Origin of the sequence: Pseudomonas sp. 203-8 (assembly GCF_020708595.1) — a bacterium.
GTDB lineage: Bacteria > Pseudomonadota > Gammaproteobacteria > Pseudomonadales > Pseudomonadaceae > Pseudomonas > Pseudomonas aeruginosa.
This window is the reverse complement of sequence record NZ_JAJFDF010000009.1, coordinates 279,161-335,011: the sequence shown is the minus strand read 5'-3', so window position 1 is coordinate 335,011 and position 55,851 is coordinate 279,161. Positions and strand designations below refer to the sequence as shown.

Genomic DNA, 55,851 nt, shown 5'->3' with positions numbered 1-55,851 from the left:
CGGCCTGCTCCAGCCAGACCTCGCCGGGGCCCGGTTGCTGCGCCTGGACTTGCTCCAGGCGCAGGACCTCGGGGCCTCCGTTTGCGTTGAGGGTGATGCGACTGGGCATGGCGGTCTCCTTGGCTGCGTTCGTCGTTCCGGCAGTCTAATGAAGCATCCGGGGATGACCAGGTAGGTTCTTTGCAGTTGATTGCTGCACCGCATGCAGTAGTGAGACGGTGCTCCAAGGTGACCGAAAGTCGTGTTTCCGTATCGACAGGATTCGCCTAGTGTAAGGCGGCAGCCTGGACGGTCATGGTCCCTGTGGTCGCCGGGATCATTTCGGGAGAGTCCCATGACGGCACCTTTCAAGGATCATTTCTCCACGGGTTCGGCGAACTACGCCGCACATCGTCCGACCTACCCGGCGCAGTTGGTCGACGAGCTGGCCGCGCTCTGCCCCGGCACCCGCCTGGCCCTGGACTGCGGCTGCGGCACCGGACAGCTCACGGTGCTGTTGGCCGAGCGTTTCGAACGGGTGGTCGGTACCGACGCCAGCGCCGCGCAGATCGACAAGGCGCAGGCTCGCGAGCGGGTCGAGTATCGCGTGGCCCTGGCCGAGGACAGCGGACTGGCGGCGGCCAGCGCCGACCTGGTGACGGTCGCCCAGGCCGCCCACTGGCTGGACCTGCCGCGCTTCTACGAGGAAGTCCGGCGTGTGGCCCGCGCGGACGCCATCCTGGCCCTGGTTACCTATGGCGTATTGCATGTCGACGGACCCATGGAACCGCTGGTCCAGCACTTCTACCACCAGGTCGTCGGCCCCTACTGGCCTGCCGAGCGGCGCCACGTGGAGGAGGGCTACCGCAGTCTGCCGTTCCCCTTCGAGGAGCGTCGCCTGCCGGACCTGGCCATCGAGGTGGCCTGGACCCTGGACGAACTGCTGGGCTATGTCGGTACCTGGTCGGCGGTGAAGGAGGCCGGCAAGGCCCTTGGCCAGGATCCGGGCGCCGCGTTCGTCGATGAGCTGCGCGAAGCCTGGGGCGACCCGCAGACGCGCTATCGGGTCAGTTGGCCGCTGACGGTGCGCGCCGGGGTGATCCGCTGAGCCATCGGACGCAATCCGAAACTCAACCATGACGGCGGGGAGAGCGCCGATCGCGTCCGCCTGCCGTCTACGCAGGTCGCTGCAACCCCCTGGCAGCCGCGGCGTCGCTTGAGCGCGGGCAGGGGGCAGGTGGTGCGCCGAGTCGTATTCGTCGAACTCGCCATGCCGCCCCAGGCCGGGTCGGCGTGCAGGTTGCCAGTCCCTGGCGTACGGGGCGCTCAGTGCGTGCTTTCGTTTCACTGAGCCAGGTTTTCCAGCGCTATGAAGAAATCGCCCCGATTGCAGGATGAGTCTTGCTTTCGTCCCGGTTTCCCTGCCGCTGGCTGCTGAATCGAGGGTGCACTCCGCGCAGTCCGGCCCCTCACCTTGAGAGCCGTTGCCATTGTCGGGGTTACCCACGTGCTTTCCAGCAGGTACGGAGCCGATGGGAGATCGAGTTGGCGAGAGTGCCGGCTTGCTCCGGCCTTCTGAAGGCTCTTCTTGAATCAGAAAAACCTTACGCCAGAAGTAGTGGGGGCTGATGGCCCAGCTCGCTTCGATCCTTCATGGTTAGCGGGTTCTGTTCTTCTTCGCCGTGGAGAGTTTTTCTGTGAGTGGTTCCCTCTTGGTACCGGCCAGTCTCGCCAGTCGCATCAGGCTCCTGCTGGTCATGACCCGGCGCGAGGTCGAACTGCGTTATCGCGACGCCATGTTGGGCCGCATCTGGATCATCGTCTCGCCGTTCCTGCTCTTGCTGATCTATACGTTTGTCTTCGGCTTCGTGCTGAAGTCGCGCTGGGGTGGAAGCCAGAGCACGCTCTCCTTCGCCTTGACCCTGTTTTCCGGACTCCTGCTGAACGGGATCCTCGCTGAAAGCCTGTCCAGGGCCCCGACTATCATCCAGGCCAACGCCAACTACGTGAAGAAGCTGGTTTTTCCCCTGGAGATACTCCCCCTCACACCGCTGCTGGCCGCTTTCTTCAACGCCATGCTCGGCTACCTGGTGCTCTGTATCTTTCTTCTCTTCAGCGGCGTCGAGCCAGGCTGGCAACTGGTTCTGCTACCGCTTGCCCTGCTCCCCTTCCTGCTCTGCGTGACGGGGCTGGCGTGGTTCCTCGCGGGACTCGGGGTCTATGTTCGCGACATAGGGCAGTTCGTCCAGTTTCTCCTGGTGCTTCTGCTATTCATCAGCCCGGTGTTCTATCCGCTGTCTTCCTTGCCACCGGTAATGCAGCCCTACCTGTACCTCAATCCGCTGACGATCCCGGTGGAAATGGTCAGGGCGATCCTTTTCGATGCTCCCTATCCGACCCTTGGGGTCTTCAGCGTTTATTGCGTTGCGTCTCTGCTGGTCTGTTCATCGGGCTTCCTCTGGTTCCGTCGGGTTCAGGAAGGTTTTGCAGATGTCCTCTGAGGCCGTTTCCCCGGGCCCGCAGATGACGGCCGAGTGGATACCGCTGGGGCAGCGTTTGCTCGAACGCGGGTTGGTGAGCGGCCAGGAACTCGAGCGGGCGCTCGACCTGCAACGCCGGCTTGGCGGCCGTCTGGGAGGCATTCTCGTGCGTTCCGGAGCCATCTCGGAAAATACCCTCATGCAGGTGCTGGCGGAGCAACTGCGGTTGCCGCTGGTGGGGGACGACCTGCGGAAGCCGAGCGAAGAGTCCATCGCCGCATTCCTGCTCAGTACCCCGATCAATACCGACTGGTTCGTCGAAGAGCAACTGGTGGTCTGGGAGGAGGGCGAGCAACTGCTGTTCGCGGCGCGTGATCCGTTATCTCCTTCGATACGCGAAACCCTGGGCTATTTCTATCCGGAGCGCTCGATTCAAGCAGTGCTGTGCCGCTCCCAGGATCTGGACGGCTGGTTGGAGCACTCCCTGGACCTGGCCCGGCAAGGTGCGGATCGGCACGCCTACGGCAGCGAAGACATCCGTTACCTGCGGGAGTTGGCGGAGGAGGCGCCGGTAGTCGAACTCGTCAACAACGTGATGAGCCAGGCCATGGAAAAGCGTTCTTCGGATATTCACATCGAACCCCGGGAGTTCGACTTCCGTATCCGCTTCCGCGTCGACGGCGTCCTGCACGACCAACTGAGCCTTCCCCGCGAGCGATTCGCGGCGGTCGTCTCGCGGATCAAGCTGATCTCCGCCATCGACATCGCGGAGCGACGGTTGCCGCAGGATGGACGCATGAGCATCCGGGTCAGCGGTACGGAGCTCGACGTGCGGGTCTCCACCTTGCCAGGGGTGCATGGCGAATCGGTGGTCATGCGCCTGTTGCCGAAGGAGCGCGAGGGGTTGCGCCTGGACCGGCTCGGGATGCTCCCGGACCACTTGCGGAGGATGCGTGCATGGGTAGCGGAACCCCACGGCATCATCCTGGTGACCGGCCCCACCGGATCGGGCAAGTCCACCACGCTCTATGGCGCGCTGGAGGAAATCAATGATGGCGTGCGCAAGCTCATCAGCGTGGAAGATCCCGTGGAATACCAGGTGCCCAATATCACCCAGGTCCAGGTCCATGCCGACATCGGCCTGACCTTCGCTGCCGCCTTGCGCTCGATCCTGCGGCAGGATCCCGATGTGATCATGATCGGGGAGATACGCGACCTGGAGACGGCGGAGATCGCCGTACAGTCCTCGCTCACCGGTCACCTGGTGCTTTCGACCCTGCATACCAACGATGCGGTGAGCGCCTTCACGCGTTTGATCGACATGGGCGTGGAACCCTTCCTGGTGGCTTCGCCGGTGCGCGGTGTCCAGGCCCAGCGACTGGTGCGCAGGTTGTGCGCCCACTGCGCGGAACCTTGCGAGCCAACCCTTGCTGCGGCCGATCTGGCAGCGACCCAGGCGGCCACCGCGCGGCTGTTCCCGGGGCAGGCAGCGCAATGGCGCGTGGCGCGAGGCTGCGGCCGCTGCGAAGGTACCGGCTACAGCGGCCGTGTGGGCATCTACGAACTCGTCGATCTGTCTTCCGAGATGCGCGACCTGATCGTGCAGAGAGCTTCCCTCGAACAGATGCATCGGCTTGCCGCCAGCCAGGGACAGCGCAATCTGCGTGAAGATGGCTTGATCAAGGCCTGGTTGGGTATGACCAGCCTTGACGAGGTGCATCGCGTGACCAGTGGCTAAGCCCATGAATTTCATCTACCAGGCCGTCGATCGCAAGGGCAGGCGCGTTCGTGGCGAACTCTGCCTCCCCACGCGCCAGGATGCGCTGCGGCAGTTGCAGCGCCAGGGGCTCACCCCGCTCAGCCTGGAGGTGAAACGCCGCAACCTGGGCTCGCGACGTCGGCTCAAGGCCGAGGAATTGAACATGGCCATCCACGAGCTGGCCACCATGCTCGCGGCGGGAGTGAGCATGGCCGACGCGGTGGAGGCTCAGGAGCGAGGCGCGCGCCACCCGAAGTTGATTACCGCCCTGCAGGCGATGGCCAATGGCCTGCGCCAGGGGCAATCCTTTCCCGTGGTGCTGGAGAGCGCCGGCCTCGACTTGCCGCGCTATGTATATCAACTGGTGGCGGCCGGCGAGATGACCGGAAACCTCGCAGGAGCCTTGAGGGACTGTGCCACGCAGATGGAATACGAACGGCGAACCCGCGCCGAGTTGCAAGGGGCGCTGATCTACCCTGCGATTCTGGTGCTCAGCGGGGTGCTCGCCGTGGCGACCCTGTTCGTCTTCGTCGTTCCGAAATTCGCCAATCTCCTGAACGAGACTGCCCAGCTCCCGTGGCTTGCCTGGGCAGTGCTGAGCATCGGGGTATGGAGCAACGAGAGTTCCGGCTTGCTGGCGTTCGCCGTCCTGCTGCTTGCTGGCGGCATCGCCGTGGCGCTGCGCAATCCGGCGCTCCGCGCCCATGCGCTCGACCAGTTGGTGCGCCTGCCCGTAGTCGGGGAATGGTTGATGCAGGCGGAAATAGCGCAATGGTCGAAGGTGCTTGGAACCCTGCTGGGAAATCGTGTGCCGCTGGTGGAGGCCCTGCTGCTTTCCGCCGCTGGCGTCCGCATTGCCCGGCAGCGCCGGACCCTGGAGCGAGTCACCCAGGATGTGCGGGCCGGCATCGCCTTGTCGGCAGCGTTGGAGGAGCGCCAGGCGGTCACGTCCATCGGTTCGAGCCTGGTGCGGGTTGGAGAGGCTTCCGGGCAGCTCGCGGAGATGCTGCAGAGCCTGGCGACGCTCTATGGAGAGGCCGGGCAGGCGCGAATGAAAAAGGCCCTGGTACTGATCGAGCCTTTGGCGATCCTGCTGATCGGCTCTGTGTTCGGCCTGATCATTACCGGCGTGGTACTGGCGATTACCAGCGCCAACGACATGGTGCTTTGAATGCCGGGTATCGATGCCGCGGCTGGTTGGATGAGACGTGAAGTGGAAACCGTATGAACAGAGCTGCACAACAGGGCTTCACCCTGCTCGAGATGATTGTGGTGTTGGTGATTATCGGCATGCTGATGGGGCTCGTCGGGCCGCGACTGTTCAATCAGGCCGACAAGGCGAAGGCGCAGACGGCGGATACCCAGGTGAAGATGCTCAAGGGCGCGTTGCTCACCATGCGCCTGGACATCGGCCGGCTGCCGACCGAAGAAGAAGGCCTGGCGCTACTCAACACGCCGCCTTCCGATGAACGTCTCGGGGCCTTCTGGCACGGGCCCTACCTCGAGGGCGGCGTACCGCTGGACCCCTGGAACCGGCCTTACCTGTACAGCGACAGGCCGAGTGCCGAACAACCCTTCACTCTCTACAGCCAGGGCGCGGATGGGCAGCCCGGTGGGAAAGGCCTGGATGCCGATGTCGGTTACGCGCCCAAACGTTGACCAGGCCGCGTTCACCTTGCTCGAACTGCTGGTGGTGCTGGTGATCGTCGGGGCCATTGCCGCGGTGGCGTTGCCCGGCCTGGTGAGGATGCAGGAGACCTGGGCGCGCAGGACCGCGCTGGACGATCTGTTCAATCAATTGCAGACCTTGGGCTATCGCGTGCGCAGCGATGGGCGGGAGCTGCTCATTGGTGAGAGCGGGGCGGTTCCCGAGCAGTTGCTGCGACTGCCCGATGGCTGGACGGTTACTGCTCGGCCGCCGATACGTTACATGGCAAACGGAGTTTGCCTGGGCGGAAAGTTGCAGGTCCATCATGGGCGCGCGACACATACGCTGCTGCTTCAGCCACCCCTCTGCGCGCCCGGGACGATCCGCTGATGCCGGCGCGGCAGGAAGGCTTCACGCTCCTGGAGGCGGTGGTTGCGCTGACGCTCCTGGCAGTGGTCGGCGGTGCGCTATTCGCCTGGCTCAACAGTGCCTTTCGGAGCATGCAGCGGGTCGAGGCGGCCGAGCTGCGCATCGAGACGGCTTGGGTGGCGATGGCTTATCTGGAGCGCATGAACCCTGCGCTCGAACCCGCAGGCAGGGTCCGGCTGGGGCATTACCGGCTGGAGTGGCGAAGTTCGCCGCTGTCCGCGTCGAAAGCGGCGGTGGGCCGCCATAGCGGCAGTCCGGGCATCTACGACGTGACCTTGTTCAGGGTCGTCGCCAGCATCCGGGCCGGCGATGGAACGCCGCAGACGCTGCAACTGGAGCTTCCCGGTTACGTGGTCATCCCAGCGCGACTGGGTGATGGACCATGATCCGCTCGCGACGAAAACAGGGTGCATTCACCCTGCTCGAGATGATCGTGGTGCTGCTGGTCGTTTCCTTCATCGGCACGTTGCTCATGCAAGGGTTGAGCTATGCCAGCAAGGCCAACCAGTCCTTGCACCAGAACCTGGGGCGCGGACAGGTCCGGGCGCTGACCTTCGATTGGTTCCGTGATGCGGTGGAGAACCTGGTCGCTCCCGAGGCTGGCGAGGTCCGCTGGCGTCTGCGAGGGGACGAACTCAGTTTCGAGGCCATGTCTGCCGCGGCCCTGGATCGCCGTGCGGGCATCCCGACGCCCTTGGCCTTCCGGCTTGAGCGGCGGGCAGGAGAGGACCGGACCGAGTTGATCTATGTGCGAAGGCTGGAGGACAGTCGCTGGCCCCTCCTGCATCTGCGCGGCGAAGCTCGCTTCCGCTATCTGGACGGTCACGGCCAGTGGCACCGGGACTGGCCGCCGAGCGCGCAACTGGCCGATACCCTTCCCGAGGCGATGGCACTGGCGGCTCCCGAGGAGCGTCTGTTTGTCCTTGTCGCGGTCGCACTGCCCAGAGCGAGGCCCGCCGAACATGATTTCTGATGGCGCACGCCGACATGCGGCGTCTGCCCGCTCGTCTGGCTTCGTTCTGGTCGGAGTGGTCTGGTTCCTGGCCATCATGACCCTGCTGGCCAGTGCCGCTGTACTCTGGGTCGGGCGCTCGCTGGATGCCACGGAAAACCGGCGCAAGGTGCTGCTTCGTGAGCTGGAGGAGCATGCCTTGCTGGCGCGGGTCCAATGGCTGGTGGCTACCCAGCGCTATACCGTCGCGGGCCTGAGCGTACCGGGAAATGCTGGCGCCGCGCCGAGCAAGGTGGACATGGACACTTCGATCCTGCCCATTGGCGGGGAGCTGCCTCTGGATGGCCGGGAGTTCTGCATGGCCAATGGCTGGTGCGTTGCGCTGCTCGATCGCTCTGCGCGCCTCAGTCTTTCCGGCATCGATCCGCGGGTACTGTCCAGGCTGCTGGCGGGGTTGGGGGTTCCCGCCGAGCAGGTGCAGGTCATGGTCGCCCAATGGTTCAGCTATCTCTATCCCGGCGCCGCTCCACGACTGGGTAGTGCCGCGCAAGCCAGCGACAGGTCCTCTCCGGGCCAGGCCCGGCGCCGTCCGTTGCGCTCGGTGATGGAAGTCTTCCGGCTGGAGGCCTGGCGCCCCTGGGAAGCGCATTTGCTCGACGCCGGTTGGCGCGATCTGGTCGCGGCGGACGAGGCGGCGCTGAACATCAACACCGCGGATGCCCGAATCCTGTCTCTTGCCTGGGGACTACCGGAGGACGCTGTCGGCCGACTGCTGCAAGCCCGCTGGCAGCGTCCGTTCACCCGGATGTCGGACCTGCATGACGTCCTCGGGGGTCATGCGAGGCTGGTTCCCGAGGATGGATGGGCGCGCCTGGCCAGTCCGGTCCTGTCGATTCGGCTCTACCCGCCAGGAGCCGAGCAGGGGACGGAATACGAGGTCCGCTTCAACTCAGAGCACCGCCTGCTGCCACCCTGGCAGCTTCTCTCGAAGAGGTCCGTGAAGATAAATGATCGCTACTCGAATCCTCCGTTGCATCCCGATATCGCCCCCGGGGTTCTTGCCGCCCCGCTTGTGGCAAGGCCGTGGTAAGGATGGCCGGGCGCAGCTTGAGTGGGTACGTAGAGGTACAGGGTTGGCGCGGCGCGCCCCAGCGCAGTGGATCGTGGATCGGGCGTGGTGTGTCTATCGCTGTCTCGATCTCAATCATGTGCCGCGCTCTGACCGGTATCAGGCACTGGCGTTGAAGCTTGCCGCCCTGGCGCCTTTTCGCCGCGCAGGCCATTACGTAGCCTGGCGGGGTGGCCATGCTCTGGTCTGGTTCTGGGATGAGGAGGTCCGGGAGGCCGTTGCCGAAGACTGCGTCGACCAACCTCGGCGTTATCGCTGTATCCCCGAATCCCTGCTGCAGGCTCCCCCTCGGTCGATCGCGGAAGGCGAGACGGTTCGGCTGCTTCGGGTTCGCTCCGGGCTGGATCTCCAGGTCTGGAGAGATGACTGCCTTGTCCTGAGCCATTTCTTTCCCAGCCCACCCCAGCCAGAACAATGGGTTCGGTTGCTCCGGGGGCTGGCGGGAATACGCATCCCGGAGAGCCTGGTTGCCGAGCCTGGAGAGTCACTGGGCCGTCCCTGGGCCGTTCCGGCGGCGGAAGCAACGCTGCTGCGATGGGAGCGTTGGTTGCCGCATGGGCTCATAGCCACCCTGTTGCTGGGATGCGGATTCAATCTGGGGGAAGGTTTGTCCTGGTGGTGGGCCGAGCGTGCGCTGCGAACGCAGTACGACCAGCTGAGCGGCCAGGTCTCGCCGATCCTCAGCGCACGCAACCAGGCCTTGCAGACCAATCGGATGGCCACCGAGCTGGGGCGCGCTTTGCAGCATCGCTCGCAGGTGGCGCTGCTGGGACAGGTAGCGGAACTGTTGCCGAAGGACAGTCGGTTGCTCGCCTGGCGCTATCGAGGCTCCGAGCTGGAGTTGCGGATTGGCACCGACAGTGTCGACCCGCGTCTCTATGTGAGGCGTTTCATGGAGTCGGGGAGTTTCGAAGATGTCAGGGTGGAACCTTCGCAGAGCGAGGGGCTATCGCTGAGCCTGGTCCTGCGTACGCCGGGGGAGGGTGCCTGATGTCGGACTTCCAGCGATCACTGCAGTTCCAGGGGCGGAACCTGCAACGACAATGGCAGGAAAAACCACTCTTGCGCATGGCCATCTGGAGCCTGTGCCTGCTGCTGGTTGTGCATCTGGTCATGCTCAGCATGGATTGGAGGGAGGAACGAGGGGAGGAATATCGTCGTCTGGCCGGGGAATGGCTCAAGCTCCAGGACGTTTCCCGGCAGACCGCCTGGCCGGAGCGGGCGATGCAGGCGGAGCAGGTCCTGAACCTTCAGCGAGAGCGCTTCTGGCAGGCGCCGAATGCGTCGCAGGCGAGGGCCGATGTGCAGGCCTGGCTGACCGAGCGGGTTCGCCTGGCGGGCGTCCCTGACGCGGAAGTGAGCGTACTGCTTCCTCGCGGCTTCGAGAAGCAAGGGACGATCGCGCGTATCGAGGCCCAGGTTCGCGGGCAGTTGCAGCCAGCCTCGTTCAGTCGGTTGTTGCAGGATATAGAAGCGGAGCAGCGACAAGTATCGGTGGAGTTTCTGGAACTGAACAATATGTTGTCGCCCATGCTCAATCTACAATTGTCGTTCCTGTTCGTAGCGGCCTATTGAAGCGGATGCGGATCGGGCAGCACCCGTTTGCCGGAAGAGTTCGGCGGAGGGCGGTGCCCGTCGATGGAGCGAGTTGCCGCCAGGCGGCCGGGAAACCGAATCCGCTCGGGACGCCTGCGATTCGGCTCCCCGGCCCGCCATTGTCGCATTCGCGCAGCGAAGAACGGCCAGTCTGGTCCGGCCTGTAAACAAGTGCAAAATTTTACTTCATGGTCGGCTTGGCACTCCGAGCCGGCTCGTCCATGCTGGAGCACAACTTTCCCATGGATACCATTGCCATGAAGTTCCTGCTGCCCCTGCTGCTGTTATTCCCGCTTTCCGCTCTCGCCGACGACAAGGACTACGACCAATGCATACTCGACTACCAACGCACGGCGAAGAGCGGGGTGGCGGTTCACTTCATCACCCAGGCCTGCGACAAGTTGTATAACGACGGCTCCTTCCTGCTGTCGCGGGAAAAGGCTTATTACGAGTGTCTGCTGGAGAACCTGCCGGGGGTGGAGAACAACCTGGCGGCGCAGAAGATCAGGAGCGCTTGCGAATCGAAGTCGCAGAATTGATCTGGCGAGGAGGGGAGCGAAAGTAGCCAGTGGGGTTTCCGACGGCATCGGCAGGATGCCGTCGGGAAAACCGGCTTAGCGTTGCAGCCAGGATTCGACGGTTTCGGAACCGTACTGTTCTTTCCAGGCTTTCAGAACCTTGTGGTTGCCGCCCTTGGTTTCGACGACTTCACCGTTGTTCGGGTTCTTGTAGACCTTCAGGGCGCGGGCACGGCGCTGCGGAGCGGCGCTGACGGTGACCGGAGCCTTGGGGTCGAGGATGGCGATGATGTTGTGCAGGGTCATGCCGTACTTGTCCATCAACGCCTGCAACTTGTCCTTGAATTCCAGTTCCTGCTTCAGGCTGCTGTCACTTTTCAGCTTTTCCAGCAGGGCCAGTTGCTCCTGAAGTTTGCGCTCTGCCTCGCGGAACTCGGCAAGTTTGGACATTCGTTTCACTCCCGTTCTAAAAATATGGTGCTGGGTTTTGGTGCATTTATAGTGGCTTTACGGACTTTCCGTGTCCGCGGCAAAGGATAAGTCTTTATCTACTGGAAGAACAATATAGTTACACGGATTTATTGACTAACGGACTGTAGGGACAGCTTGCCGGATGTTTCCCGGAAGAATATGAAACCTTTATGTCCGTGGGGATAATGCTTCGTACAACCCATGGGAGAGAGACGGCAGAACGGGCCCGTTGTGTGGAAGCCCGTTTTAGAGCAGATGGCGAAGCGCCAGGGGAGAGTCGGGCGAATCAATCGCCCCGATATTCGCAACCGCTGGTGCAAGTTTCGTGGACGCGGACCTTGGAGAGTTCCGGCAACAGCGGCTTGAGTTGTTGCCAGATCCAGCGGCAGAGGTTTTCGCTGGTGGGGTTTTCCAGGCCTGGAATATCGTTCAGATAATTGTGGTCGAGTTGCTCGTAGATCGGCTTGAAGATCGCCTTGATTTCCGCGAAGTCGCGGATCCAGCCGGTATGCGGATCGACCTCGCCTTCGATGTGGATGGCGACACGGAACGAGTGGCCGTGCAGGCGCCCGCATTTGTGGCCTTCGGGGACGTGGGGCAGGCGATGGGCGGATTCGAAGGTGAATTCTTTGAAGAGTTCCACTGTAGTGCGCTCTGGATCGGGGTTATCGGACAACCGGAATGGGGGCGCCATGGTAGCAGGTTTGCGCGCCGGACCCGGTCTGCTCCGACCGGGCGGTCGTTTACCTGAGTTGCAGGCGGCGCGCCAGGCGCGCCAGGTTGGCGCGATCCAGGCCCAGCTCGCGTGCAGCCGAGGCCCAGCTTCCCTGGTGGCGGGCCAGGCAGTCCTGGATCAGGCGGCGTTGGTAGGCGTCGGTGGCCGCGCGCAGCGAGTGACCGGTCGTTGGCGCGGCGGGCGCGGGCTCGACCACGCTGCGAGGTGGCGCGGGGGTTTCCGCGGGCAGGTCGAGATCCTGCCGATGCAGGGTGACGATCCGCGACCGCTCCGGATTGTGGCCGAGGGCCTTGAGCGAGGCGCGGCCGACCAGGTGCTCGAGTTCGCGCACGTTGCCCGGCCAGCGATAGTCGAGGAGCGCGGCCTGGGCCTCGTGGTCCAGGCGCAGGCTGCGCAGTCCCAGGCGCGGTCGGTTTTCCTCGAGGAAGTAGCCGGCCAGCAGGAGGATATCGCGGCCGCGCTCGCGCAGCGGCGGCACGCGCAAGGGATAGACGCTGAGGCGATGGTAGAGATCGGCGCGGAAGCGCCCGGCACGCACTTCCTCGGCCAGGTCGCGGTTGGTGGCTGCGATCAGGCGTACGTCGACGCGGTGCTCGCGATCGGAGCCGACCCGCTGCAACTGCCCGCTCTGCAGCACGCGGAGCAGCTTGGCCTGCACCGCCAGCGGCAACTCGCCGACCTCGTCGAGGAACAGGCTGCCGCCGTCGGCCAGTTCGAACTTGCCGCGCCGTTCGTTGACCGCGCCGGAGAAGGCGCCGCGCACATGGCCGAACAATTCGCTTTCCACCAGGGTCTCGGGCAGCGCGGCGCAGTTGAGACTGATCATCGGCTTGCCGCTGCGCATGGAATGCCGGTGGATGGATTGCGCCACCAGTTCCTTGCCGACCCCGGTCTCGCCGGTGATCAGTACGCTCAGGTCGCTGTTGGCGACCAGGCGGATTTCTTCCAGCAGCGCCTTGTGCGCGGCGCTCTGGCCGATCATTTCCCGTGGCCGCTCGCCAGCGGCTTCGAGATAGGCCTCGGCGCGCTGGTGCTCGTCCTCGGCGCGGCGGGTCAGGTCGCGCATCCGCTCGCTGGCCTTGACCGTGGCGGCGGCGAGGCTGGCGAAGGCCTCCAGGGTATCCAGGTCGGCGCTGGCGAAGCGCGACGGATCGAGGGTATCCAGGGTCAGCAAGCCCCAGGGCTGGTCGTCGAGGTACAGCGGACAGCCCAGGCAATCATGGATTTCCAGGTGGCCGTGGAGGCCTTCCACCAGACCGTCGTAGGGATCGGGCAGGCCGCAGTCGGCGGGGAAGCGGGTCGGCCCGCGGCGCTCCAGGAGGGCCTCGAGGCGCGGATGTTCGCCGACCCGGAAGCGCCGGCCGAGGGTGTCCGGGCTGAGGCCGTCCACCGCCAGCGGGATCAGGTATTCGCCGTCCAGGCGCAGCAGCGCGGTGGCGTCGCAGGGTAGCAGGTCGCGCAGGGCCTGGAGCAGGCGGCGGTAGCGTTCGTCTTCCGGCAGGTCGCGGGACAGGTCGGCAACCAGCGGGATCAGGGTGGCAAGCAAGGGGTTGGTGGTCATTTCGACCTCTTTGCAGTCCTAATGACTCTGAATGGTTGCAGTCATTATGACCTATGCCGGCCTGCAAGGCCCGTGAATTCTGGTAGTTTGCCTTGGCACGCTTCCTGAAATGCTTCGAGGTGAAACAAAACCTTGCATGCGTCAGGAGTCATCTATGTTGTCCAATGCCCAACGTGCCCTCATCAAAGCCACCGTACCGCTGCTGGAGACCGGCGGTGAAGCGCTGATCACCCATTTCTACCGCACCATGCTCGGCGAGTACCCCGAGGTTCGCCCGCTGTTCAACCAGGCCCACCAGGCCAGCGGCGACCAGCCGCGGGCGCTGGCCAATGGCGTGCTGATGTACGCCAGGCACATCGACCAGTTGCAGGAACTCGGCCCGCTGGTGGCCAAGGTGGTGAACAAGCATGTCTCCCTGCAGGTGCTGCCCGAACACTATCCGATCGTCGGCACTTGCCTGTTGCGGGCGATCCGCGAGGTCCTCGGCGAACAGATCGCCACCGACGAAGTCCTCGAAGCCTGGGGCGCGGCCTACCAGCAACTGGCCGACCTGCTGATCGAGGCCGAGGAGTCGGTGTATGCCGCCAGCGCCCAGGCCGATGGCGGCTGGCGCGGCGTGCGGCGCTTCCGCGTGGCACGCAAGCAGGCGGAGAGCGAGGAAATCACCTCGTTCTACCTGGAGCCGGTGGACGGCCAGCCGCTGCTGGCGTTCCAGCCGGGACAGTACATCGGCCTGCGGCTGGACATCGACGGCGAGGAAGTGCGCCGCAACTATTCGCTTTCCGCTGCCAGCAACGGCCGCGAATACCGCATCAGCGTCAAGCGCGAGGCGGGTGGACGGGTCTCCAATTACCTGCATGACCGGGTCGCCGAGGGCGACGAGCTGGATCTGTTTCCGCCGGCTGGCGATTTCGTCCTGCGTGACAGCGACAAGCCGCTGGTGCTGATCACCGCCGGCGTCGGCATCACCCCGGCCCTGGCCATGTTGCAGGAAGCGCTGCCGCAGGCGCGGCCGATCCGCTTCATCCATTGCGCCCGGCATGGCGGCGTGCATGCCTTCCGCGACTGGATCGAAGACGTGTCGGCGCAGCACGAGCAGGTCGAGCACTTCTTCTGCTACAGCGAACCGCGCGCCGGCGACAGTGCCGACGCCGAGGGATTGCTGAGCCGCGAGAAACTGGCCGACTGGTTGCCGCAGGAGCGCGACCTGGACGCCTACTTCCTCGGACCCCGGCCTTTCATGGCGCAGGTCAAGCGCCACCTGGCCGACCTCGGCGTACCCTCGCAGCAATGCCACTACGAGTTCTTCGGTCCGGCCGCCGCGCTGGACGCCTGAAGCGACGGGCCGGCGCGAGGTGCGTCGGCCCTTTTTCGGAAAAAGGAGATCGAGATGAACGCTCTGTTCGATTGTCCACGGCGGGTGCTGCGGATCGGTCACGGGCTGCTGGCGGCCGGCCTGGCGCTGCTCGTCGCCGGCGTGATCGCCGCCTATTTCCTCGACCGCTACCTGAACATGCCGGCGCTGGTGTTTTCCCATGCGCTGGTGATCCTCGGCCCGACCCTGTTGAAGATCGGCTACGTGATGCGCCTGAGCGCGCTGTTCCGCATGCGTCGACCCGGTTGGGAGGTCTGCTGTGCAAGTGCTTGATCGTTCCAGGCTGATGGCCATACCGCCGATCTGGCGCCTGGGCTTCCGCCCGTTCTTCCTCGGCGGCGCGCTGTTCGCGGTCCTCGCCATCGCGCTCTGGCTGGCGGCGCTGGCCGGGCTCTGGAGCGGCTGGCAACCGGTCGGTGGCTGGCTGGCCTGGCATCGTCACGAAATGCTCTTCGGTTTCGGCGTGGCGATCATCGCCGGCTTCCTGTTGACCGCCGTGCAGACCTGGACCGGCGTACCCGGCCTGCAGGGCAAACCCCTGGCCCTGCTCGCCGGGCTCTGGCTGGCGGCGCGCCTGGCCTGGCTATTCGATGCGCCGCTGGCGCTGCTGCTGGTGCTGCAACTGAGCTTCCTGCCGCTATTGGCCTGGGCTATCGGTCGCAGCCTGTGGCGGGTGCGGCAGAAGCGCAATTACCCGGTGGTGGGCCTGTTGCTGCTGTTGACCCTGGCCGACGCCCTGGTCCTGCTCGGCCTGTTCGAGGGCAACGACGACTGGCAACGGCGTGCCTCCATCGCCGCGCTATGGCTGATCGCCGGGATGATGAACCTGATCGGCGGGCGGGTGATCCCGTTCTTCACCCAGCGCGGTCTCGGCCGTCAGCAGCAGGTGCCGGCGATCGCCTGGCTGGACAATGGCATCCTGCTGGGCTGTGTGCTGGTGGCGCTGCTCACCGCCGCGGGCGTCACGACGCAGCCGACGCCCTGGCTTGCAGGACTGTTCGCCGCCCTCGGTGGTGCGCAACTGTGGCGCCTGTGGCGTTGGCGCGATCGCGGCATCTGGCAGGTGCCGCTGCTCTGGTCTCTGCACCTGGCATATTTCTGGATCGCCGTGGCGCCGCTTGGCATGGCGCTCTGGAGCCTGGGCCTGGCGCTGGCGCCGAGCCAGGCGCTGCACGCGCTGGCGGTGGGCGGCATGGGCGGGTTGATCCTGGCGATGCTGGCACGGGTCACTCTCGGCCATACCGGTCGCGCGCTGCAACCGCCGGCAGCGATGCCCTGGGCTTTCGCCCTGCTCAATCTCGGCTGCGCGGCGCGGGTGTTCCTGCCCAGCCTGTTGCCGGCGAACTGGGCGCTGCCCCTGGCAGGCGGACTGTGGGCTTTGGCGTTCCTGCTGTTCGCCTGGTTCTATGCGCCGATGCTGTGTCGTCCGCGGGTCGACGGCCATCCCGGTTGATCAGGGGGCTTGCCGCAGACGCCGCAGCTCCTGGTTCAGCCAGTCGGCGGAGTTGCGCGTCTGCGTGGCGCAGCGCACCTGGTAGGGCTTGCCGCTGAGGCTGCTCTGGGTCGCGGCGCGCTCGATGAAGTCCTCGCTGCTGGCGACCAGATCCTTGCGCTCCAGGTAGTCGAGCTTCTTCTGCAGGTGGGCGCGGGCTTCCGCGGCCGGGTATTCGCTGCCGTTGCGGATGAAGGTGCAGCCGCTGTCTTCAACAAAGCTCAGCAAGCGGCCGATCTCCTGGCTCGCCTGCGGGGAGGGCGCGGCCAGCGCCGGCAGGCTCGAGGCCAGCAGCCAACAGGCGGCGCAGGTAGTCCGCCAGGTAATCGTGAAAGCGCGCATCGTTCCAGTACTCCATGTGGCTCAACGGGGTGTGCCGCTTGTACCAGGGACCGACCGGCAGGGCGAGGTCCTCGTGGACGACCGCGGCGTAGTTCTGCAACGGCCGCAGCGGATAGCCGAGCGGATCGGCCGGCGCGTAGACGTTCAGCCAGCGTGCCTGCTGGCGGATGGCCGGGGGCAGGCAGTGGCCGGGAAAGCGGATCGGACAGACCTTCTCGTAGGCGAAGGTGAACAGCGGGATGTTGCAACCGAAGGTGACCAGCCCGGCCAGGGTTTCCAGGCCGAGGAAGGGGTCGATCGAGCAACTCGGCGTGCGGTTGAGTTTCTGCTGGTCCCAGATGAAATTGGACACGATGTGCCCGCCCAGGGAGTGGGCGAGGATCACCAGCGGCGTCTGCGGCCCGACTTTCGCGCGCAGGGCCATGATCCCGCTGCGCACGTGCTGGTGGACCTGCTGGTAGGTGGTGTCGTAGGCGGCGCTGACCTTGCGGTAGCCGCTGGCGTCGCCGAGGAATAGCGTCACCGCCCGGCGCAGCCAGCGCCAGCCCAGCGGCTCGCGCTCGATGCGCTTGAGGTAGTCCAGCTCGCGGGCGTCCAGTACGCTGGCCCAGTACAGGCTCTGGAAGGCCACCTCGCCGGCTTCCGCGCCGAGACGTCGGCGCAGCGCCGCCACCAGTTCGCGGGCGTAGCTGTGCAGACCGTCCTCGTCGCGGCTATCGGGCTGGTCGCCGATGCCGTGGATCAGCGCTACGGCCAGTTTCATGCAGGATCCTTCTCGTCGGTGGCGGCTCAGTCCAGCGCTTGCAGGCGTTCGCCGAGCCGGCCGCCGTCGACCAGTTCGAGGAATTCGTCGCCGAGCCTGCGGCTTTCCGCCATCGCCTGGCGCCAGTAGCGCTCGCGGCCGTCGTCGTCGCCGAGGTAGCGGGTGAAGTCCTTGCGGTCCGGCAGCTTGGCGTGCGGCAGGCGCGCCAGGTACTCGCGCGACGGCGCCAGCAGCAGCACGTCCTGCAGGCGCCCGGCGTCGCCACGGCGCCAGGGCAAGCCCTTGTCGAACCAGCCGGGGATCACCTTGTCGGTGAAGTGCGGGTAGAGCACCACGCCGCGGTCCTCGTAGGGCAGGTCGAGATGGTAGTCGAGCAGGCCGCCGTCGCGGTAGGTGCCGGGGCCGGCGCCAGGCAGGTCGCGGACGCCTTCCATGACCATCGGGATCGAGCCGGAGGCGAGCAGCGCCTGGCGCAGGTTGCCGCCGTCCAGGTGCAGGTAGCGCGACGGGAAGTCGGTCAGCGCGGCCAGCGGCGGCGCCTGGCGGGCGTCATGCAGGATCACCCGTTCGAAGTGGCGGTGCAGATGGCGGCGGCCGATCAGGTTGTCGCGGATCACCGAGGACAGCCCCAGGCCGAGGCTGGCCTTGTGGTCGTGGGCGAGGCGCCCGTGGCTCTTCACCACCACCACGTTGAGGCGGTACAGCGGGTTGTCGAGGATCCGCGCGTCCTGGCCGGCGAGCAGGTCGTCGAGCATCGCCGCGCACTTGCGCGAGACTTCGGCGATGCTCACGCCCTTGGGAAAACGCTGCCGGGTGTACAGCTCGCCGAGGCGGGTGAGGCCGGCCACGGCGTCGGGCAGGCAGGCACTGGCGAAGCGCCAGGAACCGATGGAGGCGCCGATCAGCGAGCGTTCACGCGGGGCGCGCGGCAGCCACTCGCCGAAGATCGCCAGGTCCAGTCCCTGGATGCCCAGCGCCTTTGGCCCGCCGGCGGCACCGGGGACGATGCCGACGTCGGCCGGCTGCAGGCCGCGCTCGCGGATGCGGGCGAGGGCGCGGCGACCGGCCTTGAGGGTCAGTGCGGGGGACTTGATCTGGATGGCTGGCATGCTGGTCTTCTCCCTTGCGGACCGGCGATTATAGGACGAGTTGTCGCAGGACCAAGCGCTTTCGAACGCCGGCGAGCCCCATCGCAGAGGCTTTCCGTTACCCTATGGCGCGCCCCGGCCATGTCCTTGCGGCAAATTCAGCTTCAATTAAGAGCGCCCGGTTAATCTGCAAACCGTCGAAAGCAACACGATTGATTCCCACGGAGAGATTCCCATGAAGAAACTGACTGCCCTGTTCGCCGCCACCGCCATCGCCCTGACTGCCGGCCTGGCCCAGGCCCGCGACCTCGGCCCGGACGAGGCGCTGAAGCTGCGTGACGCCGGGACCATCAAGTCCTTCGAAGAGCTGAACAAGAACGCCATCGCCAAGCATCCCGGCTCGAGCGTCCACGATACCGAGCTGGAAGAGGAATACGGCCGCTACATCTACCAGGTCGAGTTGCGCGACCCGCAGGGCGTGAAATGGGACCTGGAGCTGGATGCCGCTACCGGCGCCGTGCTCAAGGACCACCAGGACGACTGATGAAGTGGCTCATGCGCTACGCCGGGATCGTCGCACTGGTCCTGGCGGTCATCAGCCTCGAAGCGATGGCGCGCGACCTGGACCAGGACGAGGTCCTGCGCCTGCGCCAGGACGGTGTGATACAGCCGCTCGAATCCCTCATGCAGGAAGCCCTGGGGCGTTACCCCGGGGCGCGCCTGCTGGAGGTCGAGCTGGAAGAGGAAGACGACGTGTATGTCTACGAGGTGGAGTTGCTCACCCGCGACGGCGTCGTGCGTGAACTGGAACTGGATGCCCGCAACGGCCGCATCCTGAAGGACGAGGAAGACGACTGATGCGGTTGCTGCTGGTTGAGGATCACGTTCCCCTGGCCGACGAACTGATGGCCAGCCTGACCCGCCAGGGCTACGCGGTGGACTGGCTGGCCGACGGCCGCGACGCGGCGGTGCAGGGCGCCAGCGAACCCTACGACCTGATCATCCTCGACCTCGGCCTGCCCGGGCGTCCCGGCCTGGAGATACTCCAGGAGTGGCGTGGGCTGGGACTCGCGACTCCGGTGCTGATCCTCACCGCGCGCGGTTCCTGGGCCGAACGCATCGATGGGCTCAAGGCCGGTGCCGACGACTATCTGACCAAGCCGTTCCATCCGGAAGAGTTGGCCTTGCGCATCCAGGCCCTGTTGCGCCGCGCCCATGGGCTGGCCAACCAGAGCCAGCTGGAGGCCGCCGGGCTGCGCCTGGACGAGCAGCGTCAGTGCGTGTGCCTGAACGGCGCCGACGTCGACCTGACCGCCGCCGAATTCCGCCTGCTGCGCTATTTCATGCTGCACCCCGGCCAGGTCCTGTCCAAGGGGCACCTGGCCGAGCATCTGTACGACGGCGAGACCGAACGCGATTCCAACGTCATCGAGGTCCACGTCAACCACCTGCGGCGCAAGCTCGGCCGCGAGGTGATCGAGACCCGCCGTGGCCAGGGCTACCGCTACGCCGGGGTGGCCGCCGGATGAGGTCGATCCAGCGGCGCCTGAGCGTCGGCCTGTTCGCGGTGCTGCTGGTGGTCGGGCTGGTCCTCGCGCAGACCGGCCTGTGGCTGTTCGACCAGGGCCTGCGGCGCTATTTCGCCGGCAACCTGCGCGAGGAGGCGGAGAACCTGCTGGTGGCCATGGTACGCGGGCCGAACGGCATGCAACTGGACGAGCAACGCCTCAACCCGGCGTTCCAGCGCCCGTATTCCGGGCGCTATTTCGTCATCGAGCTGGAAAAGGACACCTGGCGCTCACGCTCCCTGTGGGACAGCGAGCTGGAAGTGCCGCACAAGAAAGGGCTGGTGCAGGGCCTGGTCGATGGGCCCGAGGAGCAGCGACTGCTGGTGTTCCGCGGCCACTACAAGCGCATGGGCCAGAAGCTGCGGATCGTGGTGGCGCAGGACTATACGCCGATCCTGGAAAGCTTCGCCCGTGTGCAGTGGATGGGTCTGGGCGCCGGCGCCCTGGCGCTGCTCCTGGTATTGCTGTTGCAGCGCCTGACCGTGCGTCGTTCGCTGCGTCCGCTGGAGGAGGTGCGCCTGCAGATCGCCCAGCTGCAGCAGGGCCAGCGTAGCCAACTGGACAACCAGGCTCCCGAGGAACTGGAGCCGCTGGTGGAGCAGATCAACCACCTGCTGGCGCACACCGAGGAGACCCTGAAGCGTTCGCGCAACGCCCTGGGCAACCTCGGTCACGCCCTGAAGACGCCGCTGGCGGTGCTGGTCAGCCTCGCCGAGCGCGAGGAGATGGCGCGCCAGCCGGAGTTGCAACAGGTCCTGCGCGAACAGCTGGAACAGATCCAGCAGCGCCTCGGTCGCGAGTTGGGCAAGGCCCGCCTGGTCGGCGAAGCGCTGCCTGGCGCACATTTCGATTGCGCCGAGGAGTTGCCGTCGCTGTGCGACACCCTGCGCCTGATCCACGGCCCGCACCTGCAGGTGAGCTGGAGCGCGCCACCGGGGCTGCGCCTGCCATGGGACCGCGAGGACCTGCTGGAGATGCTCGGCAATCTGCTGGACAACGCCTGCAAGTGGGCCGATAGCGAAGTCCGCCTGACCGTCGCGCAGGGCGAGGGCATGGTCCGCCTGAAGGTCGACGATGACGGCCCCGGTATCCTCCCCGACCAGCGCCAGGCGGTGCTCGAGCGGGGTACCCGGCTCGACGAGCAGGTCAGCGGCCATGGCCTGGGCCTGGGCATCGCGCGCGACATCGCCGAGGCCTGCGGTGGCCGCCTGAGTCTCGAGGACAGCCCGCTGGGCGGCCTGCGGGTGAGCGTCGAGTTGCCGTTGCAGAAGAGCGGCCGCGCCGCCAGGGCTTAACAGTTCTTCACCATTTGCCGACAGTCCCGGCAAGATTTCCTCCTGCGCTTTCCCTAGCATCCCGGGCTTCTTGCAAGGAGGTCTTGGACGATGAAACGGCGGACGAGTACGGGCCGCTGGCGCTGGGCGCTGATGCTGCCGGTGCTGGTGTTCCTGTTGGGCGAGTCCAGTGGACAGCGAGAGGAGGGGCGGTCGCCGCGGTTACCCGCGCAGGCTCGCTACGAGCAGGCCGTGGAAAACGCGTTGCGCAGCGAGCGCGGCGAGCCGCGACAGGCCGGGACAGCGGCAGCGAAGGTGGCCGAGGCGGGAGCCCCGGCGCGTCTGCGTGGCTGGCTGCGCTCGCTGGCCCGCCTGGCGATCTGGGGGACCTACGGCCCCCCGGCGCTATTCAGGCCGTGAACGGTCAGGCCTTGAACTGTTCCATCAGGCCCTGCTGGTGGTTGGCCAGGCGGTTCAGCGACTGACTGACCTGGGCCGACTCCTCGGCCTGGCTCGACAGCGACTCGGTGACGTCACGGATCGCCGCGACATTGCGGTTGATCTCCTCGGCTACCGAGCTCTGTTCCTCGGCGGCGCTGGCAATCTGCAGGTTCATGTCGTTGATCACCGTCACCGCCTCGCCGATCCGTTGCAGCGCGGCCACCGCTTCATCCACCTGCTCGACGCTGCCCTGGGCCTGGCGATGGCTGCCATGCATGGCGTCGACCACGTCGCGGGTGCCCTGTTGCAGGCCTTCGATCACCCCGCGGATCTGTTCCACCGAGTCCTGGGTGCGCCGGGCGAGGTTGCGCACTTCGTCGGCGACCACCGCGAAGCCGCGGCCGGCGTCGCCGGCGCGGGCCGCCTCGATGGCCGCGTTGAGCGCCAGCAGGTTGGTCTGCTCGGCGATGGCGCGGATCACTTCCAGCACCGAACCGATTTCCTCGCTGCTGCTGGCCAGTTGCTCGACCTGGCCCATGGCGCTGGTCAGGTTGGCGGCCAGGCTGTCGATGCTCTGTGTGGTGCGGTCGATCAGCGCCAGGCCGTCGCGGGTCGCCTGGTCGGCCCCGCGCGCGGCGTCGGCGGCCTGGGCGGCGCTACGGGCGACGTCCTGGGCAGTGGCGGTCATCTCGTGGGATGCGGTGGCGACCTGGTCGATCTCGCGGAACTGCTGCTGCATGCCGGCGCTGGTCTGGCTGGAAATCGCCGCCGACTGGTCGGCGGTACTGCGCGCATCGCGCACCGAGACCTTCACGTCACGGATGATCGGCTGCAGCTTGTCGAGAAAACGGTTGAACCAACCGGCCAGTTCGCCCAGCTCGTCGCGCCCGGTGTGCGGCAGACGCTGGGTCAGGTCGCCTTCGCCGCTGGCGATGTCGCGCAGCATGTGGGCGACGCCGAGGATCGGCCGGGTCACGCCGCGGGCGCTCAGCCACAGCACCAGCAGGCCGAGCACCGCGGCGCCGAGGCCGAGGCCCAGTTCGACCCAGGTGCCTTCGCGACGCATGTCGTCCAGTTGCCGTTCCAGCGCCAGGGCCGGGCCGAGCAGGGCGCTCTTCGGCACTTCGAGGAGCACGCCCCAGGGCTTGGCGCCGGGAATCGGCTGCAACGGTTGCAGCACCTTGAGGTCGTCGTTCTCGTTGAACAACCGGCTCTTGCCGGCGGCCAGCAGTTGCAGGAGTTCGCCGGCGTGCTGCGGATCCGCCTTGGCCAGGTTCTTGCCGAGCAGGCCGGCGTCGCGGCTGTTGCCGGCGAACAGCCCGGCGGGGCTGAGGATGCCGACCTGGCCGACGCCGTCGTAGAGTTCGCGGTTGCCCTGTTCGCTGAGCGCCTGCAGGTTGCTCAGGTTGATGTCCAGGCCCATCACGCCGATCACCTTGCCATCCAGTTCGAGGGGAAAGGCGATGCTGGTCATCAGCAGTTGGCGTTCGCCGACCTTGTCGAAGTAAGGGTCGAGCACGCAGGGTTGCCCGCTTTCCTTCGGGCAGGTGTACCAGGCGTTGTAGGCCGCGCCGCTGGGCCCGCTGCTGGTGTCGGCGAGTTCGGACTCGATCATCGACTCGGATTCCAGCTGTCCCGGCGTGGCCTGCGCCCAGTACAGGGAGAAGCGTCCCTTGTCGTTGCTGCCCAGGGCGGGCTGGTCGACGAACAGTTCGTCCTTGCCGTCCAGCGCATTGGGTTCGAAGACCACGTACAGGCCGAGCACCTCGGGATTGGCGGCGAGCGCGGTGCGCACCTGGCGGGTCAGGTCTTCGCGCAGGTCGTAGGCATCGAGGAAGCGCTTCTGCGCCTGGTCGCGGAGGAACAGGATCTGCCGGGAGAAGCCCTTGCCGTACTGGAAGGCATCCATGAAATAGCGCTGGATGCGTAACGCCTGCAATTCCCCGCGGGCTTCCAGGCGCAGGCGCGCCGATTCGTCGAGCATCTGCGTACTGGCGCTTTTCACCAGCACGCTGCTGTGCTGCATGCGGTAGACCGAAAGGCCGACCAGCAAGGCGACCACGCCGAGCAGGCAGAGCCCTGCCAGCAGGGTGATCTTCCATTGGATGGACAGGCGGCGAAGGAACATGGGAGGGGTCCTTGTACGAAGAAACTGCGGGGGCCCAAGGCTTATCGGCAGGGCTCGCCCATTCTTGACGACGGTCCGTTCGCTGGCGCCGGATTGCCGTCGTTCGGCGAATCGCACGCAAGAACCGTGCACAACGGTTTATAGCCAGGCGACATTCGCGCATGCGCGGCTTTGACAGGCGGGGATGGCTGTAGCAGAGTACGCCCCTTTTTTCGGCCGCAGACGGTCGAGTTCGTTTCATTTGCAAGGAGTTCAACGATGAACGCAGTGGTGCTGGCGGTGGGGGTGATGCTCGTCCTCAGCCTTTGCCGTGTGCATGTCGTGCTGGCGCTGATCATCGGCGCGGTGGTCGGCGGACTGTTCGGTGGCCTAGGCCTGGAGGGGACTCTCAAGGCCTTCAACGGCGGCCTCGGCGGGGGTGCCACGGTGGCCCTGTCGTACGCCATGCTCGGCGCCTTCGCCGTGGCCATCGCCCGCTCCGGCGTGGCCCATGCGCTGGCCGACAAGGTCCTGGCGCTGCTCGGCCGGCACGACGAGCAGGGCAAGGGCGCCGGTGCGTTCAAGTGGATCCTGGTCGGCCTGCTGCTCTGCGTGGCGGTATCCTCGCAGAATATCCTGCCGATCCATATCGCCTTCATCCCGCTGCTGGTGCCGCCGCTGCTCTATGTGCTGAGCAAGCTGCAGATCGACCGGCGATTGATCACCTGCGTCATCACCTTCGGCCTGATCACCCCGTACATGTTCCTGCCGGTGGGCTTCGGCAACATCTTCCTCAATGAAATCCTGCTGGCCAACGTGGCGCGCAACGGCGTCGACGTCAGCGGGATCAACGTCACCCACGCCATGTTCATCCCAGCCCTGGGCATGCTCGCCGGGTTGCTCATCGCGGTGCTGTTCAGCTACCGCCGCAAGCGCGTCTACGACTTGCAGCGGATCGAGCAGGCCGAACGCGTCGATGTCAGCTACAACCCGAAGAGCCTGGCGGTGGCCGGGGTATCCATCGTCGCCGCGTTCGTCGCACAGCTGTGGCTGGACTCGATGATCATCGGCGCGCTGGTCGGTTTCGTGGTCTTCTCGCTGTCCGGCGTGGTGCGCTGGAAGGAGACCGACGACCTGTTCACCGAAGGCATGAAGATGATGGCCACCATCGGTTTCATCATGATCGCCGCGGCCGGTTTCGCCGAGGTGATGAAGGCCACCGGCGAGGTGCAGAGCCTGGTCGACGCCTCGGTGGCCTGGATCGGCAACAGCAAGGCGGTCGGCGCCATGCTGATGCTGCTGGTCGGCCTGCTGGTCACCATGGGCATCGGCTCGTCGTTCTCCACCGTGCCGATCATCGCCGCGATCTTCGTCCCGCTGGCGGTGCAACTGGGCTTCAGCCCGCTGGCCATCGTCAGCATCGTCGGCACCGCCGGCGCGCTGGGGGATGCAGGTTCTCCGGCGTCGGACTCGACCCTTGGGCCGACCTCCGGGCTCAACGTCGACGGCCAGCACAATCACATCTGGGACACCGTGGTGCCGACCTTCCTGCACTACAACCTGCCGTTGCTGGTGTTCGGCTGGGCCGCCGCGATGTTGCTCTGAGTTCCATCTCGGGCGGTCGCCTGACGGAATGTCGGGCCGGCCGCTTAAGCTTCCGACGGGATTGCCGATGAAACGGGAATCCCGTTTTTTATTGGGCGTCATGCTAGGAGTTGATGATGCGTCTGACCCTGAAATCCAAAGTCCTCCTGCTGGCCATGGTGCCGGTGCTGCTCTTCGCCCTGGTGCTCAGCGGCGGAGCGGTGCTGATCCTGAAAAAACAGGCTGATGCCGAAGTCAAGGATACCCGCGAGCGCCTGCTCGGCGACCGTCGTGCCGAACTCGAGCACTACGTGCAGATCGCCATGGGCAGTATCCAGGCCGAGTACGACCGCTCGGCCAACGGCGACCTGAATGCCCGCGCCGAGGCCATCGCGCGCCTGTCGAAGATCAAGTACGGCAAGGACGGCTATATCTTCGGCTACGACTCCCAGGTGGTGCGCCTGTTTCGCGGCGACAGCCCGGTGGACGTCGGCAAGAGCTTCCGCGACCGCCGCGATCCCAGCGGCGTCTACCTCAACCGCGAACTGGTGGAGGCCGGCCGCAACGGCAGCCACTACGTGACCTATACCTCGCCGCTGCCGGGCAACGAGAGCGTCATGGTGCCCAAGCTGTCCTACACCCTGTACCTGCCGAAGTGGGACATGGTTATCGGCTCGGCGATCAACCTCGACGGCGTCGAGGCCCAGTTGGTGGAAATCAAGCAGGACATCGACGAGCGTATCGGCACCCTGATCGCCAGTATCGTGGGGATCGCCGGCGTCCTTCTGGTGGTCCTGCTGGTGATCGGCCTGGCGGTGGCCAACGCGATGCTGCGGCCGTTGCACCAGATCCGCCAGAACCTCGATGACATCGCCGCCGGCGAAGGCGACCTGACCCGTCGCCTACCGGTGACCAGCCACGACGAGCTGGGCGAGCTGGCCGGTTCCTTCAACCGCTTCGTCGAGAAGATCCACGGTCTGGTGCGGCAGATCGCCGGGATGACCGGCGACCTCAAGCAACTGGTGGAGCAGATGTCGGCCCAGGCCGAGCGTTCCGAGCAGGCCATGGAGCGCCAGCGCCACGAGACCGACCAGGTCGCCACCGCGATCAACGAGATGTCCGCCGCCGCCCATGAAGTGGCGCAGAGCGCCCAGCGCGCCGCCGAGGCCGCGCAGCAGACCGACCACGAAGGCCAGGCGGCCAAGCGCGTGGTGGACGGCAGCATCGAGCGCATCCACGCGCTGGTGGACGAGATCCGCGACAGCGGGACTTCTCTGGATAGCCTGCAGCAGGACGTGCAATCCATCGTCAGTGTGCTCGGGGTGATCCGCTCCATTGCCGAACAGACCAACCTGCTGGCGCTCAACGCGGCCATCGAGGCGGCCCGTGCCGGCGAGGCCGGACGTGGCTTTGCGGTGGTCGCCGACGAAGTGCGGGCGCTGGCCAGCCGCACCCAGCAGAGTACCCAGGAAATCCAGGGCATGATCGATCGCCTGCAGCAGGGCACCAACGCCGCGGTCGACGCCATGCGCCGTTCCGGCGAGGCCGGCGAGGGCACCAGCAACCAGGCCAACCAGGCCGGCGATTCGCTGGATGCCATCGCCCAGCTGATCGCCACCATCAACGCGATGAACGCGCAGATTGCCAGCGCCGCCGAGGAGCAGACCGCGGTGGCCGAGGAGATCAACCGCAGCGTGCACCAGATCGCCGGCGCGGTGGACAGCGTCGCCGACGAGGCCCAGCAGGGCGCGCAGACCGCCCGCAGCCTGGCGCAACTGGGCCAGGGCCTGGGCCGGCTGGTCGGTCAGTTCCGCATCTGACCCTTCCCCCGCGCGACCGCTGCCGGCAAAAGAGCCAGCCGGCAGTGGTGCGCCACAGAGCCTTCCTGTCATTATTCGGCGGAGTCGGCCGGCAGTCGTGAACGATCCACGTCCGCCGGCTGACTAATGCTTTGCTTCCCACTGCCAGATGGATTGGACATGCTCGACACGAAACTGGAATCCCGGACTTTTCTCCTGTTGCTGGCGGTGGTCACGCTCGCCTTCGGCTGGCTCTTGCTGCCGTTCTACGGCGCGGTGTTCTGGGGCACCATCCTGGCGATCATCTTCGCCCCGGTGCAACGCCGCCTGCAGGTGCGCCTGAGGGATCGGAAGAACCTCGCCGCGCTGATCACCCTGCTGATCTGCGTGCTGATCGTGATCATCCCGGTGATCTTCATCGCCGGTTCGCTGGTGCAGGAAGGCGCGAGCGTCTACCAGCGGGTCAAGTCCGGCGAACTGAACTTCGCCGCCTACCTGCAGCAGGCGGTGGCTGCCTTGCCGCCATCGGTGCACCAGTGGCTGGAGCGCTTCGACCTGGCCAATCTCTCGAGCCTGCAGGAGAAGCTCTCCTCGGTGGCGATGCAGGCCAGCCAGGTGGTGGCGACCAAGGCGTTCAGCATCGGCCAGAACACCCTCGACTTCGTCATCAGCTTCGGCATCATGCTCTACCTGCTGTTCTTCCTCCTCCGCGACGGTCGCGTGCTCGGCCGGCGGATCAAGCAGGCGGTGCCGCTGAGCCAGGAACACAAGCACCACCTGTTCGCCAAGTTCACCACGGTGATCCGCGCCACGGTGAAGGGCAACATCGCCGTGGCTGCCACCCAGGGCGCTCTCGGCGGCCTGATCTTCTGGCTGCTGGGCATCGAGGGCGCCTTGCTCTGGGGCACCCTGATGGCCTTCCTGTCGCTGCTGCCGGCCATCGGTGCGGCGCTGATCTGGGCGCCGGTGGCGGCCTACTTCCTGCTCACCGGGGCGATCTGGCAGGGTGTAGTGCTGATCCTGTTCTGCGTGGTGGTGATCGGCCTGGTGGACAACATCCTGCGCCCGATCCTGGTCGGCAAGGACACCAAGATGCCGGACTACGTGGTGCTGATCTCCACCCTCGGCGGCATGGCCCTGTTCGGTCTCAACGGCTTCGTCATCGGCCCGCTGATCGCTGCGCTGTTCATGGCCAGCTGGGACCTGTTCACTGGCCGCGAGGAAGAACCGCAGGCCTGAGTCGCGCCCGTGGCAGACAAGCCCCGCGAATGCGGGGCTTGTTCGTTTCAGGCCTTGAAGCATCATGGACGGCGCTGTCGTGGCTGAGCCGCTCCAGGCAGTGCCTGGGGCCTTCGGCTAACAGTGCGTCGAACCCGGTACATCGCGACCGTTGCGCAACTGGACATGGAGCAGCGCTTGCCGGCACTCCTCAGGGCTCGCCGCTGTCAACCGGCGGCGGACCTCGGCTTGAGCGCGCAGGTGGCGAGGAAGGTCGGCATGAAGCGGTCGATGACGAAGCGCGGGTGCGGTTGCCAGTCTTCGTAGAAATCCTGCAGCAGCAGGCCGGCGGCGAGCTGGCCGGCGATCTGCTGGGTCAGGCTATGGCCGAACACCAGGGCTTCGCCTTTCTCGCGCTTTGCCGCGAGGGCTTCGGCGGAGAGGCTTTCCAGGTCGGAGTAGGGCAGGCGATGTCGCGGCCGGATCAGGCCCTGCTCTGCCAGTTCCGGCGAGCGGTCCTCGATGAACAGCGCCGGGTTGTAGAAGCTCGCCAGCAGCTTGCCGCCCGGCCGCAGCACCCGCGCGCATTCGCGCCAGACCGGCAGGACATCGTCGACGTAGAGATTGGAGATGGGATTGAAGACCAGGTCGAAGGAGGCATCGGCGAAGGTCGAGAGGTCGCGCATGTCGCCCTGCACGCAGGCCAGTTCGAGGCGGTCGCGGGCGGCGATCTGGCGGTCCTTGTCCAGCTGTCCCGCCGAGGCGTCGAACAGCGTGACCCGTGCGCCGGCGGCGGCAAGGATCGGCGCCTGCTGGCCGCCGGCCGAGGCCAGGCAGAGGATCTCGCGGCCGCGTACGTCGCCCAGCCAGTGAGCGGGTAACGCGCCCGGGGTCAGCTTCACCGCCCAGTCGCCGCGGCGTGCGGCGGCGACCTCTTCGGCGCTGACCGGTCGCGACCATTCGCAGTCACGGGCGGCCTGGGCGTCCCAACTGGCGCTGTTGTGTCGCAGGACGTCGATTTCGTGGAAGGTGGGCATGAGGCCTCCGGGTTCATCCATGGAGCGCGGAGCATGCCACGGCAGCGGGGCAGGGTGCGTGGGGCGGGGCAAAGAAAAACCCCGCCGAGGCGGGGTTTTCGTGGAGCGGGCGACTCAGCCGGCGAGGGCCAGGCCGGAATGCTGGAGGATTTCCAGCAGCGGCTGCGGGTAGACGCCGAGGAAGAACGCCAGCAGGGCGATGGCCACCAGCATGATGCCGCCGGCGCGCTGGCCCCAGTTGAACGGTGCGTCGTGCTGGCGGATGCCGGGCTCGACCAGGAACAGGGTGACCATGACCCGCAGGTAGTAGTACAGGCCGATGGCGCTGCCCAGCACCAGGGCGCCGATCAGCCACCACAGGTGCGACTCGACGCCGACCGCGATCACGTAGAACTTGCCGATGAAGCCGGCGGTCAGCGGGATGCCTGCCAGCGACAGCATCATCACGGTCATCACCGCGGTCAGTACCGGCCGGCGCCAGAACAGGCCGCGGTACTCGAACAGCGCATCGGCGTCGCGGCCGCTGTACGGGGTGGACATCAGGGTGATCACGCCGAACGCGCCGAGGGAGGTCAGTACGTAGGTGGCCAGGTAGACGCCGACCGCTTCCACGGCCATGCCCTTGCTGGCGATCAGGGCGACCAGCAGGTAGCCCAGGTGGGCGATGGACGAGTAGCCGAGCAGGCGCTTGATGTTGCTCTGGGTCAGTGCCAGCAGGTTGCCGAAGAGGATCGAGGCGACCGCGATGACGCTCAGGGAGATGTTCAGCAGTTGGTTGTCCAGGGCCGCAGGGGCGATCTGGAACAGCCGCAGCAGCACGGCGAACACCGCGACCTTGCTGGCGGTGGCGAGGAACGCCGAGACCGGCGCCGGGGCGCCTTCGTAGACATCCGGGGTCCACAGGTGGAAGGGCACCAGCGACAGCTTGAAGCCCAGGCCGACCAGCATCATGCCTACGCCAACGCTGACCAGCGGACCGCTCAGCACGTGCTCGGCGACCTTGGCGCCAAGGCCGGCGAAGCCCAGGGTACCGGACTCGGCGTAGAGCAGGGCCATGCCGAACAGCAGGAAGGCGGAGCCGGCGGCCGAGAGCACGGTGTACTTGATGCCGGCTTCCAGCGAGCGCTTGTTGAAGAAGGCGTAGGCGACCATCCCGTAGACCGGGACCGAGAGCAGCTCCAGGCCGATGAACAGGCTGGCCAGGTGCTGCGCGCTGACCAGCACCAGGCCGCCGGCGGTGGCCAGCAGCAGGAGCAGGTACAGCTCTTCGCGGTTACCCGGATAGCTTTCCATGTAGGCGTGGGCGAGGGTCACGCAGGCCAGGGCGGAGACCAGCACCAGGGCCATGTAGAAGCAGGCGTAGTTGTCCACCAGCACCAGCGGTGTCACCTCGATCGGGGTGACGCCGAGGACCGGCAGCAGCGACAGCAGGGCCAGGTTGAGGCCGATCACCGAGAGGGTGGCGGTGAACGAGTGATTGCGTTTCCAGGCTACCGCCAGCATCACCACCACCAGGGTGGCGCTGGTGATCAGCAGTGGCAGGAGCGCGATGAAGTGTTGGATCGTAAAGGTCATTTCGCGACTACCGTCCTGCAAGGGTGGAAAGGGCTGCGCCCAGCCATTGCTGCACGCCGTGCATGCTGGCCGCGGAGATGTCCAGCACTGGCTGCGGGTAGACCCCGAGCAGGACCAGCAGGACCGCCAGGCCGAGCACCATGCTCAGTTCGCGGGCATCGAGGCCGAGGATCGGCTCGTCGGACTGGCTGGGGCCGAAGTAGGCGCGGTGGATCATGATCAGCGAGTAGACCGAGGCGAAGACCAGGCCGAAGGTGGCGATCACGATGATCACCGGGACCACCTTGAAGGCGCCGATCAGGATCAGGAACTCCCCGACGAAGTTGCCGGTACCGGGCAGGCCCAGCGACGCCGAGGCGAAGAACAGGCTGATCGCCGGCAGGTAGGGCATGCGCGACCACAGGCCGCCCATCTTGCGCATGTCGCGGGTATGCAGGCGCTCGTAGAGCTGGCCGCAGAGGATGAACAGCGCCGCGGCGGAGAGGCCGTGGGCGATCATCTGCACCACCACGCCCTGCAGCGCTACCTGGCTGCCGGAGTAGATGCCGATCATCACGAAGCCCATGTGCGAAACGCTGGAGTAGGCGACCAGGCGCTTGATGTCGGTCTGCGCGAAGGACAGCAGGGCACCGTAGAAGATGCCGATGATGCCGAGCCACATGGCGATCGGCGCGAATTCCGCCGAGGCGTTGGGGAACAGCGGCAGGGCGAAGCGGATCAGGCCGTAGGCGGCGGTCTTCAGGAGGATGCCGGCGAGGTCCACGGAGCCGGCGGTGGGCGCCTGGGCGTGGGCGTCCGGCAGCCAGGAATGCACCGGCACCACCGGCATCTTCACCGCGAAGGCGACGAAGAAGCCGAGCATCAGCAGCCATTCCACGTGGGGGCTCAGCTGGGTCTTCAGCAGGGTGGCGTAGTCGAAGGTGATCACGCCGGTGGCATTGAAGTTGACGAACACCAGGCCGAGGATCGCCACCAGCATCACCAGGCCGCTGGCCTGGGTGAAGATGAAGAACTTGGTGGCGGCGTAGATGCGGGTCTTCTTGCCGTCATCGGAACTGTGTCCCCACAGCGCGATGAGGAAGTACATCGGCACCAGCATCATTTCCCAGAAGAAGAAGAACAGGAACAGGTCGATGGCGAGGAACACGCCGATCACACCGCCCAGGATCCACAGCAGGTTCAGATGGAAGAAGCCGATGCGGCGCTGGATCTCGTTCCAGGAGCAGAGGACCGAGAGCACGCCGAGCAGGCCGGTGAGGGCGACCATCAGCAGCGACAGGCCATCCATCGCCAGGTGGATGCTGATGCCGAGACGCTCGATCCACAGCACCTTGAATTGCAGGGTCCATTCCGGCTCGCCGCCGGGCGCGGGCGCCAGCTGGAAGTCGCCGGTGGCCCAGATCCAAAGGCTCAGGATCAGGACCAGGGTCATCGAAAGCAGCGCGATCCAGCGGGGCAGGGTCTTGCTGCTGTGTTCGGCGATCCAGCAGAGGAAACCGCCGATGAAGGGGATCAGGATTAGCCAGGGCAGAATCATGACAGGCTCAGTCTCTCCGTGAATTCGTTAGGCCAGCAGCAGCGCGCCGAGCAGGATGGCGGCGCCACCCACCAGGGAAGCGGCGTACCAGCGCAGGCGGCCGTTCTCGGTGAGGCTGAGGAGGTTGTGTCCGCCGCGCACGCTGAACGGAACGATGCCCAGGGTACGGTCGATGGGGTCGCGCCCCAGCAATTGGCAGAGCAGCAGGTAGGGTTTCACGAACAGCTTGTCGTACAGCCAGTCGAAGCCCCAGGCGTGGTACCACCAGGTACCGAAGAAGCGACCCGGGGCGCTCTTCGCCAGGGCGCTGACGAAGCGGCGCTGGCCGAGGAAGAGCAGGGCGGCCAGCAGGATACCGGCGATGGCGATGGCACCCGAGGCCAGTTCCAGGCTGTGCTTGGCTTCGCCACCGGCGTGGCCGACGCTTTCCGGCAGGACGCCAGCCAGCGGCGGGGTGATCAGGGCGCCGACGAAGGTCGACAGGACGATCAGCACGCTGAGCGGCAACCAGTGGGAAATCCCGTGGCCGGCGTGGGCTTCGGTCTTCGGCTCGCCGTGGAAGGCGACGAAGATCAGGCGGAAGGTGTAGATCGAGGTCAGGAACGCACCCACCAGGCCGGCGATCAGCAGTTCGCGATGGCCGCTGGCGAAGGCCTCCCAGAGGATCTCGTCCTTGGAGTAGAAGCCCGCGGTGAGGAAGGGCAGGGCGGCCAGCGCCGCACCGCCGACCACGAAGCTGGCGTAGGCCAGCGGCAGCTTCTTCCACAAGCCGCCCATCTTGAAGATGTTCTGCTCGTGGTGGCAGGCGACGATCACCGCGCCCGAGGCAAGGAACAGCAGGGCCTTGAAGAAGGCGTGGGTCATCAGGTGGAAGATCGCCGCGTCCCAGGCGCCGACGCCGAGGGCGAGGAACATGTAGCCGATCTGGCTCATGGTCGAGTAGGCGAGGATGCGCTTGATATCGGTCTGTACCAGGGCGGCGAAGCCGGCCAGGACCAAGGTCACCGCGCCGACGATGCCGACCAGTTCGAGGATGTCCGGGGCCAGGGTGAACAGGCCGTGGCAACGGGCGATCAGGTAGACGCCGGCGGTCACCATGGTGGCGGCGTGGATCAGCGCGGAGACCGGGGTCGGGCCGGCCATGGCGTCGGCCAGCCAGGTCTGCAGCGGCAGCTGGGCGGACTTGCCGACCGCGCCGCCGAGCAGGGCCAGGGTCGCCAGGGTCAGCCAGAGGTTGCCTTCCGGGAACTTCTGCGGCGCCAGCACCAGCAGCTCCTGGATGTTCAGGGTGCCGAACTGCTGGAACAGGATGAACAGGCCGAAAGCCATGAACACGTCGCCGACGCGGGTGACGATGAATGCCTTGAGCGCCGCGTTACCGTTGTTGCGATTGCTGTAGTAGAAGCCGATCAGCAGGTAGCTGCACAGGCCCACGCCTTCCCAGCCGAAGTAAAGGAACAGCAGGTTGTCGCCCAGCACCAGGAACAGCATGCTGGCGATGAACAGGTTGGTGTAGGCGAAGAAGCGCGAATAGCCGGTTTCGCCACGCATGTACCAGGAGGCGAACAGGTGGATCAGGAAGCCGACGCCGGTAACCACGCCGAGCATGGTTACCGAGAGGCCGTCCAGGTACAGGGTGAAGTTGGTGCTGAAGTCGCCGGCCGCCATCCACTGCCACAGCACCAGGCTGTAGGCGCCGCCTTCCGGCGGACTGCTGTGGAAGCTGAAGATGGCCCAGGCCGCGCTCAGGGCGGAGAGGCCGACCGAGCCGACGCCGACCAGCGCCGAAAGGTTTTCCGACCACCTGCCGCGGGAGAACGACAGCAGCAGGAAGCCGACCAGGGGGAACAGGAAGGTAAGAGGTAGAAGGTTCATCCGCGCATCTCGCTGGCAGCGTCGATATCGAGGGTGTGGAAGCGGCGATACAGTTGCAGCAGGATCGCCAGGCCGATGCTCGCTTCGGCGGCCGCGAGGCTCAGCACCAGGATGAACATCACCTGGCCGTCGGGTTGGCCCCAGCGGCTGCCGGCGACCACGAAGGCGAGGGCGGCGGCGTTCATCATCACTTCCAGGCTCATCAGTACGAACAGGATGTTGCGTCGCACCATCAAGCCGACCAGTCCGAGGGCGAACAGGACGCTGGCGAGGGCCAGGCCGTGTTCCAGTGGTATTGCGTTCATAGCGTTACGTTCCCTTGGGGCGGGCGCAGGGCGCCCGCCGAACCTTTATTGTTTGGCGTCTTGACGACCCAGGTGATAGGCAGCGACCAGGGCCGCGAGCAACAGCATGGAGGCCAGTTCGACCACCAGCAGGTACGGGCCGTAGAGGCTGATGCCGACCGCCTTGGCGTCTACCGTGGTATGGCCGATGCCGGCACCGCTCGGGGTGCGGGCGAGGACCACCAGCAGTTCCACCAGCAGGACCAGGGCCAGGGCCGAAGGCCCGACCCAGATGCCGGGCGTGAGCCACTTGCGCTCCTGCTCGACCACGGCCGGGCCGAGGTTGAGCATCATCACCACGAAGACGAACAGAACCATGATGGCGCCAGCGTAGACGATGATCTCCAGGGCACCGGCGAAGGGTGCGCCGAGGCTGAAGAAGGTCATCGAGATGGCCAGCAGGGAAATGATCAGGTAGAGCAGGGCATGCACCGGGTTGCTGTTGGTGATGACCCGCAGCGTGGCCAGTACGGCGACGCCGGCAGCGAAATAGAAAGCGAATTCCACGCGACGTCTCCTTATGGCAGCAGGCTTTTCACGTTGATCGGTTCGGCTTCGTTCTGCGCGGCGCCTTTCGGCTTGCCGGCGATCGCCATCCCCGCAACGCGGTAGTAGTTGTAGTCCGGGTTCTTGCCCGGCCCGGAGATCAGCAGGTCGTGCTTCTCGTAGACCAGGTCCTGGCGCTTGAACTCGCCCATCTCGAAGTCCGGGGTGAGCTGGATCGCGGTGGTCGGGCAGGCTTCCTCGCACAGGCCGCAGAAGATGCAGCGCGAGAAGTTGATGCGGAAGAACTCCGGATACCAGCGACCGTCCTCGGTCTCGGCCTTCTGCAGGGAGATGCAGCCAACCGGACAGGCCACGGCGCACAGGTTGCAGGCTACGCAGCGTTCCTCGCCGTCGGGGTCGCGGGTCAGGACGATCCGGCCACGATAGCGCGGCGGCAGGTAGACCGGCTCTTCGGGGTATTGCAGGGTGTCGCGCTTGCGGAAGGCATGGCCGAAGATCATCACCAGGCTGCGAAGCTGGGTGAAGGTGCCATGCACGACGTTGATGATTTCTTTGATCACGGTGGTTCTCCTTACTGGGCCGCGGCCAGCACGAGCGCGCCGGTCACCAGCAGGTTGATCAGGGTCAGCGGCAGGCACACCTTCCAGCTGAACGCCATCACCTGGTCATAGCGCGGACGCGGCAGCGAGGCGCGGATCAGGATGAAGAGCATGATGAAGAAGCCGGTCTTGGCGGCGAAGTAGAAGAACGACAGCCAGGGCAGGGTGTCCAGGAACGGACCGTGCCAGCCGCCGAAGAACAGGGTCGCCAGCAGCGCCGAGACCAGTACGATGCCGATGTACTCGCCGACGAAGAACATGCCCCATTTCATCCCGGCGTACTCGATGTGGTAGCCGTCCGCCAGTTCCTGCTCCGCTTCCGGCTGGTCGAACGGGTGACGGTGGGTCACGGCGACGCCGGCGATGATGAAGGTGCAGAAGCCGAAGAACTGCGGAATGATGAACCAGACGTTGTCGATCTGGTACTGGACGATGTCGCGCATGTTGAACGAGCCGACCTGGGCGACGATGCCCATCAGCGACAGGGCCAGGAACACCTCGTAGGAGATGGTCTGGGCCGAGGCGCGCAGGCTGCCGAGCAGGGCGAACTTGTTGTTGCTCGACCAGCCGGCGAACAGCACGGCGTACACCGTCAGGCCGGCCATGGCGAAGAAGAACAGGATGCCGATGTTCAGGTCCGCCACGCCCCAGGTGGGGGTGATCGGCACGATGGCGAAGGCGACGAGCAGGGCGCCCATCGCGATCACCGGGGCCAGGGTGAAGATCATCTTGTCGGCGAACGGCGGGGTCCAGTCCTCCTTGAAGAACATCTTGACCATGTCCGCGCCGAGCTGGAACGCACCGAACGGACCGACCCGGTTGGGGCCGTAGCGGTCCTGCCAGAGGCCGAGCAGGCGGCGCTCGACCCAGCTTAGCAGGGCGCCGCAGATGACCACGGCGAGCAGCACCACGATGGCCTTGACCACGGTGAGGATGATGGTGACCAGAGCGGGAGTCAGCCAACTCATTGTGCAGCCTCCTGCAGACCTTCCACGGAGCAGCCGGCGATCGCCGCCGGGATGCCGGCGAAGCCGACCGGCAGGCCGATCAGGCCGGCGCCGAGTTGTTCATCGATACGCAGCGGCAGGCGCAGGGCCTGGCCCTTGAGCTGGAAGCCGAGGGTCGCGCCGTCGTTGACGCCGAGGCGGTCCGCGTCTTCCTTGGACAGGGCGACGTAGGTCTCCGGGATGCGCTGCTGGATCGGCGCGGCCCGCGAGCTGTTTTCCTCGCTGCCGAACAGGTGGTACAGCGGCACTACCTTCCAGCTGTCGGCCTTGGCGCTGAACGGCACCGGCACGGCCTGGAACCAGTCGAGGCCTTCGCCCTTCGGTTCGATCAGGCGCACGCCGGGGTCGCCGGCGCGCAGGTGGCCGCCGACCTCGTCCTGGAACTTGTTCCAGGCCTGCGGCGAGTTCCAGCCCGGCGACCAGGCGAACGGGATCTGCTGACGGTCTTCCTGGCTGCCGGAGTAGCCTTCCATGGAGAAGGCGAACGCCGAGTCGATGTCCTGCGGGGTGCGCGGCTCGTGCACGCTGATATTGGCGCGCATGGCGGTACGCCCGCTGTAGCGGTGCGGTTCGCGGGCCAGCTTGAGGCCCTTGATGCGGAACGAGGCGGCCGGTGCGGCGTCGCGGATGCCGGCCAGGATCGGCTTGGCCTCGGCCACGGCTTCGGTGACGTGGTCCAACTGGGTCCAGTCGACGCGCTTGCCTTGCAGGGTGCTGTGGATCGCATGCAGCCAGCGCCAGCCCTCGCGGACCATGTTCCTGGCGTCGTAGTAGGTCGGGTCGAACACCTGGAAGAAGCGCTGGGCGCGGCCTTCCTGGCTGACCAGGGTGCCGTCGCCTTCGGCGAAGCTGGCCGCCGGCAGCACCAGGTGCGCCTTGGCGGTGGTGGCGGTCTGCTGGTGATCGGCGACGATCACCACCTTGGCCGCCGCCAGGGCCGCGTCGACACGGGCGGCGTCGGTGCGGCGATAGAGATCGTTCTCCAGCACCACCACGGCGTCGGCCTGTCCGGAGGTCAGTCGCTCGAGCGCGGCTTCCACGGAGTCGCCGCCGAAGAGCGCCAGGCCGAGGCTGTTGGCTTCGCCGACCACCAGGCTGATGGAACCGTTCTTCTCGCGCTGCTTGAGGGCTTTGGCGATGTTCGCCGCGGCTTCGATCAATGCCTTGTTGCCCAGCGAGTTGCCGGACACCAGCAGCGGACGCTTGGCCGCCAGCAGGGCATCGGCGATGCGCTGGGCGAAGGCCTGGGCCTGCGGGTCGAGGTCGGCCACGGACGGGGCGCTTGGGTCGATCGCGTGGGCCACGGCGAAGCCGAGGCGAGCGAGATCGTCCGGCGCGGCGTGAACGGTTTCCTCGGCCACGTCGTCGAGGCGGGTCGCGCTGACGCTGGCGATGAACAGCGGGTTCTGCGCATGCTGGGCGATGTTCTTCACCGCGGCGTCGAGCCACGGCTGGACCTTCATGTCGGCAGCCATCTCGACGGCCTTGCCCTTCACCGACTGGCGCAGGGCCAGGGCGATGCGGGCGGCGGTCTGGGTCAGGTCCTCGCCGAGGACGAAGACCGCGTCGTGGTCCTCGATGTCGCGGATGCTCGGCACCGGCAGCGGGCCTTCCTGCATGACCTGCAGGATCAGGCGCAGGCGGTCGAGCTCGCCTTCGTTGATGCCGCTGTAGAAGTTGCCTTCGCCAACCAGCTCGCGCAGGGCGAAGTTGCTTTCCAGGCTGGCGCGCGGCGAACCGATGCCGACCACCTTGCGCTCCTTCAGCAGGGCGGCGGCCTGGTCGAGGGCGCCGTCCAGGCTCAGCTTCTGCTTGCTCAGCACCAGCAGCGGCTGGCGCGGACGGTCTTCGCGGTTGACGTAGCCGTAGCCGAAGCGACCGCGGTCGCAGAGGAAGTAGTGGTTGACCGAGCCGTTGTAGCGGTTCTCGATGCGGCGGATCTCGCCGTAGCGCTCGCCGGGGCTGATGTTGCAGCCGCTGGAGCAGCCGTGGCAGATGCTCGGGGCGAACTGCATGTCCCACTTGCGGTTGTAGCGCTCGGAGTGGGTCTTGTCGGTGAACACGCCGGTGGGGCAGACCTCGGTGAGGTTGCCGGAGAACTCGCTTTCCAGCACGCCGTCCTCGACCCGTCCGAAGTAGACGTTGTCGTGGGCGCCGTAGACGCCGAGGTCGGTGCCGCCGGCGTAGTCCTTGTAGTAGCGCACGCAGCGGTAGCAGGCGATGCAGCGGTTCATCTCATGGGCGATGAACGGGCCGAGTTCCTGGTTCTGGTGGGTGCGCTTGGTGAAGCGGTACCGGCGCTCGTTGTGGCCGGTCATCACCGTCATGTCCTGCAGGTGGCAGTGACCGCCTTCCTCGCACACCGGGCAGTCGTGCGGGTGGTTGGTCATCAGCCATTCGACGACGCTGGCGCGGAACTGCTTGGCCTCTTCGTCTTCGATGGAGATCCAGGTGTTGTCGGTGGCGGGGGTCATGCAGGACATGACGAGGCGACCACGCTTGTCGTTCTCGTCGGTGTACTGCTTCACCGCGCACTGGCGGCAGGCGCCGACGCTACCGAGCGCCGGGTGCCAGCAGAAGTAGGGAATGTCGAGACCGAGGGACAGACAGGCCTGCAGGAGGTTGTCTGCACCATCGACTTCGAGCGTCTTGCCGTCTACGTGGATAGTGGCCATGGTTCAAGTCTTCGTTGGCCCGTTGTCAGCGGGCGTGGCTAATAGAAACTCACGGTTCCGTCGGGCCTGCGGCCGGGCCGCGGCACGACGACGAAACATCGCCGGACGGCTGGCCGTCCGGCTGCAAAGCATCAGGCGCCGACCGTTGCCGGGCGCGGCGCGGCCGAAGGCTGGCGGGAGATGCCCGCCTCGAATTCGGCACGGAAATACTTGAGGGCGCTGCCCAGCGGCTCGACGGCTCCCGGCGCGTGGGCGCAGAAGGTCTTGCCTGGGCCGAGGAAGTTGACCAGCTGCTCGAGGGTCTCGAGGTCGCCGGGCTGGCCTTCGCCCCGCTCCAGGGCGCGCAGCAGCTTCACGCTCCACGGCAGGCCATCGCGGCAGGGGGTGCACCAGCCGCAGGACTCGCGGGCGAAGAACTCTTCCATGTTGCGCAGCAGGGAAACCATGTTGATGCTGTCGTCCACCGCCATGGCCAGGCCGGTGCCCATCCGGGTGCCGACCTTGGCGATGCCGCCGGCGAACATCTGCGCATCCAGGTGCTCCGGGAGCAGGAAGCCGGTACCGGCGCCGCCGGGCTGCCAGGCCTTGAGCTGGAAGCCGTCGCGCATGCCGCCGGCGTAGTCCTCGAACAGCTCGCGGGCGCTGACGCCGAACGGCAGTTCCCACAGGCCGGGGTTCTTCACCTTGCCGGAGAAGCCCATCAGCTTGGTGCCCATGTCTTCGCTGCCGGGGCGGGCCAGGGTCTTGTACCAGTCCACGCCGTTGCCGACGATGGCCGGCACGTTGCACAGCGTCTCCACGTTGTTCACGCAGGTCGGCTTGCCCCAGACGCCGACGGCGGCAGGGAAGGGCGGTTTGGAACGCGGGTTGGCGCGGCGGCCTTCCAGCGAGTTGATCAGCGCGGTCTCTTCGCCGCAGATGTAGCGGCCGGCACCGGTGTGGACGAACAGCTCGAAATCGAAGCCGCTGCCGAGGATGTTCTTGCCGAGCAGGCCGGCGGCCTTGGCTTCGTCGATGGCGCGGTTGAGGTTGCGCGCCGCGTCGACGTATTCGCCGCGCAGGAAGATGTAGCCGCGGTAGGCCTTCAGCGCGCGCGCGGAAATCAGCATGCCTTCCACCAGCAGGTGCGGCAGCTGCTCCATGAGCATGCGGTCCTTCCAGGTGTTCGGCTCCATCTCGTCCGCGTTGCACAGCAGGTAGCGGATGTTCAGCGACTCGTCCTTCGGCATCAGGCCCCACTTCACGCCGGTGGGGAAGCCCGCGCCGCCGCGGCCCTTGAGGCCGGAGTCCTTGACGGTCTGGACGATGTCGTCCTGGGCCATCTGGGTCAGCGCCTTGCGCGCCGCGGCATAGCCGTCCTTGCTCTGGTATTCCTCGAGCCAGACGGGCTGGGCGTCTTCGCGCAGGCGCCAGGTCAGCGGATGGGTTTCCGCCGAACGCGCCATGCGGTTGGCCGGACCAATGGAGGTAAGGGTCATACGTAGGCCTCCAGCAGTTTGGCGACACCGTCGGGACGCACGTCGCCATGGGTGTCGTCGTCGATCATCAGCGCCGGGGCCTTGTCGCAGTTGCCCAGGCAGCAGACCGGGAGCAGGGTGAAGCGTCCGTCGGCGGTAGTCTGGCCGAGACCGATGCCGAGTTGCTTCTGGATCTCGCCGACCACCGACTCGTGGCCGCCGATGTAGCAGACCATGCTGTCGCAGACGCGGATGATGTGGCGGCCCACCGGCTGGCGGAATATCTGACTATAGAAGGTGGCGACGCCTTCGACGTCGCTGGCCGGGATCCCCAGCACCTCGCCGATCGCCGGGATGGCGCCGTCCGGCACCCAGCCGCGCTGTTTCTGGACGATCTTCAGGGCTTCGATGGACGCCGCGCGCGGGTCCTCGTAGTGATGCATTTCATGCTCGATGGACGAGCGCTCGGTTTCGCTGAGGACGAAACGGTCGGTCTGAATCAGGTTGCTCTGGCTCATGTCAGCGGTCCACGTCAGCCATAACGAAATCGATGCTACCCAGGTAGGCGATCAGGTCCGCGATCATGCTGCCGTTGATCACCGAGGGGATCTGTTGCAGGTGCGCGAAGCTGGGCGTCCGGATACGCGTGCGGTAGCTCATGGTGCTGCCGTCGCTGGTCAGGTAGTAGCTGTTGATACCCTTGGTCGCCTCGATCATCTGGAAGGCTTCGTTGGCCGGCATGACCGGGCCCCAGGAAACCTGCAGGAAGTGGGTGATCAGGGTTTCGATGTGTTGCAGCGTGCGTTCTTTCGGCGGCGGCGTGGTCAGCGGATGGTCGGCCTTGTAAGGGCCTTCCGGCATGTTCTTCAGGCACTGTTCGATGATCCGCAGGCTCTGGCGCATCTCGCCCATCTTGACCATGCAGCGGTCGTAGGCGTCGCCGTTGTGGGCCAGCGGTACCTCGAACTCGAAGTTCTCGTAGCCGGAGTAGGGGCGGGCCTTGCGCAGGTCGAAGTCGCAACCGGTGGCGCGCAGGCCGGCGCCGGTGGTGCCCCACTCGAGGGCTTCCTTGGTGTTGTACTGGGCGACGCCGATGGTCCGGCCGCGCAGGATGCTGTTCTTCAGGGCCGCGGTCTCGTACTCGTCGAGGCGCTTGGGCATCCAGTCGAGGAACTCGCGGACCAGCTTGTCCCAGCCGCGCGGCAGGTCGTGGGCGACGCCGCCGATGCGGTACCAGGCCGGGTGCAGGCGGAAGCCGGTGATGGCCTCGACCACCTTGTAGGCGCGCTGGCGGTCGGTGAAGGTGAAGAACACCGGGGTCATGGCGCCGACGTCCTGGATATAGGTGCCCAGGTACAGCAGGTGGTTCAGGATACGGAAGAACTCCGCCATCATGATCCGGATCACGTCGACCCGCTGCGGCACCTTGATCCCGGCGAGCTTCTCCACCGAGAGTACGTAGGGCAGGTTGTTCATCACCCCGCCGAGGTAGTCGATGCGGTCGGTGTAGGGAATGAAACTGTGCCAGGACTGGCGCTCGGCCATCTTCTCGGCGCCGCGGTGGTGGTAGCCGATCTCCGGGACGCAGTCGATGATCTCCTCGCCGTCCAGTTGCAGGATGATGCGGAACGCGCCGTGGGCGGACGGGTGGTTCGGGCCGAGGTTGAGGAACATGTAGTCCTCGTTCTCGCCGTGGCGCTTCATGCCCCAGTCTTCCGGCTTGAAGCGCAGGGCCTCCTGCTCCAGGTCCTGCTTGGCGGCGGACAGGGAGTAGGGATCGAACTCGGTGGCGCGCGCCGGGTAGTCCTTGCGCAGCGGATGGCCCTGCCAGGTCGGCGGCATCAGCATGCGGGTCAGGTGCGGGTGGCCGGTGAAGGTGATGCCGTACATGTCCCACACTTCGCGCTCGTACCAGTTGGCGTTGGGCCAGATACGGGTGGCGGTGGGCAGGTTGAGGTCGCGCTCGGACAAGGCGACCTTGATCATCACGTCACTATTACGCTCCAGCGACATCAGGTGGTAGAACACGCTGAAGTCGGCGCTCGGCAGGCCGCGGCGATGGGTGCGCAGCCGCTCGTCGACGCCGTGCAGGTCGTAGAGCATCACGTAGGGCTTGGGTACCTGACGGAGGAAGGTCAGGACTTCGATCAGTCTTTCGCGCGGGACCCAGAGCACCGGCATGCCGGTACGGGTGGGCTGGACGGTGAAGGTCTCGGCGCCAAAGCGGGAATTCAGTTCGACGACGATATCCTGGTCGTCTGCCTTGTAAGGCGGGATGTACAGAGCGGAGTCTGCAGTCATGGTCTCGGTCGCTTTCGGTCAACGGTGGGGTGAACGCGGCTGGTCTCGGCCGGCCAGCGGGGCTGGCCGGGAGTTCCGGATCACACTTCGTCGGGGCTGCGCAGGTTGGTCACCTGGATGCGCTGCTCGCGTTTCAGGTCTTTCTGGGCCGGCATTTCGGCGCGGTAGACCCCCTGGTCGCCAACGACCCAGGACAGCGGGCGGCGCTCCTGGCCGATGGATTCCTGCAACAGCATCAGGCCTTGCAGGAACGCCTCCGGACGGGGCGGGCAGCCGGGGATGTAGACGTCCACGGGGAGGAACTTGTCGACCCCCTGGACCACCGAATAGATGTCGTACATGCCGCCGGAATTGGCGCACGAGCCCATGGAGATGACCCACTTGGGTTCGAGCATCTGCTCGTAGAGGCGCTGGATGACCGGGGCCATCTTGATGAAGCAGGTGCCGGCGATGACCATGAAGTCGGCCTGGCGCGGCGACGCCCGGATCACTTCGGCGCCGAAGCGGGCGATATCGTGCGGCGCGGTGAAGGCGGTGGTCATCTCCACGTAGCAGCACGACAGCCCGAAGTTATAGGGCCAGAGCGAGTTCTTGCGACCCCAGTTGACGGTGGAGTTCAGCACATCCTCGAGCTTGCCCATGAAGATGTTCTTGTGAACCTGGCCCTCGACCAGCGGGTCGGCTACGGTTTCCCGTTCGCCTATCGGGTATTGGTCGTTGGCCGCATCGGGATCGATCCGGGTAAGTTTGTATTGCATCGCCAAAGCCTCATTGTTTTAGCTTCGCCTGCCGCTTGCGACGGCTTTCGGGAGCCCAATCGAGCGCACCGATCCGCCAAAGATAGACAAGACCCGCCAACAGAATTGCTATGAAAATGGTTGCCTCGATCAGGCCGGCCCAGCCGCTTTCGCGAACCGACACCGACCAGGCGAAGAGGAAGAGGGCTTCGACGTCGAAGATCACGAAGAGCATCGCGACCAGATAGAATTTTGCCGAGAGACGCAGGCGTGCGCCTCCGGTGGGGACGATCCCGGATTCGAAGGGTTCGTTCTTGCTGCGACCAAATGCCTTGCTGCCAAGCAGGGACGAAACCCCTAGCATGAAGGCGAGAAGGCCAACGACCCCTAGAAGGAAGGCAGCGAATCCCCAGTGATGAGCTGCAAGTTCAGCTGGGTTTGGCATGCTGATACTCCTTCTGTACCGGATATATAAGATCGTGGGTTCTGGGCGCAATGCCCGACTTCTTGTGCAACCCGCTGCGTAGTGAGCTAAGGGTTGTATGTATCTTTCCGATTTTATGCCCAAAGCGCCGGACAAGTAAATTTTTCTAACACAAACAGACGCTTCTCTGCTTTTTCCAGCGCTTTGGTTAATCCCCGAAACCCTCGTGAATGCTGTCTTTGCGAGAAATGGCGCGGCCTGGCTGGCTTTTGGTCGTATTGCCGCGAAGCGTGGTGGAGGGCTCTTTGCAAGGCTTCAAACGATAATGAATATCGTTTGCAATGTCGCATCCGTATAACTTCGCTACATATATTCTTCGCCGCGTTACTATTGTTTACCCTTTTATTGGTAATTACTCTCGCCCAATCCGTTATTGCATTAAACCGGGAATATTCTCCGGGCCGGGCGCATGGCGGTTTTTCTTCTTTCCGCACCATGGCAACCCGGCTGCGGCGCCGCCTGGGGCTGCGCCCGCGGTTCTTCGTGACGGATGCGAAGGCGCTGGGCAAGGTTTGCGGCGGTTCCCTTCGCAGCGTAGATGTAGTCGCTCCGGAGGTGCGCTACCTGGGGGCTGCGGTAGCGACCCGGGGTTTCTTGCCGACCCAGGCCCAGACCATTTCGCAGGCGATCGGCTGGTTGCCGTTCTCGTCGCTGACCAACACCGCCACGCGGACCTCGCCCTTGTCCTGTTGCCGTATCTGCTCGATCTGTCCGGCCTCCAGCGTCGCGATGGCGGTCAGGTCGCCCTGGGCGCGCTTGAGATAGTCGATCTTCATGGTCTTGATCAGCGGCAGCTTGTCGTCCGGTACGTTCATTCCGACCAGGAAGCCGCTGGCCGACTCGGCGAGCAAGGCCATCGCCGCGGCATGGATACCTTTTATGTGGTTCTGCACCGGTCGACGGTTCTTCAGGCTGAGGATGGCGCGCTCCTGCCCCAGTTCATGGATGCGCACCCTCGCCGTGCCGGCGAAGCGCACCTGGGAGCCCAGCAGCAGCGTCAGGCTGCGGCTGCGCAGGCGGCGGGGGAGGAGGTTGATGGCGCCGACGGCGCGGCTGAGACGATTGCGCTTGGGCATGCTGGCGTCCTTCCATAGAGAGGGGAGCCTGCATTCCACCCGCTTTGCCCGGGCTTGCCCACGGCTGTAGCGGCGACCTGCGCCGGCATTCCGGCCAACGCAGGTCGTCGTGGCGCGTCAGAGCAGGCGTCGGCCGTCTTCGCGGGTGATCACCACGGTGGCCGAGCGTGGCCGGCGGCCCGGCCCGTCCGGCCAGGTGCTGAGGAGGTTATCGGCGGTCGAGCCTTCCCCCGGGTGCTGGATGTTGATGAACAGCGTACGGAAGTCCGGCGTCGCGGCAATGCCGGTCACCTCGCAACCCAGCGGACCGGTGAGGAAGCGCTTCAGTTCGCCGGTGCGCGGGTCGGCCACCAGCATCTGGTTGTTGCCGAACGGGCCGCTGCTCAACTGGCTGCCGCTCATGTCGGTCTGGATCCACAGGCGGCCTTCCGGGTCGAACCAGAGGCCGTCGGGGCTGGCCAGGATATTGTCCTGGTTCAGCGGCTTGCCGTCCGGGCCGCGGCTGTCTTCGCCGGGACCGGCGAGCATGAACAGGTCCCAGGTGAAGCGTTGCCCGGCATAGTCGCGGCTGCGTTCGCGCCAGCGGATGATATGGCCGTAGGCGTTCTTCACCCGTGGGTTGGCCGCGTCGGCGACGGTGCGCGACGTGTTGTTGGTGAGGGTGAAGTAGACGTCACCGTTGTCCGGGTTGACCGCGCCCCACTCCGGGCGATCCATCTTGGTCGCGCCGAGGACATCGGCGGCCAGGCGGGTGTTGATCAGCACTTCGCCCTGGTCGGCGAAGCTCACCCCGGCCTTGCGACAGGCCGCGCGGAAGTTGCCGTCGGCGATGTCCAGCGGCAGCCACTGGCCGCTGCCATCGGCGTTGAAGCGGGCGACGTAGAGGGTGCCTTCGTCGAGCAGGCGAGTGTTGCTGCGACCCGGACGGAACTTGTCGCGGCTGACGTACTTGTAGATGTATTCGTTCTGCGAGTCGTCGCCGGAGTAGCAGACTACCTGGCGGCCCGGCTTGACCGGGGCGAAGACCAGGCCTTCGTGGGCGAAGCGGCCGAGAGCGGTGCGCTTGACCGGCACCGATTGCGGGTCGAACGGGTCGATCTCGACGATCCAGCCGAAGTTGTTCGGTTCGTTGCGGTAGTCGTCCTGGGCCTGTTTGCCCTTGCGGGTGGCGTCGAAGCGTTCGAACTCGTCGCCCGCCAGGGTTTCCCAGCCGAAACGGCTGGTGTTGCGAATGCCGTAGCGGGTCAGTTCGCGCGGCAGTTCGCTGTCCTGGGTGGAGAAATAGCCGACCCAGTTCTCCTCGCAGGTGAGGTAGGTGCCCCAGGGGGTGAAACCGTTGGAACAGTTGTTATGGGTGCCGCGGGTGCGGGTGCCGTCCGGACTGTGGCGGGTGCGCAGCAGTTCGTGGCCGCGCGCCGGGCCGGCGATACGCATCGGCGTGGCGGCGGTGATCCGGCGATTTCGTTGCGACGGCACGACATTCCACTCGCCACGCACGTTGCGACGGATCTCCACGACGGAAACGCCATGGGCGTTGATTTCCTTGCGCACTTCATCGGCGACGGTGCGCTTGCCATCGACCACGGTCGGGCCATTGGTGTGCAGCAGCGGCGCGTCGATGTATTCATGGTTGAGCACCAGCAGGCCATGGTTGCTGATGTGTCCGCCGCCGAAGCCGAACTGCGCGTCGATCGGGAAGAAGTGCATGCCGTCGTGGTGCATGCCGATCTGTTCGGCCTGGTCCTGGGCGCTGTTGCTGGCGTCGTCGAGGAAGCCCGGATAACTGCCGCTGATCGGGGTGCCCCAGGGTATGAAGGGCGTCGCCTTGTAGCCGGCGGGCACCCGGATGGTATCGGCACGGCCGCTGGCGATGGCTTCGAAGGGCAAGCGGTTGCGGCGTTTGAAAGGCAAGCCGCGCAGGCCTTCCGCGGCGGGCACCTGCGCTTCGGCGGGAGCGGCGCTGGCGGGGAGCGCGACGCCGAGGAAGGCGAGGGCGCCGAGCGCCGCGCCGCCGGCCAGGACCTGGCGGCGGCCGAGGCCGGCGATCAGGTCGTTCATGTGCGGGTTGTTCGAATGGTTGCTGGGCAACTCGTCGCCATCACCGAACAGGATGGCATCTTTTTTCTCCAGGCTCACGGACGTGCTCCTTGTGGGCTGATCGACGGAGCATTGACGCTAACCGCTGAAAGCGACGGGACGATGACAGGCACTCGAGGCCTTTTGCCATGATCCGGAAATGAAAAACCCCGGCCGGAGCCGGGGTTTTCGCGAGGCGGGCCGGGCAGATCGTGGCTGCCCGGCTGGCCCCTGTTCCTTAGTGGAACTGGTTCATGGTGTTGTCTTTGCCGCTGGCCTTCAGAGCGGCTTCGCCTGCGAAGTACTCTTTATGGTTGTCGCCGATGTCGGAGCCCGCCATGTTCTGGTGCTTGACGCAGGCGATGCCCTGGCGCAGTTCCTGGCGCTGCACGCCCTTCACGTAGGCCAGCATGCCTTCGTCGGCGAAGTAGCCCTTGGCCAGGTTGTCGGTGGACAGCGCGGCGGTGTGGTAGGTCGGCAGGGTGATCAGGTGGTGGAAGATGCCGGCGTGGGCCGAGCCATCGCGCTGGAAGGTGCGGATCTTCTCGTCGGCGACCTTGGCCAGCTCGGTGTCGTCGTACTCGACGCTCATCAGCTTGTTGCGGTCGTAGGCGGAAACGTCCTTGCCTTCGGCGACGAACGCATCGAACACCTGCTGGCGGAAGTTCAGGGTCCAGTTGAAGGACGGGCTGTTGTTGTAGACCAGCTTGGCGTTCGGAATCACTTCGCGGATGCGATCGACCATTGCCTTGATCTGGCCGACGTGCGGCTTCTCGGTTTCGATCCAGAGCAGGTCGGCGCCGTTCTGCAGCGAGGTGATGCAGTCCAGGACGCAGCGATCTTCGCCGGTGCCCTTGCGGAACTGGAACAGGTTGGAAGCCAGGCGCTTCGGACGCAGCAGCTTGCCTTCGCGCTTGATCACGACGTCGCCGTTGCCCAGCTCGGCCTCGGAGATTTCTTCGCAATCCAGGAAGGAGTTGTACAGGTCGCCCAGGTCGCCCGGCTCGTTGGTCACGGCGATCTGCTTGGTCAGGCCGGCGCCCAGGGAGTCGGTACGGGCGACGATCACGCCATCGTCCACGCCCAGCTCGAGGAAGGCGTAGCGTACGGCATTGATCTTGGCGAGGAAGTCGATGTGCGGAACGGTGACCTTGCCGTCCTGGTGGCCGCACTGCTTCTCGTCGGACACCTGGTTCTCGATCTGGATGCAGCAGGCGCCGGCTTCGATCATCTTCTTGGCCAGCAGGTAGGTCGCCTCGGCGTTGCCGAAGCCGGCGTCGATGTCGGCGATGATCGGCACCACGTGGGTTTCGAAGTTGTCGATCTGGGCCAGCAGCTCGGCTTCCTTGGCCTTGTCGCCAGCGGCGCGGGCAGCGTCCAGGCCGGTGAACAGCAGGTCCAGCTCGCGGGCGTCAGCCTGGCGCAGGAAGGTGTACAGCTCTTCGATCAGGCCGGAAACCGCGGTTTTCTCGTGCATGGACTGGTCCGGCAGCGGGCCGAAGTCGGAGCGCAGCGCGGCGACCATCCAACCGGACAGGTAGAGGTAGCGCTTGTTGGTGGTCTTCAGGTGCTTCTTGATCGAGATCAGCTTCTGCTGCCCGATGAAGCCGTGCCAGCAACCCAGCGACTGGGTGTAGACGGAGGAGTCCGCATCGTATTCGGCCATGTCCTTGCGCATGATGGCCGCGGTGTACTTGGCGATATCCAGGCCGGTCTTGAAGCGGTTCTGGATACGCATGCGAGCTGCGTACTCGGGGTTGATCGCGCTCCAGCTGCTGCCGTTCTTCTCTTTCAGCGCGGCAACTGCCTTGATCTCGTTCTGATATGCGGACATGGTCAATCCTTCAAGAAATGTATTGGTTGAGCACCGACTGACCCACTCAAAACCTGCTGGTGAAGGTTGTCTTGCGGGTGGCTCACCGCTGCATGGCGAGAGAATGACCGTGGCGAAGAATGACGCCGAGGAGGGGGTGGAGACGAACAGTTCGCGGACCGTGCTTCTCGACTGGATCAAGTGCCGTTCGGCTCGTGGTTGCCGGTGGGCGACTCGCTGTCGAGTCTTTCGATCTGGCTGATACGTAAACGCTTCCCCGTCCCTCAGGACAACTTCGTTCCAGTCGCAATCTCGTCAAGCCGCCTTGTGGGCAGATCAACACGGTGGAGGCCGAGGGCGTATCGGCGCAGGCACCGGGAGCTCGTCGTTTCAGAGCCCCTGATTAGCGGGAGCGGGGCCATCATGCTCTGGAAAAAATCCGTCGTCAAACGTTTTGTAGTGTTTTTTCAAGACTACTACACGAAGGTCTAAGAGTGACCGGATGGTCTTGTCTGGTCGAGATGTTTCCGTTTGCATCGAAAATGCCCGCAAAAGCCCGCGCCCCGCGGCTTTGCCGGAGCGGGAGGCAATTCGCGCTGGAAAGAGCGCCGTCGGTCAGTCGAGGGTTTCGACTTTCAGGCGCAGGCTGGTGTCGTCGCGTCCCTGGGTCGAGTAGCGACGCACGAAGCCGTGCTGGTCGGCCTGGTTCTGTTCGCTGACGCCGCCCAGGGTGATCCACTCGCCGAGCTTGCCGCTGACCCGGGTGTCGGTGCTCTGGGTATCGATGACGCCGGGATGGCTCTGGCTGAGGCGGTCATTGCTGGAGCTGATGGTGACGTGCACCAGGTTGCCGGTCAGCGTCGCGGTGACGTAGAAGCCGCGGTTGACGTTGCGGTATTCGGTCTGGCTGTAGATCTGCCCGTAGGGACCGGTGGCGGTGCTGGTGATGGGGACGCTCTGGCCGACCTGGATCAGCGCCGGGTAGCCCTCGGTGGCCTGGACCTGCTGGCTGCCGCCGGAACGGCTGTCGGTGGAGCGACGGATGATGCGGACTCGATCCTTGCCGTTGACCTCGCCGCGGCCGCTCTGGATCTCGATGTTGCCGGCGCTGGCCGAACCATCCACCGAATAGCCGCGGCTATCCTGTTGCAGGTTCTCGCTGGTATCCACGGTGATCAGCAGGCGATGCGGGCGCGAGTCGATCTGCTGCAGGACCGATTGCAACTCGCGGATCTTCGCCGGCTCGGCATTGACGATCAACTGGTTGCCATAGGCGGTGACCTTGCCTTCGCTGCCGATGACCGACTGGGCCACCGCCATCACGTCGTCGGCGGTGCGGTAGTTGAGCGGGATCACTTCGGTGCGCGGGGCGGCCGAGGCGCCGAGAACGACTGTCGCCAACAGCGAGGAGAGCAGGGTGGTGCGCAACAGGGTCACAGGAGGAAGCTCCGCAGGTCCGGGTCGGAAAGACTGGTGTCCCAGGCCTGCTCGAAGCGGGCCTGGAGTTGACGCACCCGCCCGGCGGCACGGTAGCAGGCGTAGCCCGCCGGTTGCGCCGGTTTCGGGCGCAGCAGCAGGCCCTGGTCGTCGGCCAGGAGGAAGGCGTCGTCCTCTTTAGGGTAGTCCGGGTTGAGGCGGCGGATCAGGCAGTTGCTCGACAGGCGGCGCGAAAGGTTGATCAGGCGGTGGCCGTTGCGCACGGCCTGGGCGCTGTCGCCAACGAGGATACGCAGGCGATTGCGTGGATTGGCCAGGAGAAAACGGGTGCAGGCTTCCTGGATGCTGCTGTGGTGATAGAGCCAGCTTTCCAGGTCGGGACTGTGCAGGCAGAGCGAGCGGCGGGCCTGCTGCAGGAGGGCCAGGGCATGGGCGCGGGCTTCCTGCGGATGCTCGAAGCGCTCCAGCGGCTCATGTTCGCCGAGGCGGAATGGCGCTGGTTCCCAGCGTTCCGCGGGTGGTGCGGCGCTTGCCGGGTTGCGTACCGCAAAGCGCCCCGGAGAGCTGAATTCGATGGCCGGCAGGTCGGCCGGCGAGGTCTCCGGGGCGTCGCTCATCGGGCCTCAGTCGCTGTCGCGAACCATGTCGACATGGGGCAGGCCGGCGTCGAGGAACTCGCCGCTGTCGACCTTGAAGCCCAGTCGCTCGTAGAAGGGTATGGCATAGACCTGCGCGGTCAGCAGTTGGCGCTTCAGGCCGCGTCGCTCGGCTTCCTCGATGGCCGCGCGCATCAGCGCGTCGCCGACCTTCAGGCCGCGCCAGTCCTTGAGTACCGAGACCCTGCCGATGTGCCCGTCGCCCAGCAGGCGCGCGGTGCCGATCGCGTATTCGCCTTCATAGGCGAGAAAATGCACGGCTTCGTCGTCTTCGGCGTCCCACTCCAGTTCCGGCGGAACCGACTGTTCGGCAATGAAGACCGCTTCGCGGATGCGGCGCAGTTCGGCATTGTCCTTCTGCCAGTCGGCTACGCGTACGCGGATCTTATTCATCTGCAAACTCCAAACTGCCCTGTTTGACCAACTCCGCCAACAGCTTACGCGCATCGTCGTCGGCCAGCCATTGGCCGAGGTTTTCCAGATGCAACGCATCGGCCGAGCAGACCAGCTTCAGCAGTTCCTTGAGCTGGCCGGGCAGGAGTACGCTCTGGCCGCTGGCGAACAGCACCAGGCCGATGTCGATCTCGCTCCAGGCCAGGCGGGCGCTGGGGTTGCGCACCAGCAGCGCGCCATCCTCGAGGGCGCCGAATAGCTCCTCTTCGGGGATATCCTCGCCGGCAACCAGTTCAGGATAGCGCGGCTCGGTCATGAACTGGCCGAACCAGGTCAGCAGCAGGCGCTCGTCGCTCATGTGCTCCTGGATCAGGCCCTGCAGGCGCTCCAGAGCGTCGCGCTGGATCTGGTGCGGATCGTCGCCTACCGGTTGCAGGCCGGCATCGGTGTAGCGCTCCTCGTCGGAGAGGAACTGGCCGAGGAAGTCGGTGAAATGGGTCAGCACTTCGGCGGCGCTGGGCGCGCGGAAGCCGATCGAGTAGGTCATGCACTCGTCTTCGGCAATGCCGTAGTGGGCGAGGCGCGGGGGCAGGTAGAGCATGTCGCCGGGCTCCAGGACCCACTCGTCGCTCTGTTCGAAGTCGGCGAGGATGCGCAGGTCGGCGTGCTCGCGCAGCGGGCTGTCGCTGCTGCACATCTGTCCGACTTTCCAGCGCCGGCGTCCGTGGCCCTGAAGCAGGAATACGTCGTAGTTGTCGAAGTGCGGACCGACGCCGCCGCCGGGAGCGGCGTAGCTGATCATTACGTCGTCGATCCGCCAGCTGGGCAGGAAGCGGAATTGCTCCAGCAGTTGGGCGACTTCCGGGACGAACTGGTCGACCGCCTGGACCAGCAGGGTCCAGTCCTGTTCCGGCAGGTGCTGGTAGTCCTCCTCCTGGAACGGGCCACGGCGCATTTCCCACGGGGTTTTCCCGTGTTCGAGGACGATGCGCGATTCCACCGATTCCTCCAGCGACAGCCCGGCCAACTCGTCGGCGGACAGCGGGCTTTCGAAGTCCGGAATCGCCTGGCGGACCAGCAGCGGTTTGCGCTGCCAGTAGTCGCGGAGGAATTCGGCAGCGGTCAGTCCGCCCAGAAGTTGCAGGGGAGTATCAGCATTCATGGTTAAGTCCTTGAAACAAAAACGCCCGGCGCAGCCGGGCGTGCAAAAGGGTTGCGTGCTCAGATGCGCTTGGCCTGGGCGGCGGCATTGCCGACGTAGCCGGCCGGGGTCAGCTTCTTCAGCTCGACCTTGGCCTCGGCGGGAATCGCCAGCTCTTCGATGAAAGTCTGCAAGGCTTCGGCGCTGATGCCTTTGCCGCGGGTCAGTTCCTTCAGCTTCTCGTAGGGGTTTTCCACGCCATAGCGACGCATCACGGTCTGCACCGGCTCGGCGAGGACTTCCCAGCAGGCGTCCAGGTCCTCGGCGATGCGCTGGGCGTTCAGCTCCAGCTTGCCGATGCCCTTCAGGCTGGCCTCGTAGGCGATGACGCTGTGGGCGATGCCGACGCCGAGGTTGCGCAGCACGGTGGAGTCGGTCAGGTCGCGCTGCCAGCGCGAGATCGGCAGCTTGCTGGCCAGGTGCTGGAACAGCGCGTTGGCGATGCCGAGGTTGCCCTCGGAGTTCTCGAAGTCGATCGGGTTGACCTTGTGCGGCATGGTCGAGGAGCCGATCTCGCCGGCCACGGTCTTCTGCTTGAAATAGCCGAGGGAGATGTAGCCCCAGACGTCGCGGTCGAAGTCGATGAGGATGGTGTTGAAGCGGGCGATCGCATCGAACAGCTCGGCGATGTAGTCGTGCGGCTCGATCTGAGTGGTGTAGGGGTTGAAGGTCAGGCCGAGGTCGCCTTCGATGAACTGGCGCGCGTTGGCTTCCCAGTCGACTTCGGGATAGGCGGACAGGTGGGCGTTGTAGTTGCCCACGGCACCGTTGATCTTGCCCAGCAACTCGATGCCGGCGACCTGCTTGATCTGCCGCTCCAGGCGGTAGACGACGTTGGCCAGTTCCTTGCCCAGGGTGGTCGGCGAGGCAGGCTGGCCGTGGGTGCGGGAGAGCATCGGCACGTCGGCGAGTTTCACCGCCAGTTCGCGGATGGCCTCGGCGATCTGGCGCATCAGCGGCAGCAGCACGCTGTCGCGACCCTCGCGGAGCATCAGGGCGTGGGACAGGTTGTTGATGTCCTCGGAGGTGCAGGCGAAGTGGATGAACTCGCTGACCGCGGCCAGCTCCGGAAGCTTGGCGGCCTGTTCCTTGAGCAGGTACTCCACGGCTTTCACGTCGTGGTTGGTGGTGCGCTCGATTTCCTTGATGCGTTCGGCGTGTTCCAGATGGAAGTCGCTGGCCAGGCTGTCGAGCAGGGCGTTGGCTTCGGCGGAGAACGGCGCGACCTCGGGAATCCCGGCGTGGGCGGCGAGGCGCTGCAGCCAGCGGACTTCCACCATGACGCGGAAACGGATCAGGCCGTATTCGCTGAAGATCGGACGCAGGCTGCTGGTTTTGCCGGCATAGCGGCCATCGACGGGGGATACCGCGGTGAGCGAGGAAAGCTGCATGAGACGTTCTCGTGGCTGGAAGTCAACGAAAAAGGGGCGCATATCATACATGAAAGGTGCGCCCCGGTGGGGCATTCAGCGGGGCCTTTCGGCGGGGCGGTTGCCCAGCAGGGGGATCAGGCTGGCGGCGAAGATCAGGGCGGCGCCGAGCAGCGACGTGTGGCTGGGCAGTTCGTCCCAGCGCAGCCAGGCGATCACCCCGGCGAAAACGATGGCCATGTAGGCGATCGGTCCGATCACTCCCGGGGAGGCCAGGGCATAGGCCTGCGACATGGTCAGTTGGCCGAGGCTGGCGAACAGTCCGGCGCCGAGCAGCAGGAGCAGTTCCTGGCCGTTCAGCGGCTGCCAGGCCCAGGCCAGCGGCACGGCGGAGAACAGGGTGCCGAACAGGGCGAAGTAGAACACGATGCGATAGGCTGGCTCGCTGTCGCTCATTTCGCGGATCGAGACGAAGGCGCAGGCAGCCATCAGGCTGGAGGCGATGCCGACCAGGGCGATCGGCGCCACTACCGCGCCGCTGGGCCTGGCCACCAGCAGCACGCCGAGGAAGCCGACCAGGGTGGCGACCATCATGCGGCGGGTCAGCGGCTCCTTGATCCACAGGTGTGCGATCAGCGGCGTGAACACCGGCGCGGCATAGCTGAACAGCATGGCGTCGGTCAGCGGCAGGTGGGCGAGGGCGTAGAAGTAGCAGTACATGCCGCCCAGGCCGTAGGTGGTGCGCAGCAGGTGCGATAGCGGGCGGCGGGTGCGCAGCGGGCCGATGCCGCGAGTCAGCGCCAGGGGCAGGAAGAACAGCACGCCGACGAGGTTGCGGAAGAACACCACGGTTTCGTTGTTGACGGTGCTGGAGGCCTCGCGGATCAGGCCGCCCATCAGGGCGAAGAACAGCGCCGAAAGAGCCAGCATGGCGGCGCCCTGGGTCGGGCTGTTGCGCCGTTGCGGCTGGCTCCCGGCCATGGCCATGGCTAGCCGCGCAGCAGGGGATAGAGTTCGTTGAGCAGCCGGCGCCGGCTGAATACCATCTGCCAGCGGCTGCCGCCCAGTTGCCGCCAGAGCCGCGCCGAGCGGATGCCGGCGAGCAGCAGGGCGCGGATCCGCGCGGCGTTGCTGCTGACCTGCAGGTGGCGCATGTCGCCGTGTACCTGGATGCGCTGGCGGAAGGTGCTGAGGGTGTCCTGGTAGATGCTGGCGAAGGAGGCGATGACGTTCTCGTGGACCAGGCCGAAGTGCTGGACCTGCTGTTCGACCTGGTCGAGGCGCTGGCCGATCAGGTCGAGCATATCGCCGCGCTTGTCCAGTTGCCGTTCCAGGGTCAGCATCGCCAGGGCGTAGCGCAGCGGTTCGCGCTGCAGGCTGCCGGG

54 protein-coding genes and 2 pseudogenes (2 of these 56 only partly in view) are annotated in these 55,851 nt (G+C 65.7%); 23 read left to right on the top strand and 33 right to left on the bottom strand.

What is annotated here, in order from left to right; translation table 11 throughout:
• Positions 1-109 carry the beginning of a quinone oxidoreductase family protein gene (locus tag LJF27_RS22450; protein ID WP_023116917.1) on the bottom strand. It extends 866 nt beyond the left edge of the window, so the window shows 109 of its 975 coding nt (coding positions 1-109); its start codon is at positions 107-109; its stop codon lies beyond the left edge, outside the window.
• A 225-nt stretch (positions 110-334) separates the two neighbouring features.
• On the opposite strand from LJF27_RS22450, the gene LJF27_RS22445 reads away from it, so the two are divergent.
• From LJF27_RS22445 to LJF27_RS22390, 12 genes are all read left to right on the top strand, one after another.
• On the top strand, positions 335-1,087 hold the full coding sequence (locus LJF27_RS22445; protein ID WP_003160456.1) for a class I SAM-dependent methyltransferase: 753 nt from the start codon (positions 335-337) through the stop codon (positions 1,085-1,087).
• A gap of 589 nt (positions 1,088-1,676) precedes the next feature.
• Positions 1,677-2,480 carry an ABC transporter permease gene (locus tag LJF27_RS22440; RefSeq protein ID WP_003097732.1) on the top strand — a complete coding sequence of 268 codons (804 nt, stop codon included), beginning with the start codon at positions 1,677-1,679 and terminating at the stop codon, positions 2,478-2,480.
• Positions 2,470-4,197 carry a GspE/PulE family protein gene (locus tag LJF27_RS22435; protein ID WP_003122595.1) on the top strand — a complete coding sequence of 576 codons (1,728 nt, stop codon included), beginning with the start codon at positions 2,470-2,472 and terminating at the stop codon, positions 4,195-4,197. The genes LJF27_RS22440 and LJF27_RS22435 overlap by 11 nt, the downstream gene beginning before the upstream one ends.
• Before the next feature lie 4 nt (positions 4,198-4,201).
• Positions 4,202-5,389 carry a type II secretion system F family protein gene (locus LJF27_RS22430; RefSeq protein WP_003097729.1) on the top strand — a complete coding sequence of 396 codons (1,188 nt, stop codon included), beginning with the start codon at positions 4,202-4,204 and terminating at the stop codon, positions 5,387-5,389.
• A 53-nt stretch (positions 5,390-5,442) separates the two neighbouring features.
• Entirely contained in the window at positions 5,443-5,877 is a 435-nt protein-coding gene (gene gspG / locus LJF27_RS22425; protein WP_003110089.1) for a type II secretion system major pseudopilin GspG, read from the top strand.
• Positions 5,846-6,256, top strand: a complete 411-nt coding sequence (locus tag LJF27_RS22420) for a prepilin-type N-terminal cleavage/methylation domain-containing protein (RefSeq protein WP_003097723.1) — start codon at positions 5,846-5,848, stop codon at positions 6,254-6,256. Before gspG ends, LJF27_RS22420 begins: the two co-directional genes overlap by 32 nt.
• Complete coding sequence (locus tag LJF27_RS22415) at positions 6,256-6,681, top strand: PulJ/GspJ family protein (RefSeq protein ID WP_003097721.1); 426 nt, start codon at positions 6,256-6,258, stop codon at positions 6,679-6,681. The genes LJF27_RS22420 and LJF27_RS22415 overlap by 1 nt, the downstream gene beginning before the upstream one ends.
• Entirely contained in the window at positions 6,678-7,268 is a 591-nt protein-coding gene (locus LJF27_RS22410) for a PulJ/GspJ family protein (protein ID WP_003113392.1), read from the top strand. Before LJF27_RS22415 ends, LJF27_RS22410 begins: the two co-directional genes overlap by 4 nt.
• Complete coding sequence (locus tag LJF27_RS22405) at positions 7,258-8,337, top strand: general secretion pathway protein GspK (RefSeq protein ID WP_003119955.1); 1,080 nt, start codon at positions 7,258-7,260, stop codon at positions 8,335-8,337. Before LJF27_RS22410 ends, LJF27_RS22405 begins: the two co-directional genes overlap by 11 nt.
• 646 nt (positions 8,338-8,983) lie before the next feature.
• The gene (locus tag LJF27_RS22400; protein WP_003162130.1) at positions 8,984-9,367 is read left to right on the top strand and encodes a hypothetical protein; all 384 of its coding nucleotides are present in this window, start codon (positions 8,984-8,986) and stop codon (positions 9,365-9,367) included.
• The gene (locus LJF27_RS22395; protein WP_003097715.1) at positions 9,367-9,951 is read left to right on the top strand and encodes a GspMb/PilO family protein; all 585 of its coding nucleotides are present in this window, start codon (positions 9,367-9,369) and stop codon (positions 9,949-9,951) included. Before LJF27_RS22400 ends, LJF27_RS22395 begins: the two co-directional genes overlap by 1 nt.
• 263 nt (positions 9,952-10,214) lie before the next feature.
• Positions 10,215-10,511: a VF_A0006 family four-cysteine protein gene (locus LJF27_RS22390; protein WP_003097713.1), complete on the top strand. Its 297-nt coding sequence runs from the start codon at positions 10,215-10,217 to the stop codon at positions 10,509-10,511.
• Between the two features lie 75 nt (positions 10,512-10,586).
• On the opposite strand, the gene mvaU is transcribed toward LJF27_RS22390, so the two are convergent.
• The 3 genes from mvaU to norR all read right to left on the bottom strand — a co-directional run bounded on the left by mvaU (position 10,587) and on the right by norR (position 13,258).
• Positions 10,587-10,940 carry a histone-like nucleoid-structuring protein MvaU gene (gene mvaU / locus LJF27_RS22385; RefSeq protein ID WP_003090506.1) on the bottom strand — a complete coding sequence of 118 codons (354 nt, stop codon included), beginning with the start codon at positions 10,938-10,940 and terminating at the stop codon, positions 10,587-10,589.
• Positions 10,941-11,247: 307 nt separating this feature from the next.
• Positions 11,248-11,604: a 6-carboxytetrahydropterin synthase QueD gene (gene queD, locus LJF27_RS22380; RefSeq protein WP_003090505.1), complete on the bottom strand. Its 357-nt coding sequence runs from the start codon at positions 11,602-11,604 to the stop codon at positions 11,248-11,250.
• 100 nt (positions 11,605-11,704) lie between these two features.
• Entirely contained in the window at positions 11,705-13,258 is a 1,554-nt protein-coding gene (norR, locus tag LJF27_RS22375; RefSeq protein WP_003113388.1) for a nitric oxide reductase transcriptional regulator NorR, read from the bottom strand.
• A 154-nt stretch (positions 13,259-13,412) separates the two neighbouring features.
• Here norR and hmpA point away from each other — a divergent pair, with 154 nt between their 5' ends.
• Genes hmpA through LJF27_RS22360 form a run of 3 tightly spaced genes read left to right on the top strand, consistent with a single transcriptional unit; the run spans position 13,413 to position 16,086 of the window.
• Entirely contained in the window at positions 13,413-14,594 is a 1,182-nt protein-coding gene (hmpA, locus tag LJF27_RS22370) for an NO-inducible flavohemoprotein (RefSeq protein WP_003113387.1), read from the top strand.
• Between the two features lie 54 nt (positions 14,595-14,648).
• Positions 14,649-14,906: a psl/pyoverdine operon transcriptional regulator PpyR gene (ppyR, locus tag LJF27_RS22365; protein ID WP_003090502.1), complete on the top strand. Its 258-nt coding sequence runs from the start codon at positions 14,649-14,651 to the stop codon at positions 14,904-14,906.
• On the top strand, positions 14,893-16,086 hold the full coding sequence (locus LJF27_RS22360) for an NnrS family protein (RefSeq protein ID WP_003122598.1): 1,194 nt from the start codon (positions 14,893-14,895) through the stop codon (positions 16,084-16,086). Before ppyR ends, LJF27_RS22360 begins: the two co-directional genes overlap by 14 nt.
• On the opposite strand, the gene LJF27_RS22355 is transcribed toward LJF27_RS22360, so the two are convergent.
• From LJF27_RS22355 to LJF27_RS22345, 3 genes are read right to left on the bottom strand one after another with little or no spacing between them, the layout of a single operon-like run.
• The gene (locus LJF27_RS22355) at positions 16,087-16,353 is read right to left on the bottom strand and encodes a DUF5329 domain-containing protein (RefSeq protein WP_003115326.1); all 267 of its coding nucleotides are present in this window, start codon (positions 16,351-16,353) and stop codon (positions 16,087-16,089) included.
• On the bottom strand, positions 16,337-17,230 hold the full coding sequence (locus LJF27_RS22350) for a hypothetical protein (protein WP_003116712.1): 894 nt from the start codon (positions 17,228-17,230) through the stop codon (positions 16,337-16,339). The genes LJF27_RS22355 and LJF27_RS22350 overlap by 17 nt, the downstream gene beginning before the upstream one ends.
• A 26-nt stretch (positions 17,231-17,256) precedes the next feature.
• Positions 17,257-18,339 (bottom strand): hypothetical protein, encoded by a 1,083-nt coding sequence (locus LJF27_RS22345; protein ID WP_003113385.1) that lies wholly within the window; start codon positions 18,337-18,339, stop codon positions 17,257-17,259.
• Positions 18,340-18,553: 214 nt separating this feature from the next.
• On the opposite strand from LJF27_RS22345, the gene LJF27_RS22340 reads away from it, so the two are divergent.
• From LJF27_RS22340 to LJF27_RS22320, 5 genes are all read left to right on the top strand, one after another.
• Positions 18,554-18,862, top strand: a complete 309-nt coding sequence (locus LJF27_RS22340; protein WP_003090497.1) for a PepSY domain-containing protein — start codon at positions 18,554-18,556, stop codon at positions 18,860-18,862.
• Positions 18,862-19,176 carry a PepSY domain-containing protein gene (locus LJF27_RS22335; protein WP_003097704.1) on the top strand — a complete coding sequence of 105 codons (315 nt, stop codon included), beginning with the start codon at positions 18,862-18,864 and terminating at the stop codon, positions 19,174-19,176. Before LJF27_RS22340 ends, LJF27_RS22335 begins: the two co-directional genes overlap by 1 nt.
• Complete coding sequence (carR, locus tag LJF27_RS22330; RefSeq protein ID WP_003090494.1) at positions 19,176-19,847, top strand: two-component system response regulator CarR; 672 nt, start codon at positions 19,176-19,178, stop codon at positions 19,845-19,847. The genes LJF27_RS22335 and carR overlap by 1 nt, the downstream gene beginning before the upstream one ends.
• On the top strand, positions 19,844-21,181 hold the full coding sequence (gene carS, locus LJF27_RS22325) for a two-component system sensor histidine kinase CarS (RefSeq protein ID WP_003090493.1): 1,338 nt from the start codon (positions 19,844-19,846) through the stop codon (positions 21,179-21,181). The genes carR and carS overlap by 4 nt, the downstream gene beginning before the upstream one ends.
• A gap of 90 nt (positions 21,182-21,271) precedes the next feature.
• Positions 21,272-21,580 (top strand): hypothetical protein, encoded by a 309-nt coding sequence (locus LJF27_RS22320; RefSeq protein WP_003113384.1) that lies wholly within the window; start codon positions 21,272-21,274, stop codon positions 21,578-21,580.
• Between the two features lie 4 nt (positions 21,581-21,584).
• Here the strand turns inward: LJF27_RS22320 and LJF27_RS30555 are convergent.
• Positions 21,585-22,121: pseudogene (locus LJF27_RS30555) on the bottom strand (methyl-accepting chemotaxis protein); the annotation flags it as partial.
• A 369-nt stretch (positions 22,122-22,490) separates the two neighbouring features.
• A pseudogene (locus tag LJF27_RS30550) lies at positions 22,491-23,510 on the bottom strand (chemotaxis protein); the annotation flags it as partial.
• 477 nt (positions 23,511-23,987) lie between these two features.
• Between LJF27_RS30550 and LJF27_RS22310 the strand changes: the two are divergent.
• The 3 genes from LJF27_RS22310 to LJF27_RS22300 all read left to right on the top strand — a co-directional run bounded on the left by LJF27_RS22310 (position 23,988) and on the right by LJF27_RS22300 (position 28,330).
• Positions 23,988-25,313 carry a Na+/H+ antiporter family protein gene (locus LJF27_RS22310; protein WP_023116915.1) on the top strand — a complete coding sequence of 442 codons (1,326 nt, stop codon included), beginning with the start codon at positions 23,988-23,990 and terminating at the stop codon, positions 25,311-25,313.
• 113 nt (positions 25,314-25,426) lie between these two features.
• Positions 25,427-27,112, top strand: coding sequence for a methyl-accepting chemotaxis protein (locus LJF27_RS22305; RefSeq protein WP_003143814.1), 1,686 nt, complete (start codon positions 25,427-25,429; stop codon positions 27,110-27,112).
• Positions 27,113-27,271: 159 nt separating this feature from the next.
• A complete protein-coding gene (locus LJF27_RS22300) occupies positions 27,272-28,330 on the top strand; it encodes an AI-2E family transporter (RefSeq protein ID WP_003113380.1) in 1,059 nt (352 codons plus the stop codon).
• Between the two features lie 206 nt (positions 28,331-28,536).
• Here LJF27_RS22300 and LJF27_RS22295 read toward each other — a convergent pair whose 3' ends face one another.
• The 24 genes from LJF27_RS22295 to hflD form a co-directional block, all read right to left on the bottom strand.
• Positions 28,537-29,346 carry a class I SAM-dependent methyltransferase gene (locus tag LJF27_RS22295; RefSeq protein WP_003143815.1) on the bottom strand — a complete coding sequence of 270 codons (810 nt, stop codon included), beginning with the start codon at positions 29,344-29,346 and terminating at the stop codon, positions 28,537-28,539.
• Positions 29,347-29,460: 114 nt separating this feature from the next.
• A complete protein-coding gene (nuoN, locus tag LJF27_RS22290; RefSeq protein ID WP_003090482.1) occupies positions 29,461-30,921 on the bottom strand; it encodes an NADH-quinone oxidoreductase subunit NuoN in 1,461 nt (486 codons plus the stop codon).
• Between the two features lie 7 nt (positions 30,922-30,928).
• Positions 30,929-32,458, bottom strand: a complete 1,530-nt coding sequence (nuoM, locus tag LJF27_RS22285) for an NADH-quinone oxidoreductase subunit M (RefSeq protein WP_003097684.1) — start codon at positions 32,456-32,458, stop codon at positions 30,929-30,931.
• Positions 32,459-32,485: 27 nt separating this feature from the next.
• The gene (nuoL, locus tag LJF27_RS22280; protein ID WP_023116914.1) at positions 32,486-34,333 is read right to left on the bottom strand and encodes an NADH-quinone oxidoreductase subunit L; all 1,848 of its coding nucleotides are present in this window, start codon (positions 34,331-34,333) and stop codon (positions 32,486-32,488) included.
• A complete protein-coding gene (gene nuoK / locus LJF27_RS22275; RefSeq protein WP_003090475.1) occupies positions 34,330-34,638 on the bottom strand; it encodes an NADH-quinone oxidoreductase subunit NuoK in 309 nt (102 codons plus the stop codon). The genes nuoL and nuoK overlap by 4 nt, the downstream gene beginning before the upstream one ends.
• Before the next feature lie 45 nt (positions 34,639-34,683).
• A complete protein-coding gene (nuoJ, locus tag LJF27_RS22270) occupies positions 34,684-35,184 on the bottom strand; it encodes an NADH-quinone oxidoreductase subunit J (protein ID WP_003090473.1) in 501 nt (166 codons plus the stop codon).
• A gap of 11 nt (positions 35,185-35,195) precedes the next feature.
• The gene (gene nuoI, locus LJF27_RS22265) at positions 35,196-35,744 is read right to left on the bottom strand and encodes an NADH-quinone oxidoreductase subunit NuoI (RefSeq protein WP_003090467.1); all 549 of its coding nucleotides are present in this window, start codon (positions 35,742-35,744) and stop codon (positions 35,196-35,198) included.
• Positions 35,745-35,755: 11 nt separating this feature from the next.
• Positions 35,756-36,751, bottom strand: a complete 996-nt coding sequence (gene nuoH / locus LJF27_RS22260; protein ID WP_003090465.1) for an NADH-quinone oxidoreductase subunit NuoH — start codon at positions 36,749-36,751, stop codon at positions 35,756-35,758.
• Complete coding sequence (gene nuoG, locus LJF27_RS22255) at positions 36,748-39,465, bottom strand: NADH-quinone oxidoreductase subunit NuoG (protein WP_023116913.1); 2,718 nt, start codon at positions 39,463-39,465, stop codon at positions 36,748-36,750. The genes nuoH and nuoG overlap by 4 nt, the downstream gene beginning before the upstream one ends.
• 131 nt (positions 39,466-39,596) lie before the next feature.
• Positions 39,597-40,943, bottom strand: coding sequence for an NADH-quinone oxidoreductase subunit NuoF (gene nuoF, locus LJF27_RS22250; protein ID WP_003097674.1), 1,347 nt, complete (start codon positions 40,941-40,943; stop codon positions 39,597-39,599).
• Positions 40,940-41,440 carry an NADH-quinone oxidoreductase subunit NuoE gene (nuoE, locus tag LJF27_RS22245; protein WP_003090460.1) on the bottom strand — a complete coding sequence of 167 codons (501 nt, stop codon included), beginning with the start codon at positions 41,438-41,440 and terminating at the stop codon, positions 40,940-40,942. The genes nuoF and nuoE overlap by 4 nt, the downstream gene beginning before the upstream one ends.
• Position 41,441: 1 nt before the next feature.
• The gene (gene nuoC, locus LJF27_RS22240) at positions 41,442-43,223 is read right to left on the bottom strand and encodes an NADH-quinone oxidoreductase subunit C/D (protein ID WP_003090458.1); all 1,782 of its coding nucleotides are present in this window, start codon (positions 43,221-43,223) and stop codon (positions 41,442-41,444) included.
• A gap of 80 nt (positions 43,224-43,303) precedes the next feature.
• Entirely contained in the window at positions 43,304-43,981 is a 678-nt protein-coding gene (locus tag LJF27_RS22235; RefSeq protein ID WP_003090455.1) for a NuoB/complex I 20 kDa subunit family protein, read from the bottom strand.
• Between the two features lie 10 nt (positions 43,982-43,991).
• Positions 43,992-44,405: an NADH-quinone oxidoreductase subunit A gene (locus LJF27_RS22230; RefSeq protein ID WP_003090452.1), complete on the bottom strand. Its 414-nt coding sequence runs from the start codon at positions 44,403-44,405 to the stop codon at positions 43,992-43,994.
• 599 nt (positions 44,406-45,004) lie between these two features.
• Positions 45,005-45,559: a DUF4442 domain-containing protein gene (locus tag LJF27_RS22225; RefSeq protein ID WP_003143818.1), complete on the bottom strand. Its 555-nt coding sequence runs from the start codon at positions 45,557-45,559 to the stop codon at positions 45,005-45,007.
• A 78-nt stretch (positions 45,560-45,637) separates the two neighbouring features.
• Positions 45,638-47,656: a PhoX family protein gene (locus LJF27_RS22220; RefSeq protein ID WP_003113374.1), complete on the bottom strand. Its 2,019-nt coding sequence runs from the start codon at positions 47,654-47,656 to the stop codon at positions 45,638-45,640.
• 178 nt (positions 47,657-47,834) lie between these two features.
• Complete coding sequence (locus LJF27_RS22215; protein ID WP_003090447.1) at positions 47,835-49,430, bottom strand: isocitrate lyase; 1,596 nt, start codon at positions 49,428-49,430, stop codon at positions 47,835-47,837.
• Between the two features lie 594 nt (positions 49,431-50,024).
• Positions 50,025-50,846, bottom strand: coding sequence for a secretin N-terminal domain-containing protein (locus tag LJF27_RS22210; RefSeq protein WP_003108752.1), 822 nt, complete (start codon positions 50,844-50,846; stop codon positions 50,025-50,027).
• Positions 50,843-51,463: a hypothetical protein gene (locus LJF27_RS22205; protein WP_003131112.1), complete on the bottom strand. Its 621-nt coding sequence runs from the start codon at positions 51,461-51,463 to the stop codon at positions 50,843-50,845. Before LJF27_RS22205 ends, LJF27_RS22210 begins: the two co-directional genes overlap by 4 nt.
• Positions 51,464-51,469: 6 nt before the next feature.
• Positions 51,470-51,895 (bottom strand): GNAT family N-acetyltransferase, encoded by a 426-nt coding sequence (locus tag LJF27_RS22200; RefSeq protein WP_003090444.1) that lies wholly within the window; start codon positions 51,893-51,895, stop codon positions 51,470-51,472.
• Entirely contained in the window at positions 51,888-53,057 is a 1,170-nt protein-coding gene (locus tag LJF27_RS22195; protein WP_003090443.1) for a cupin domain-containing protein, read from the bottom strand. Before LJF27_RS22195 ends, LJF27_RS22200 begins: the two co-directional genes overlap by 8 nt.
• A 59-nt stretch (positions 53,058-53,116) precedes the next feature.
• Entirely contained in the window at positions 53,117-54,487 is a 1,371-nt protein-coding gene (gene purB, locus LJF27_RS22190; RefSeq protein WP_023103060.1) for an adenylosuccinate lyase, read from the bottom strand.
• Between the two features lie 75 nt (positions 54,488-54,562).
• Positions 54,563-55,453, bottom strand: a complete 891-nt coding sequence (locus LJF27_RS22185; protein ID WP_003097658.1) for a DMT family transporter — start codon at positions 55,451-55,453, stop codon at positions 54,563-54,565.
• A 2-nt stretch (positions 55,454-55,455) separates the two neighbouring features.
• On the bottom strand, positions 55,456-55,851 hold the 3' portion of the coding sequence (gene hflD / locus LJF27_RS22180) for a high frequency lysogenization protein HflD (protein ID WP_003090440.1). The gene runs 225 nt beyond the window's last position; the window shows 396 of its 621 coding nt (coding positions 226-621); its start codon lies off the right edge, out of view; its stop codon occupies positions 55,456-55,458.

Bases quoted from the DNA above. Each gene is read 5' to 3' on its own strand.
- norR (WP_003113388.1), bottom strand. From the start codon at position 13,258: ATGACCACCAACCCCTTGCTTGCCACCCTGATCCCGCTGGTTGCCGAC.
- LJF27_RS22300 (WP_003113380.1), top strand. From the start codon at position 27,272: ATGCTCGACACGAAACTGGAATCCCGGACTTTTCTCCTGTTGCTGGCG.
- LJF27_RS22215 (WP_003090447.1), bottom strand. From the start codon at position 49,430: ATGTCCGCATATCAGAACGAGATCAAGGCAGTTGCCGCGCTGAAAGAG.
- gspG (WP_003110089.1), top strand. From the start codon at position 5,443: ATGAACAGAGCTGCACAACAGGGCTTCACCCTGCTCGAGATGATTGTG.
- nuoN (WP_003090482.1), bottom strand. From the start codon at position 30,921: ATGACCTTTACGATCCAACACTTCATCGCGCTCCTGCCACTGCTGATC.
- LJF27_RS22205 (WP_003131112.1), bottom strand. From the start codon at position 51,463: ATGAGCGACGCCCCGGAGACCTCGCCGGCCGACCTGCCGGCCATCGAA.
- LJF27_RS22185 (WP_003097658.1), bottom strand. From the start codon at position 55,453: ATGGCCATGGCCGGGAGCCAGCCGCAACGGCGCAACAGCCCGACCCAG.
- carS (WP_003090493.1), top strand. From the start codon at position 19,844: ATGAGGTCGATCCAGCGGCGCCTGAGCGTCGGCCTGTTCGCGGTGCTG.
- LJF27_RS22415 (WP_003097721.1), top strand. From the start codon at position 6,256: ATGCCGGCGCGGCAGGAAGGCTTCACGCTCCTGGAGGCGGTGGTTGCG.
- nuoC (WP_003090458.1), bottom strand. From the start codon at position 43,223: ATGACTGCAGACTCCGCTCTGTACATCCCGCCTTACAAGGCAGACGAC.
- LJF27_RS22295 (WP_003143815.1), bottom strand. From the start codon at position 29,346: ATGCCCACCTTCCACGAAATCGACGTCCTGCGACACAACAGCGCCAGT.
- carR (WP_003090494.1), top strand. From the start codon at position 19,176: ATGCGGTTGCTGCTGGTTGAGGATCACGTTCCCCTGGCCGACGAACTG.
- mvaU (WP_003090506.1), bottom strand. From the start codon at position 10,940: ATGTCCAAACTTGCCGAGTTCCGCGAGGCAGAGCGCAAACTTCAGGAG.
- purB (WP_023103060.1), bottom strand. From the start codon at position 54,487: ATGCAGCTTTCCTCGCTCACCGCGGTATCCCCCGTCGATGGCCGCTAT.
- LJF27_RS22390 (WP_003097713.1), top strand. From the start codon at position 10,215: ATGGATACCATTGCCATGAAGTTCCTGCTGCCCCTGCTGCTGTTATTC.
- nuoL (WP_023116914.1), bottom strand. From the start codon at position 34,333: ATGAACCTTCTACCTCTTACCTTCCTGTTCCCCCTGGTCGGCTTCCTG.
- LJF27_RS22305 (WP_003143814.1), top strand. From the start codon at position 25,427: ATGATGCGTCTGACCCTGAAATCCAAAGTCCTCCTGCTGGCCATGGTG.
- nuoK (WP_003090475.1), bottom strand. From the start codon at position 34,638: ATGAACGCAATACCACTGGAACACGGCCTGGCCCTCGCCAGCGTCCTG.
- LJF27_RS22310 (WP_023116915.1), top strand. From the start codon at position 23,988: ATGAACGCAGTGGTGCTGGCGGTGGGGGTGATGCTCGTCCTCAGCCTT.
- LJF27_RS22235 (WP_003090455.1), bottom strand. From the start codon at position 43,981: ATGCAATACAAACTTACCCGGATCGATCCCGATGCGGCCAACGACCAA.
- LJF27_RS22395 (WP_003097715.1), top strand. From the start codon at position 9,367: ATGTCGGACTTCCAGCGATCACTGCAGTTCCAGGGGCGGAACCTGCAA.
- nuoH (WP_003090465.1), bottom strand. From the start codon at position 36,751: ATGAGTTGGCTGACTCCCGCTCTGGTCACCATCATCCTCACCGTGGTC.
- LJF27_RS22420 (WP_003097723.1), top strand. From the start codon at position 5,846: ATGCCGATGTCGGTTACGCGCCCAAACGTTGACCAGGCCGCGTTCACC.
- nuoF (WP_003097674.1), bottom strand. From the start codon at position 40,943: ATGACCCTTACCTCCATTGGTCCGGCCAACCGCATGGCGCGTTCGGCG.
- LJF27_RS22430 (WP_003097729.1), top strand. From the start codon at position 4,202: ATGAATTTCATCTACCAGGCCGTCGATCGCAAGGGCAGGCGCGTTCGT.
- hmpA (WP_003113387.1), top strand. From the start codon at position 13,413: ATGTTGTCCAATGCCCAACGTGCCCTCATCAAAGCCACCGTACCGCTG.
- LJF27_RS22230 (WP_003090452.1), bottom strand. From the start codon at position 44,405: ATGCCAAACCCAGCTGAACTTGCAGCTCATCACTGGGGATTCGCTGCC.
- LJF27_RS22335 (WP_003097704.1), top strand. From the start codon at position 18,862: ATGAAGTGGCTCATGCGCTACGCCGGGATCGTCGCACTGGTCCTGGCG.
- ppyR (WP_003090502.1), top strand. From the start codon at position 14,649: ATGAACGCTCTGTTCGATTGTCCACGGCGGGTGCTGCGGATCGGTCAC.
- nuoM (WP_003097684.1), bottom strand. From the start codon at position 32,458: ATGATTCTGCCCTGGCTAATCCTGATCCCCTTCATCGGCGGTTTCCTC.
- nuoE (WP_003090460.1), bottom strand. From the start codon at position 41,440: ATGAGCCAGAGCAACCTGATTCAGACCGACCGTTTCGTCCTCAGCGAA.
- nuoG (WP_023116913.1), bottom strand. From the start codon at position 39,465: ATGGCCACTATCCACGTAGACGGCAAGACGCTCGAAGTCGATGGTGCA.
- LJF27_RS22435 (WP_003122595.1), top strand. From the start codon at position 2,470: ATGTCCTCTGAGGCCGTTTCCCCGGGCCCGCAGATGACGGCCGAGTGG.
- LJF27_RS22195 (WP_003090443.1), bottom strand. From the start codon at position 53,057: ATGAATGCTGATACTCCCCTGCAACTTCTGGGCGGACTGACCGCTGCC.
- LJF27_RS22345 (WP_003113385.1), bottom strand. From the start codon at position 18,339: ATGCCAGCCATCCAGATCAAGTCCCCCGCACTGACCCTCAAGGCCGGT.
- LJF27_RS22340 (WP_003090497.1), top strand. From the start codon at position 18,554: ATGAAGAAACTGACTGCCCTGTTCGCCGCCACCGCCATCGCCCTGACT.
- LJF27_RS22200 (WP_003090444.1), bottom strand. From the start codon at position 51,895: ATGAATAAGATCCGCGTACGCGTAGCCGACTGGCAGAAGGACAATGCC.
- LJF27_RS22445 (WP_003160456.1), top strand. From the start codon at position 335: ATGACGGCACCTTTCAAGGATCATTTCTCCACGGGTTCGGCGAACTAC.
- LJF27_RS22350 (WP_003116712.1), bottom strand. From the start codon at position 17,230: ATGAAACTGGCCGTAGCGCTGATCCACGGCATCGGCGACCAGCCCGAT.
- LJF27_RS22410 (WP_003113392.1), top strand. From the start codon at position 6,678: ATGATCCGCTCGCGACGAAAACAGGGTGCATTCACCCTGCTCGAGATG.
- LJF27_RS22320 (WP_003113384.1), top strand. From the start codon at position 21,272: ATGAAACGGCGGACGAGTACGGGCCGCTGGCGCTGGGCGCTGATGCTG.
- LJF27_RS22405 (WP_003119955.1), top strand. From the start codon at position 7,258: ATGATTTCTGATGGCGCACGCCGACATGCGGCGTCTGCCCGCTCGTCT.